The 57,288-nt window shown below is 55.4% G+C and carries 55 protein-coding genes (2 of these 55 only partly in view); 36 read left to right on the forward strand and 19 right to left on the reverse strand.

What is annotated here, in order from left to right:
* Window positions 1-250: the 5' portion of a DUF1161 domain-containing protein gene (locus C1N58_RS07535; RefSeq protein WP_033741733.1), read on the reverse strand. It extends 47 nt beyond the left edge of the window; only the first 250 of its 297 coding nucleotides appear in the window; the start codon lies at window positions 248-250; its stop codon lies off the left edge, out of view.
* Window positions 251-295: 45 nt separating this feature from the next.
* Window positions 296-619 carry a DUF1283 family protein gene (locus C1N58_RS07540; protein WP_006119218.1) on the reverse strand — a complete coding sequence of 108 codons (324 nt, stop codon included), beginning with the start codon at window positions 617-619 and terminating at the stop codon, window positions 296-298.
* Window positions 620-751: 132 nt separating this feature from the next.
* Between C1N58_RS07540 and C1N58_RS07545 the strand changes: the two genes are divergently transcribed.
* The gene (locus C1N58_RS07545) at window positions 752-1,078 is read left to right on the forward strand and encodes a YnfA family protein (RefSeq protein WP_033742212.1); all 327 of its coding nucleotides are present in this window, start codon (window positions 752-754) and stop codon (window positions 1,076-1,078) included.
* Between the two features lie 28 nt (window positions 1,079-1,106).
* Here the strand turns inward: C1N58_RS07545 and ydfG are convergent, their stop codons facing one another.
* Window positions 1,107-1,853, reverse strand: a complete 747-nt coding sequence (ydfG, locus tag C1N58_RS07550; protein WP_033742210.1) for a bifunctional NADP-dependent 3-hydroxy acid dehydrogenase/3-hydroxypropionate dehydrogenase YdfG — start codon at window positions 1,851-1,853, stop codon at window positions 1,107-1,109.
* Window positions 1,854-2,234: 381 nt separating this feature from the next.
* On the opposite strand from ydfG, the gene guaD reads away from it, so the two are divergent.
* Genes guaD through dcp form a run of 5 tightly spaced genes read left to right on the forward strand, consistent with a single transcriptional unit; the run spans window position 2,235 to window position 10,222 of the window.
* Entirely contained in the window at window positions 2,235-3,563 is a 1,329-nt protein-coding gene (gene guaD / locus C1N58_RS07555; protein ID WP_205955329.1) for a guanine deaminase, read from the forward strand.
* Complete coding sequence (gene xdhA, locus C1N58_RS07560; protein ID WP_033741730.1) at window positions 3,560-4,999, forward strand: xanthine dehydrogenase small subunit; 1,440 nt, start codon at window positions 3,560-3,562, stop codon at window positions 4,997-4,999. Before guaD ends, xdhA begins: the two co-directional genes overlap by 4 nt.
* Entirely contained in the window at window positions 4,989-7,346 is a 2,358-nt protein-coding gene (gene xdhB / locus C1N58_RS07565) for a xanthine dehydrogenase molybdopterin binding subunit (RefSeq protein WP_394564747.1), read from the forward strand. Before xdhA ends, xdhB begins: the two co-directional genes overlap by 11 nt.
* On the forward strand, window positions 7,343-8,119 hold the full coding sequence (gene xdhC / locus C1N58_RS07570; RefSeq protein ID WP_054633734.1) for a xanthine dehydrogenase accessory protein XdhC: 777 nt from the start codon (window positions 7,343-7,345) through the stop codon (window positions 8,117-8,119). The genes xdhB and xdhC overlap by 4 nt, the downstream gene beginning before the upstream one ends.
* 60 nt (window positions 8,120-8,179) lie before the next feature.
* Window positions 8,180-10,222: a peptidyl-dipeptidase Dcp gene (dcp, locus tag C1N58_RS07575; protein ID WP_394550737.1), complete on the forward strand. Its 2,043-nt coding sequence runs from the start codon at window positions 8,180-8,182 to the stop codon at window positions 10,220-10,222.
* 34 nt (window positions 10,223-10,256) lie between these two features.
* Here dcp and hpxO read toward each other — a convergent pair whose 3' ends face one another.
* Window positions 10,257-11,414: an FAD-dependent urate hydroxylase HpxO gene (gene hpxO, locus C1N58_RS07580; RefSeq protein WP_039340296.1), complete on the reverse strand. Its 1,158-nt coding sequence runs from the start codon at window positions 11,412-11,414 to the stop codon at window positions 10,257-10,259.
* A gap of 269 nt (window positions 11,415-11,683) precedes the next feature.
* Between hpxO and C1N58_RS07585 the strand changes: the two genes are divergently transcribed.
* The gene (locus C1N58_RS07585) at window positions 11,684-12,865 is read left to right on the forward strand and encodes a glycosyltransferase family 4 protein (protein ID WP_006119208.1); all 1,182 of its coding nucleotides are present in this window, start codon (window positions 11,684-11,686) and stop codon (window positions 12,863-12,865) included.
* A gap of 336 nt (window positions 12,866-13,201) precedes the next feature.
* On the forward strand, window positions 13,202-14,344 hold the full coding sequence (gene ampC / locus C1N58_RS07590; RefSeq protein ID WP_394564748.1) for a class C beta-lactamase: 1,143 nt from the start codon (window positions 13,202-13,204) through the stop codon (window positions 14,342-14,344).
* 50 nt (window positions 14,345-14,394) lie between these two features.
* On the opposite strand, the gene C1N58_RS07595 is transcribed toward ampC, so the two are convergent.
* Complete coding sequence (locus C1N58_RS07595; protein WP_033741719.1) at window positions 14,395-15,288, reverse strand: SDR family oxidoreductase; 894 nt, start codon at window positions 15,286-15,288, stop codon at window positions 14,395-14,397.
* 610 nt (window positions 15,289-15,898) lie between these two features.
* Here C1N58_RS07595 and C1N58_RS07600 point away from each other — a divergent pair.
* Window positions 15,899-16,648, forward strand: a complete 750-nt coding sequence (locus C1N58_RS07600) for a helix-turn-helix transcriptional regulator (protein ID WP_039340302.1) — start codon at window positions 15,899-15,901, stop codon at window positions 16,646-16,648.
* Here C1N58_RS07600 and C1N58_RS07605 read toward each other — a convergent pair.
* Window positions 16,620-17,252, reverse strand: a complete 633-nt coding sequence (locus C1N58_RS07605) for an acyl-homoserine-lactone synthase (RefSeq protein WP_006119202.1) — start codon at window positions 17,250-17,252, stop codon at window positions 16,620-16,622. The genes C1N58_RS07600 and C1N58_RS07605 overlap by 29 nt on opposite strands.
* Before the next feature lie 521 nt (window positions 17,253-17,773).
* On the opposite strand from C1N58_RS07605, the gene C1N58_RS07610 reads away from it, so the two are divergent.
* Complete coding sequence (locus tag C1N58_RS07610; protein WP_394564749.1) at window positions 17,774-19,153, forward strand: MFS transporter; 1,380 nt, start codon at window positions 17,774-17,776, stop codon at window positions 19,151-19,153.
* Window positions 19,154-19,174: 21 nt separating this feature from the next.
* Complete coding sequence (locus tag C1N58_RS07615; protein ID WP_394564750.1) at window positions 19,175-21,553, forward strand: glycoside hydrolase family 3 N-terminal domain-containing protein; 2,379 nt, start codon at window positions 19,175-19,177, stop codon at window positions 21,551-21,553.
* A 38-nt stretch (window positions 21,554-21,591) separates the two neighbouring features.
* Here C1N58_RS07615 and C1N58_RS07620 read toward each other — a convergent pair whose 3' ends face one another.
* Window positions 21,592-22,044 (reverse strand): GNAT family N-acetyltransferase, encoded by a 453-nt coding sequence (locus tag C1N58_RS07620; RefSeq protein ID WP_039340309.1) that lies wholly within the window; start codon window positions 22,042-22,044, stop codon window positions 21,592-21,594.
* 113 nt (window positions 22,045-22,157) lie between these two features.
* Between C1N58_RS07620 and hipB the strand changes: the two genes are divergently transcribed.
* Entirely contained in the window at window positions 22,158-22,397 is a 240-nt protein-coding gene (gene hipB, locus C1N58_RS07625; RefSeq protein ID WP_033741710.1) for a type II toxin-antitoxin system antitoxin HipB, read from the forward strand.
* On the forward strand, window positions 22,397-23,500 hold the full coding sequence (locus tag C1N58_RS07630; RefSeq protein ID WP_394564751.1) for a HipA domain-containing protein: 1,104 nt from the start codon (window positions 22,397-22,399) through the stop codon (window positions 23,498-23,500). The genes hipB and C1N58_RS07630 overlap by 1 nt, the downstream gene beginning before the upstream one ends.
* 5 nt (window positions 23,501-23,505) lie before the next feature.
* Here C1N58_RS07630 and C1N58_RS07635 read toward each other — a convergent pair whose 3' ends face one another.
* The gene (locus C1N58_RS07635; protein ID WP_054633743.1) at window positions 23,506-23,922 is read right to left on the reverse strand and encodes a GFA family protein; all 417 of its coding nucleotides are present in this window, start codon (window positions 23,920-23,922) and stop codon (window positions 23,506-23,508) included.
* 97 nt (window positions 23,923-24,019) lie between these two features.
* Between C1N58_RS07635 and C1N58_RS07640 the strand changes: the two genes are divergently transcribed.
* Window positions 24,020-24,358 (forward strand): FMN-binding negative transcriptional regulator, encoded by a 339-nt coding sequence (locus tag C1N58_RS07640; RefSeq protein WP_394564752.1) that lies wholly within the window; start codon window positions 24,020-24,022, stop codon window positions 24,356-24,358.
* Window positions 24,352-24,630, forward strand: coding sequence for a hypothetical protein (locus C1N58_RS07645; protein ID WP_394564753.1), 279 nt, complete (start codon window positions 24,352-24,354; stop codon window positions 24,628-24,630). Before C1N58_RS07640 ends, C1N58_RS07645 begins: the two co-directional genes overlap by 7 nt.
* A 59-nt stretch (window positions 24,631-24,689) precedes the next feature.
* On the opposite strand, the gene kup is transcribed toward C1N58_RS07645, so the two are convergent.
* Complete coding sequence (kup, locus tag C1N58_RS07650; RefSeq protein ID WP_394564754.1) at window positions 24,690-26,558, reverse strand: low affinity potassium transporter Kup; 1,869 nt, start codon at window positions 26,556-26,558, stop codon at window positions 24,690-24,692.
* Window positions 26,559-27,386: 828 nt separating this feature from the next.
* Here kup and C1N58_RS07655 point away from each other — a divergent pair.
* Together C1N58_RS07655 and C1N58_RS07660 are read left to right on the forward strand one after the other, a co-directional pair.
* The gene (locus tag C1N58_RS07655; protein WP_394564755.1) at window positions 27,387-27,605 is read left to right on the forward strand and encodes a hypothetical protein; all 219 of its coding nucleotides are present in this window, start codon (window positions 27,387-27,389) and stop codon (window positions 27,603-27,605) included.
* Between the two features lie 39 nt (window positions 27,606-27,644).
* On the forward strand, window positions 27,645-29,030 hold the full coding sequence (locus C1N58_RS07660; RefSeq protein WP_394564756.1) for a methyl-accepting chemotaxis protein: 1,386 nt from the start codon (window positions 27,645-27,647) through the stop codon (window positions 29,028-29,030).
* A 45-nt stretch (window positions 29,031-29,075) separates the two neighbouring features.
* On the opposite strand, the gene C1N58_RS07665 is transcribed toward C1N58_RS07660, so the two are convergent.
* From C1N58_RS07665 to C1N58_RS07680, 4 genes are all read right to left on the reverse strand, one after another.
* Window positions 29,076-29,723, reverse strand: a complete 648-nt coding sequence (locus C1N58_RS07665) for an anti-sigma factor (protein WP_058708129.1) — start codon at window positions 29,721-29,723, stop codon at window positions 29,076-29,078.
* Window positions 29,720-30,274, reverse strand: a complete 555-nt coding sequence (locus C1N58_RS07670; RefSeq protein WP_058708130.1) for an RNA polymerase sigma factor — start codon at window positions 30,272-30,274, stop codon at window positions 29,720-29,722. The genes C1N58_RS07665 and C1N58_RS07670 overlap by 4 nt, the downstream gene beginning before the upstream one ends.
* Before the next feature lie 42 nt (window positions 30,275-30,316).
* Window positions 30,317-30,880, reverse strand: coding sequence for a fasciclin domain-containing protein (locus C1N58_RS07675; protein WP_006119170.1), 564 nt, complete (start codon window positions 30,878-30,880; stop codon window positions 30,317-30,319).
* 333 nt (window positions 30,881-31,213) lie between these two features.
* Window positions 31,214-32,128, reverse strand: coding sequence for a LysR substrate-binding domain-containing protein (locus C1N58_RS07680; RefSeq protein WP_058708131.1), 915 nt, complete (start codon window positions 32,126-32,128; stop codon window positions 31,214-31,216).
* Between the two features lie 93 nt (window positions 32,129-32,221).
* Here C1N58_RS07680 and C1N58_RS07685 point away from each other — a divergent pair, with 93 nt between their 5' ends.
* The 5 genes from C1N58_RS07685 (at window position 32,222) to C1N58_RS07705 (ending at window position 37,411) form a co-directional block, all read left to right on the forward strand.
* The gene (locus tag C1N58_RS07685; RefSeq protein WP_394564873.1) at window positions 32,222-33,352 is read left to right on the forward strand and encodes an alanine racemase; all 1,131 of its coding nucleotides are present in this window, start codon (window positions 32,222-32,224) and stop codon (window positions 33,350-33,352) included.
* Between the two features lie 33 nt (window positions 33,353-33,385).
* Window positions 33,386-34,858, forward strand: a complete 1,473-nt coding sequence (locus C1N58_RS07690; protein WP_394550754.1) for an aldehyde dehydrogenase family protein — start codon at window positions 33,386-33,388, stop codon at window positions 34,856-34,858.
* 23 nt (window positions 34,859-34,881) lie between these two features.
* A complete protein-coding gene (locus tag C1N58_RS07695) occupies window positions 34,882-36,213 on the forward strand; it encodes an NAD(P)/FAD-dependent oxidoreductase (protein ID WP_054633748.1) in 1,332 nt (443 codons plus the stop codon).
* Between the two features lie 9 nt (window positions 36,214-36,222).
* Window positions 36,223-36,612: a RidA family protein gene (locus tag C1N58_RS07700; RefSeq protein WP_006119165.1), complete on the forward strand. Its 390-nt coding sequence runs from the start codon at window positions 36,223-36,225 to the stop codon at window positions 36,610-36,612.
* 79 nt (window positions 36,613-36,691) lie between these two features.
* Complete coding sequence (locus C1N58_RS07705) at window positions 36,692-37,411, forward strand: hypothetical protein (RefSeq protein WP_394564757.1); 720 nt, start codon at window positions 36,692-36,694, stop codon at window positions 37,409-37,411.
* 122 nt (window positions 37,412-37,533) lie between these two features.
* Here C1N58_RS07705 and C1N58_RS07710 read toward each other — a convergent pair whose 3' ends face one another.
* The gene (locus C1N58_RS07710) at window positions 37,534-38,577 is read right to left on the reverse strand and encodes a GntR family transcriptional regulator (RefSeq protein WP_394564758.1); all 1,044 of its coding nucleotides are present in this window, start codon (window positions 38,575-38,577) and stop codon (window positions 37,534-37,536) included.
* Window positions 38,578-38,861: 284 nt separating this feature from the next.
* On the opposite strand from C1N58_RS07710, the gene C1N58_RS07715 reads away from it, so the two are divergent.
* The 11 genes from C1N58_RS07715 to C1N58_RS07765 all read left to right on the forward strand — a co-directional run bounded on the left by C1N58_RS07715 (window position 38,862) and on the right by C1N58_RS07765 (window position 48,272).
* Complete coding sequence (locus C1N58_RS07715) at window positions 38,862-40,238, forward strand: amidase family protein (protein ID WP_394564759.1); 1,377 nt, start codon at window positions 38,862-38,864, stop codon at window positions 40,236-40,238.
* A 19-nt stretch (window positions 40,239-40,257) separates the two neighbouring features.
* The gene (locus tag C1N58_RS07720; RefSeq protein ID WP_033741691.1) at window positions 40,258-41,133 is read left to right on the forward strand and encodes a polysaccharide deacetylase family protein; all 876 of its coding nucleotides are present in this window, start codon (window positions 40,258-40,260) and stop codon (window positions 41,131-41,133) included.
* Window positions 41,134-41,162: 29 nt separating this feature from the next.
* On the forward strand, window positions 41,163-42,533 hold the full coding sequence (locus tag C1N58_RS07725; RefSeq protein ID WP_054633750.1) for an MFS transporter: 1,371 nt from the start codon (window positions 41,163-41,165) through the stop codon (window positions 42,531-42,533).
* Between the two features lie 9 nt (window positions 42,534-42,542).
* The gene (locus tag C1N58_RS07730; protein WP_394564760.1) at window positions 42,543-43,316 is read left to right on the forward strand and encodes an SDR family NAD(P)-dependent oxidoreductase; all 774 of its coding nucleotides are present in this window, start codon (window positions 42,543-42,545) and stop codon (window positions 43,314-43,316) included.
* A gap of 9 nt (window positions 43,317-43,325) precedes the next feature.
* Window positions 43,326-44,072: an SDR family NAD(P)-dependent oxidoreductase gene (locus tag C1N58_RS07735; RefSeq protein ID WP_039340323.1), complete on the forward strand. Its 747-nt coding sequence runs from the start codon at window positions 43,326-43,328 to the stop codon at window positions 44,070-44,072.
* Window positions 44,073-44,084: 12 nt separating this feature from the next.
* A complete protein-coding gene (locus C1N58_RS07740; protein WP_006119159.1) occupies window positions 44,085-44,369 on the forward strand; it encodes a hypothetical protein in 285 nt (94 codons plus the stop codon).
* A 20-nt stretch (window positions 44,370-44,389) separates the two neighbouring features.
* The gene (locus tag C1N58_RS07745) at window positions 44,390-45,409 is read left to right on the forward strand and encodes a CobW family GTP-binding protein (protein WP_394564761.1); all 1,020 of its coding nucleotides are present in this window, start codon (window positions 44,390-44,392) and stop codon (window positions 45,407-45,409) included.
* A gap of 4 nt (window positions 45,410-45,413) precedes the next feature.
* Entirely contained in the window at window positions 45,414-46,610 is a 1,197-nt protein-coding gene (locus C1N58_RS07750) for an ABC transporter substrate-binding protein (RefSeq protein ID WP_325990859.1), read from the forward strand.
* Between the two features lie 44 nt (window positions 46,611-46,654).
* Window positions 46,655-47,101 carry an NUDIX hydrolase gene (locus C1N58_RS07755; protein WP_394564762.1) on the forward strand — a complete coding sequence of 149 codons (447 nt, stop codon included), beginning with the start codon at window positions 46,655-46,657 and terminating at the stop codon, window positions 47,099-47,101.
* Between the two features lie 149 nt (window positions 47,102-47,250).
* The gene (locus tag C1N58_RS07760) at window positions 47,251-47,661 is read left to right on the forward strand and encodes a VOC family protein (protein WP_394564763.1); all 411 of its coding nucleotides are present in this window, start codon (window positions 47,251-47,253) and stop codon (window positions 47,659-47,661) included.
* A 224-nt stretch (window positions 47,662-47,885) separates the two neighbouring features.
* Window positions 47,886-48,272 (forward strand): hypothetical protein, encoded by a 387-nt coding sequence (locus C1N58_RS07765; RefSeq protein WP_058701894.1) that lies wholly within the window; start codon window positions 47,886-47,888, stop codon window positions 48,270-48,272.
* 765 nt (window positions 48,273-49,037) lie between these two features.
* Here C1N58_RS07765 and C1N58_RS07770 read toward each other — a convergent pair.
* The 4 genes from C1N58_RS07770 to C1N58_RS07785 all read right to left on the reverse strand — a co-directional run bounded on the left by C1N58_RS07770 (window position 49,038) and on the right by C1N58_RS07785 (window position 53,481).
* A complete protein-coding gene (locus C1N58_RS07770; RefSeq protein WP_394564764.1) occupies window positions 49,038-49,571 on the reverse strand; it encodes a C40 family peptidase in 534 nt (177 codons plus the stop codon).
* Window positions 49,572-49,824: 253 nt separating this feature from the next.
* On the reverse strand, window positions 49,825-50,538 hold the full coding sequence (locus C1N58_RS07775; protein ID WP_033741675.1) for an MgtC/SapB family protein: 714 nt from the start codon (window positions 50,536-50,538) through the stop codon (window positions 49,825-49,827).
* A gap of 304 nt (window positions 50,539-50,842) precedes the next feature.
* Window positions 50,843-53,173: an FdhF/YdeP family oxidoreductase gene (locus tag C1N58_RS07780; protein WP_054633757.1), complete on the reverse strand. Its 2,331-nt coding sequence runs from the start codon at window positions 53,171-53,173 to the stop codon at window positions 50,843-50,845.
* Between the two features lie 143 nt (window positions 53,174-53,316).
* Window positions 53,317-53,481: a DUF2256 domain-containing protein gene (locus C1N58_RS07785; protein ID WP_072193741.1), complete on the reverse strand. Its 165-nt coding sequence runs from the start codon at window positions 53,479-53,481 to the stop codon at window positions 53,317-53,319.
* 110 nt (window positions 53,482-53,591) lie between these two features.
* Here C1N58_RS07785 and C1N58_RS07790 point away from each other — a divergent pair, with 110 nt between their 5' ends.
* The 3 genes from C1N58_RS07790 (at window position 53,592) to C1N58_RS07800 (ending at window position 56,719) form a co-directional block, all read left to right on the forward strand.
* A complete protein-coding gene (locus tag C1N58_RS07790; RefSeq protein ID WP_394564874.1) occupies window positions 53,592-54,932 on the forward strand; it encodes a glycoside hydrolase family 10 protein in 1,341 nt (446 codons plus the stop codon).
* Window positions 54,929-55,366, forward strand: a complete 438-nt coding sequence (locus C1N58_RS07795) for a GNAT family N-acetyltransferase (protein ID WP_033741672.1) — start codon at window positions 54,929-54,931, stop codon at window positions 55,364-55,366. The genes C1N58_RS07790 and C1N58_RS07795 overlap by 4 nt, the downstream gene beginning before the upstream one ends.
* Before the next feature lie 120 nt (window positions 55,367-55,486).
* A complete protein-coding gene (locus tag C1N58_RS07800) occupies window positions 55,487-56,719 on the forward strand; it encodes an MFS transporter (RefSeq protein ID WP_058701896.1) in 1,233 nt (410 codons plus the stop codon).
* 36 nt (window positions 56,720-56,755) lie between these two features.
* Here the strand turns inward: C1N58_RS07800 and malT are convergent, their stop codons facing one another.
* Window positions 56,756-57,288 carry the end of an HTH-type transcriptional regulator MalT gene (gene malT / locus C1N58_RS07805; protein WP_394564765.1) on the reverse strand. Its footprint extends 2,170 nt past the window's final position, so 533 of the gene's 2,703 nt are visible here — the last part of the coding sequence; the start codon falls outside the window, past its right edge; its stop codon occupies window positions 56,756-56,758.

Raw genomic sequence — 57,288 nt, forward strand, 5'->3', positions numbered from 1 at the left:
CCGCCCCGTCATCGCGACCCAGCTTTTTATAAACGATTTTCTGTGTGTCGTTATCGCAATGACCGACAACCTGTCCGCCCGCCTGGTCGGCCTGATCGTTGGGCACCACATCCAGACTAAAGCCTGATTCGGGCACACCGTTCTGGATAATTTTCTGGCTGATATCCGCTTTTACGGATTCACAGGAGGCCTGCGCCAGCAGCGGGAATGCCAAAAACGTCACTGTCAGTAATGCATGCTTCATCTTCATAACCTTTTCCTTTTGTCATGCGTCAGTCATTACTATAGCTGAAAATTACGGCAGTACCGGACGACCGGTGCGGCGATCCAGACAGCGCAACGTGTTGGGTTCCCAGTAGGCGTTCAGGTTAGCGCTCTGCTCACACTTGTCGCGGGTATCAAACGCGCGGTCCGCTTTATCAAACTCTTTTTCCACCCGGCGGTTCACTTTATTGCGCAGCATGTGCGTGTCATTCCACTGCTCTTTACTCTGACGGGCCGCTTCATTATTCAGCGCGCTACTGCCATTTTCAATTATCAGGCGATCGGTGTTTGCACTCACGCCAAATGCCGTGACAGAAAGCAGGGCCACCATCAGAACCGGAAGCAATTTTTTCATCGTAATATCCTTCAGTTAACACGGGCTTACCTGTGGGTAAACTTTTGCAGCCTGTGCGCAATAGTATACCATTGCCGCTCAGATGCTCACCAGCAGTGTGCATGTCGTTTACCTGCCTGAGAGATTAACGTGCTGATCAAGACTGCATTACTGTTTTTTATTACCGCCCTGGCAGAGATCACAGGCTGTTTTTTGCCCTGGCTGTGGCTGAAAAAGGGCGCGTCGGCCTGGCTGTTAGTGCCTGCCGTATTGAGTCTCGCGCTGTTTGTCTGGCTGCTGACGCTCCATCCGGCGGCAAGTGGGCGCGTATACGCGGCTTACGGCGGCGTTTATGTTCTCACGGCGCTGGTCTGGTTGCGCATCGTAGACGGGGTGAAGCTGAGTATCTGGGACTGGAGTGGTGCGCTGATTGCGTTCAGCGGCATGTTGATTATCGTGCTGGGCTGGGGCAAAGCGTAAAAAGCCAGCCCGAGGGCTGGCCTCTTAATCAGGGTTTATGCACTTTAAGGCCTGCCAGCGTCTGGCTGACGGGCATCATTTCCAGGGTGTTGATGTTGACGTGTTTAGGCAGGGTTGCCACCCAGTAAACCGCTTCAGTCACATCTTCCGGCGTCAGTGCTGTCGCGCCCTCATAAACCTTATCAGCCTTGTCATCGTCGCCTTTAAAGCGCACGTTAGAGAATTCGGTGCCGCCAACCAGGCCTGGCTCAATATCCGTTACGCGCAGGGCGGTGCCGTGCAAATCGGTGCGCAGGTTCAGGCTGAACTGACGGACAAAGGCCTTGGTGGCCCCATACACGTTACCGCCCGCATAGGGCCAGCTTCCGGCAATCGACCCGATATTAATGATATGACCGACGTTACGCTCAACCATCGCAGGCAAGACGGCGCGCGTCATATACACCAGCCCCTTCGTGTTGGTGTCGATCATATTTTCCCAGTCATTCACATCTGCCCGGTGCGCCGGTTCAATGCCTAATGCCAGACCCGCGTTATTGACCAGCACATCAATGTCGCGCCATTCTGCAGGGAGGTGTGCAATTGCCTCTTCAATGGCGGCCCGGTTGCGCACATCCAGTTGCACCGTATACAGGTTGTCGCCCAACGCGTCTTTCAGCGCTTTCAGACGTTCTGCGCGACGGCCGCTTGCGATCACTTTGTGTCCTGTTTCGATGAACCGGCGGGTAATGCTTTGACCAAACCCTGCCGTTGCCCCCGTAACAAAAATAATCATCGTGTTTCCCTTATTCCGTTTCATGGTGTTCCTTTCACCTTAACACGGCATTTTTGGCGACGTCCGCTAAATTTTACGTGCACGGTCACCCACGGCCTGCGCCGTTATTGTGCAGCCTGCCCCGTTATTGTGCAAACCCCTCAGGCTGGCAAGGCGCATTTTGGCCATCATTATGCAGGCAACCGATTGCGAAGGGATGGCAACCGTTTGCGTCGTGTGTAAAGACGTTTTTTTGTTGCGCAACGAATAATTTTGATTAAGTTACTGATATATAAGTTTTTATTTTATAAACAAGGCTGGCATGACTCTTGCAAAATGTTCAAACAGAGACCAGGGTTAAGGCACAGGGCGACATTTACCCCGCCCGGCAGAGGAAACATTATGCTGACATATACGGACGCGGCGATTCGCGCCAGCTTCTTCGATTTTGCCGCAGTGGCACACGATCCCGAATCGATACTGGCGCAGGCACGCTATCTGGACGATGGCGTGCTGACGCTGCGTGAAGGGCGTGTTGTCGATCTGCGCCCCTGGCAGGAGAGCACAGACAGCCTGAATGCAGGCGGCATGATTGACCTGCGCGGTAAGCTGATCATCCCGGGCTTTGTCGATTGCCATATTCATTATCCGCAAACGGAAATGATCGGTGCCTTTGGCGAGCAACTGCTGGAGTGGCTGAATCAGTACACTTTTCCCGTGGAAGCGCAGTATCACTGCCCGGATCATGCCGCGCAGATGTCGGCATTTTTCCTGCAGCAGTTACTGGCGAACGGCACGACCAGCGCGTTGATTTTCGGCACGGTGCACCCGCAGTCGGTAGATGCGCTGTTCAGCGCAGCCGAGGCGCTCAATATGCGTATTATCGCAGGCAAAGTGATGATGGATCGCAATGCCCCGGACTACCTGACAGAAACGCCAGAAGAGAGCTATGCCCAGACGGAGGCGCTGATTGCGCGCTGGCACGAGCGCGGCCGCCTTAGTTATGCGCTGACGCCGCGTTTCGCTCCGACCTCTTCTCCGGCGCTGCTGGAGAAAGTTCAGGCGCTTCGCCAGCGTCACCCGGATGTCTGGGTTCATACGCACCTTAGCGAAAACCCCCACGAAGTGGCCTGGGTGAAGCAGCTTTTTCCTGACCATAACGGTTATCTGGATGTGTATCATCAGTATCAGCTGACCGGGCGCCGCAGCGTATTCGCGCACTGTCTGCATCTGGAAACACAGGAGTGGCAGTGCCTGCATGATACGAACTCCGCCATAGCATTTTGCCCCACCTCAAATCTGTTTCTGGGCAGCGGCCTGTTCAATATCCAGCGGAGCTGGCAGCAGGGCGTTAAGGTGGGCATCGGCACCGACGTAGGCGCCGGCACCACCTTCAATATGCTGCAAACGCTGGGAGAAGCCTACAAAGTGGGGCAACTGCAGCAGTACAAACTGAGCGCCGCAGAAGCGTTTTATCACGCCACACTGGGCGGCGCCCATGCGCTGGATCTCGACAAACACATCGGTAACTTCGCCCCGGGCAAGGAAGCGGACTTTGTGGTGCTGGATCCCGCCGTGTCCGCCTTGCAGAGGTTACGCATGGCAAACAGTAAAGATATCTGGGAAAAACTGTTTGTGCTGATGACGCTCGGCGATGACAGAAATATCGTACAAACCTGGGTTAACGGTCGCCCGGTCTGGCAATCCGCTGCAAAGGAGAACGCCGCATGATTCAGTTCCTGCTTAATGACCGTCCGGTGACAGAAGAGCAGCTCGATCCCAATCTGACGGTCCTGTCGTATTTGCGCACGCATCAGCGTCGCTGCGGCACCAAAGAGGGCTGTGCCTCCGGCGACTGCGGCGCGTGTAGCGTCACGCTGGGCAGTGTCGTAGACGGGAAGCTCACCTACCAGACCGTGAACAGCTGCCTGATGCTGGTCAGTGGGCTACAGGGTAAGCAACTCATTACGGTAGAGGATCTACGCCAGGGAAAAAGCCTGCATCCGGTACAGCAGGCGATGGTGGACTGCCATGGCTCGCAGTGTGGATTCTGTACGCCGGGTTTTGTCATGTCGCTGTTTAGTCTGCAAAAAAACCAGCCTGAGTGGAATCGTCAGCAGGCCGAACATGCGCTGGCGGGTAACCTGTGCCGCTGTACCGGTTACCGTTCCATCATGGCGGCTGCCGAGCAAAGCCTGAGCGATGTTCAGCCCGACAGCTTTGATCGTCAGGCACAGCAGGTGACTGAACAGCTGATGAACCTGACACACGAGGCTATCCAGACGCTGGAAAAGAACGGTCGCACCTGTTTTATCCCGAAAACCGTGCAGCAGCTTGCCGAATGCTGTATCGCCCATCCTGATGCCGCATTGCTGGCGGGCGGCACCGATCTCAGCCTGCTGATTACCCAGCGCGACCAGCATCTCCCCAAAATGATTGCCCTGGGGCAGGTTGACGCACTGAAAGCCTGCGGCGAGGACGATAAACACTATCAACTGGGTGCCGCTGCGTCGCTGGAGCACATTGCCGATTTTATGGCGACGCGCATTCCGGGTTTTGCCGGAATGCTGACGCGCTTTGCCTCGCTACAAATTCGTCAACTCGGCACGCTGGGCGGCAACCTTGCAAACGCTTCGCCGATTGGTGATGCCTCGCCTACGCTGCTGGCACTTAATGCATCGCTACTGCTGCAGCACGGCGACACGCAACGTACCGTGCCGCTCGATGGCTTTTTCACGGGCTACCGACAGACAGTGCTAAAGCCGGGGGAGTTTATTCACACCATTCTGATTCCTAAAGTGACAGTGTCACCTGATTTCGTGGCCTGGAAAGTTTCAAAACGGTTGGATGATGACATTTCAGCGGTGTTTGCCGCCTTTAATATTCATACCGATAACGGCATCGTAACGCGTGCGCATATTGCATTCGGCGGTATGGCGGCAACGCCGCTTCGTGCGGTCGCCTGTGAACAGGCGCTGTGTGGTGCCGCTTTATCGCCGGAAACGCTGGCGAGAGCCTGTCAGGCGCTGGAAGCGACGTTTCAGCCGCTGAGCGATTTCCGGGCCAGCGCAGATTACCGTCTGCAGGTCGCCTGTAACCTGTTGCGTCGTTATGTTTACCGTTCAAACGGACTCGCCATCACAGAGGTAAGCCGCTATGTCTCATAATCGTCCGGCATTGCCTGAATCTGCGTTACCCGTCCTGTTCGCCAGCGATATGACCACGGGCGTAGGACGCAGTCAAAAACACGAAAGTGCGGAAAAACACGTCTCCGGTGAAGCGCAATATATTGACGATAAAGCAGAACAGCCGGGCTTACTGCACCTTTGTCCGCGTCTGAGCGACCACGCGCATGCGCGTATTACACGCGTCGATCTGCAACCCTGTTACGCGGTTCCGGGCGTAGTACGCGTACTGACCTGGCAGGATGTGCCCGGCGTCAATGATATCGGGCCCCTACAGCCAGGCGATCCGCTTCTGGCACAGGATATCGTCCACTATGTGGGCCAGATTGTGATTGCCGTACTGGCCGAAACGCCCGAAGCGGCGCGTCAGGGCGCTAACGCGGCGATGATTGAGTACGCCATTCTTCCGGCGCTGCTGGATGTCGAAGACGCGCTGAAGCAGGGCAGCTTCGTGCAGGAACCCCATATTCATCAGCGCGGTGACGTTGAGGCGGCACTGGCGCGTGCGCCGCATCGGGTTCAAGGGGCGTTCCACATTGGCGGACAAGAGCATTTCTATCTGGAAACGCAAACCGCCCTGGTGATTCCCGGTGAAGACGACGCATTGCAGGTCTTTTGTTCGACGCAGAACCCCACTGAAATTCAAAAGCTGGTGGCCGAAGTCATGGGCATCACCATGAACAAGGTCACGATTGATATGCGGCGTATGGGCGGCGGATTTGGCGGCAAGGAAACCCAGGCCGCCGGTGTTGCCTGCCTGTGTGCTGTCGCCGCCAGGCTGACCGGGCGCGCCGTGAAAATGCGCCTCGCGCGGCGTGATGACATGCGTATTACCGGCAAACGGCATCCGTTTTTTGTGCGCTACGACGTGGGTGTTGAGGATGACGGCCGCTTGTGTGGCGTGAAAATCGATCTGGCAGGTAACTGTGGTTACTCACTGGATCTCAGCGGATCGATTGTGGATCGGGCAATGTTTCATGCCGATAACGCGTACTACCTCGGCGATGCGCGGATTACCGGTTACCGCTGCCGCACCAATACCGCGTCCAATACTGCGTTTCGCGGGTTTGGCGGCCCGCAGGGCATGGTGGCGATAGAGCAGATTATGGACCATATCGCCCGCGAGCGCGGAATCGATCCGCTGACGCTGCGTAAACGGAACTACTACGGTAAACACGAGCGCAATATCACGCATTACCACCAGCAGGTGAAAGATAATCTGCTGGATGAGATCACGGAACAGCTGGAAATCAGCAGTGATTACCACGCGCGGCGGGAAGCCATCGCGGCCTTTAACGCCAGCAGTCCGCTGCTAAAACGCGGTCTTGCGCTGACGCCGGTGAAGTTTGGGATTTCTTTCACCTCAAGTTTTCTCAACCAGGCCGGTGCGCTGATTCTGATCTACACCGATGGCACAGTACAACTCAACCACGGCGGAACGGAAATGGGCCAGGGGCTCAATACCAAAGTGGCGCAGATTGTCGCGCAGGTGCTGCAAATCGATACCGATAAGATCCAGATCACCGCCACAGACACCGGCAAAGTGCCCAATACATCGCCGACCGCGGCTTCCAGTGGTACGGATCTGAACGGCAAAGCGGCGCAAAATGCGGCGGAAATCCTGCGTGAACGCATGCGCACTATGCTGTGTTCGCTGCATAACTGTCTCCCCGAGGCGGTAAGTTTCAACAACGGCGTGGTACGCGCAGGCGATCACTATTACACGTTCGCTCAGGTCGCCCAGCTTGCCTGGCTTAATCAGGTGCCGCTCTCCGCGACGGGATATTATCGCGTGCCTGGCATCCACTACGATCGTCAGGCTGGTCGGGGCGAACCGTTTTACTATTTCGCTTACGGGGCCGCCTGTTGCGAAGTGATTGTGGATACGCTGACGGGCGAATACCGGTTATTACGGGCGGATATTCTGCATGATGTCGGGGCCTCACTGAATCCAGCCATTGACATCGGTCAGGTCGAGGGCGGCTTCGTGCAGGGGCTGGGCTGGCTGACCTGTGAGGAACTGGTCTGGAATGACAAAGGCCAGTTGATGACGAACGGTCCGGCCAGCTACAAAATTCCGGCAATCAGCGATGTGCCCGCCGATATGCGCGTCACACTGGTCGAAAACCGTAAGAATCCGCAGGATACGGTATTCCATTCCAAGGCAGTGGGCGAGCCGCCTTTTATGCTGGGGATCGCCGCCTGGTGCGCATTACAGGATGCGGTCGCCAGTCTCGCGGACTATCGCCAACATCCGGGGCTGGACGCGCCTGCTACGCCGGAGCGGGTATTCTGGGGCGCACAGCGTATGGCCGGGAGGCGCGGATGATTTTCCATGACTGGATAAGCATCCTGCACCATCTCCGTGAAACGCGCCAGCCTTGCGTACTGGTCACTGTGCTGCGCGATCGTGGCTCGGTGCCCCGGGACGGCGGCGCTAAAATGGTGGTGACGGCGAAGGAAACCTTTTTAACAATTGGCGGCGGACATCTGGAATTTCAGTGTATCGCGCAGGCCCGCGCACTGCTGGAAAGCGGGCAGGCAAGCCCGCACACAGAGGATTTCAGTCTGGGGGCACGGCTGGGCCAGTGCTGCGGCGGTATGACCACCATGTTATTCGAACCCCTGTTACAGGCACAGCCGGAAATCCTGGTGTTTGGCGCGGGCCATGTGGGTCAGGCGCTGGTGAATGTGCTGGCAACGTTACCCTGTCACATTAACTGGATTGACAGCCGGGAAAATGTTTTTTTATCCGTGCCGCCCGGGGTGCGCATCCAGCAGCCTGACGATCCGCTGGACGCAGTGGCTGAGGCGCCCGCTGGCAGCTATTATATCGTGATGACGCACCACCATCCGTTGGATCTGGCGCTCTGTGAAGCCATTCTTAAGCGGGGAGATTTCCACTACGCGGGCGTCATTGGCTCGCAGACAAAAAGCCAGCGCTTTCGCTATCGTCTGGCCGGCAAAGGCATCGACGACGTCCGGCTGGCGCGCCTGCGCTGCCCGGTGGGCTTACCCGATGTAAAAGGGAAACTGCCCGCCGAAATCGCCGTGGCGATTGCGGGTGAGATTATTGCGGTGTACCAGCAACAACGCGGATAGGTTGTTCTGCCCGAGGCGACCTGCCACTATGAAACACTGTGTAGACTATCAGGAGCGCCTATGAACGCCCGTCAAAACCCTTTCTTTAGCGTCAGCAGTCTGCCTTATCACACGCCACCGTTTGACCAGATTCAGGAAACGGACTTTTTGCCCGCGCTGCAGGCCGGTATCGAAGAGAAACGTCAGGAAGTCCTGGCCATTGCGACATCCGCTGATGCCCCGACGTTCCAGAATACCTGTGAAGCGCTGGAGAAAAGTGGCCAGCTGCTTACCCGGGTAAGCCTGGTGTTTAATGCCATGACCTCGGCGAATACCAGCCCCTATTTACAACAGATCGATGAAGAGATTACGCCGCAACTGACCGCGCTTAATGATGAGATCATGCTGAATCGTCCGCTGTTTTCACGCATCGATCAGGTCTATGTGCAACGAAACCAGCTGGATGCCGAATCCAGACGTCTGGTAGAAATTCTCTGGCAGCGTTTTCAGCTTGCCGGTGCCAATCTGCCCGAAGCGCAGAAACAGCAACTGAAAACTCTGAATCAGGAGGCGGCGCGGCTCAGTACCCAGTTCACAAATAAGCTGCTGGCGGCCACGAAGGCCGGCGGTCTGGTCGTCGAGGATGTGCAACAGTTAGCCGGTCTGAGCGCGTCCGATCTGGCCGTCGCCAGGGCCGCCGCGAAGGCGCGTGGTCTGGAAAACGCGTGGCTGTTGGTGCTGCAAAACACGACGCAACAGCCCGCACTGCAATCGCTGACGGTGCGCGCAACGCGCCAGGCCCTGTTTCATGCGGCCCTGACGCGCAGCGAGAAAAACGATGATAACGATACCCGACAGTTAGTGCTTCGGCTGTCACAGGTGCGTGCCGAACAGGCGAGGCTGTTAGGATTCGCCAGTTTTGCGACCTGGCAACTGCAGGATCAGATGGCCAAAACGCCCGAGGCCGCTCTGGCGTTTATGCGTAATATTGTGCCTGCCGCCCGGGCAAGGGCCGAACGCGAAGCCGCGGCGATTCAGCAAACGATCGATAAGCAGCAGGGGGATTTTACCCTCAGCGCCTGGGACTGGAATTTCTACGCCGAGCAGGTCAGGCGGGCGCAGTACGATTTAGATGAGAATCAGATCAAGCCCTATTTTGAGCTCAACACGGTACTGGAACAGGGCGTTTTCTGGGCGGCCACGCAGCTTTATGGTATTACGTTCGCGCAACGTCACGATCTGCCGGTTTACCATCCGGATGTACAGGTGTACGAAATTTTCGATGCTGACGGGAGCGGGCTTGCGCTGTTTTACACGGACTTCTTCAAACGCGACAGTAAAGGCGGTGGCGCCTGGATGAGCAACTTTGTTAATCAGTCCACGCTCCTCGACAGCAAACCCGTGATTTACAACGTCTGCAACTACACGCAACCCGCGGAGGGGGAACCCGCACTCCTGAGCTGGGATGAGGTGATAACCCTGTTTCATGAGTTCGGGCATACGTTGCACGGCCTGTTTGCCAGCCAGCGTTATCCCAGCCTGTCCGGCACAGCAACGCCACGTGATTTTGTTGAATTCCCTTCACAAATCAACGAGCACTGGGCCAGCGAACCACAGGTGTTTCGTCATTATGCCCGCCATTACCAGACGGGTGAGCCGATGCCCGCCGAGCTGCATGAAAAAATCATCAGGGCGGGCAAGTTTAATAAAGGCTACGAGATGAGCGAGCTGCTGGCCGCCGCGTTGCTGGACCTACACTGGCACAGCCTGGATGGCAGTCAGCCAGTACAATCCGTTGACGGATTCGAGCAACAGGCGCTGCGCAGTGATGATCTCGATATGGCGGCCGTCCCGCCGCGCTATCGCTCCAGCTATTTCCAGCACATCTGGGGCGGTGGCTATGCCGCGGGTTATTACGCTTATATCTGGACGCAGATGCTGGCGGATGACGGCTACCAGTGGTTCGTCGAAAACGGCGGACTGACGCGCAAAAATGGCGATATTTTCCGCCAGAAGATCCTGTCTCGCGGCAACAGCAGTGATCTCAAAGCGTTATATGAAGCCTGGCGCGGGGGCGAACCGAAGCTTGAGCCGATGTTAAAAAATCGCGGCCTGGCCGACTGAGCAACAAAGGGCGGAGAATCCGCCCTTTGTTTTTTTACCCCAGCGGACCGCCTTCAATGGTCTCGCACAAGCCCGCCAGTACGCGCTCGCCGGTTTCATTTCTTAATGACTGATACCACTCCGACGTCATCACCGGATCTTTTGCATGCGTGATATCACAACGCTTGCGCGCTTTCAGAACCAGGTCTTTGACACGGTCAACGCGGCGCGCCTGATAACGCAGCAGCGCATCTTCGATGCCAAGCGAATGCGCAGCCAGGGCTGAAGCCAGTACAATGGCATCTTCCATCGCGGCACAGCCGCCCTGACCAATATCCGGCGTGGTGCTGTGCGCGGCATCGCCAAGCAGCACCACCCGGCCTTTCACGAAGCGCTGAAACGGCTCGATATCGTGAATTTCAACCCGGTTGGTGGTGTCCACATCAATGGCCGCAATCAGTTTTTGTACCGGGGCTGCCCAGCCGCTGAAATAGCGGCGCAAATCGTCACGCGCGGTAGTGCGGTCCTGTTCCAGCCCCGCAGGCAGCGGGACATCAAAGAAAAAGTAAAAGCGGTTTCCGCTTACCGGCATTAACGATACGCGCTTGCCATCCCCCACAAAGGTTGTCCACTGGTCCGCAGGCGCGATGGATTCATCAATGTTCACCAGACCGTTCCAGTTCACATAGCCCGCGTAACGGCGGGGCAGCTTTTCCCCCAGCACATAGTCCCGCACAACAGAGTGCGTGCCGTCTGCCGCGACCAGAAAATCGCCTTCAGCCTGGCTGTTGTCTTCGAAGGTGGCGACAACGCCCGTGGCGTGCTGTTCCACCTGCACGATACGTTTACCAAAATGCACTCTGTCGCGGCCGTAGGCATCCAGTAGCATGGCCTGCAACTCGGCGCGGGCAATCGGATAGGGGAATTCACCTACCTGCTGCACCAGCGGCGATAAACTGAACCGTGTCAGGGTTTCACCCGACAATGCATCCTTATAGGCCATAAAGGCCATATTACCGCCCAGCGCGCGGACTTTGTCTTTCAGGCCCAGCGAATTCAGGCATTTCACGCCATTTGGCCAGACCGAAATCGCAGCGCCGACGGGCCGAATGGTTTTTACCGCCTCATAGACTTCCGTCTGAAAACCCTGTTGCTCCAGCGCGAGGGCCGCCGTCATGCCGCCCATTCCGCCACCGATAACGATCGCTTTCATATGTTCTCTCCTTTGCATTGCGTCATATCTTGCAATTTTTGTTCCAGGCGATGAAAAGGCGGCAACCCGCATGAACAAGGCGCAACTCGCTGATATTGAGGAATAATCTTTCCAACCTGCACGCAAACCGTGCAAAAGGCCGCACCGCACCAGTGCAGGAATATTCTGTAAACCACATAAACCACGCGCTTTTAAGATGTTGCCTATGAAACATGCAATTCAGAGCGTGATATAGATCACGCCCTACGACAACGACTTCGGAATCTTTCATGAAAATTGGCATCAGCAATACGCACTATCCGGAGCAGCGCAATATCCTGGTGAATCCGGACAATCACTACATCAACCTGAAAAAGCGCAATCTGTTTTATTTCCTCAATCCGCTGCGTACACGTTTACTCAAGAAGAATAAACGCTTTGTGTTTGTCCCCGTGCCCTTCGCAATAGGGGAGAAGCCCGATATCCTGCATCTGTTTAATGAAGTCGCCATTACGCCCATGAACTGGGTCGCGACCTTCGAGACTGAGTTGCCGCGTGTTCTACCTGTAGCGGGCGTCGCCAAGCAGGATAATCCTGAACTCAAACAACTGATTCCGTATTTGCTCAAGGATAACTGTTTTGGCCTGATCGCCATTTCCGATGCCACCTTACATATTCAGATGAAGCTGTTTAAACCCGATGTCGCCGCGAAAATTCGCGCAAAAACGTTGGTGATGCATCCACCGCAAACCCTGTTTACGCAACAGAAGCGCCCACGGCAAAGCGATAAACTCCGCCTGGTGTTCGTTGGCAACGAGTTTTACCGTAAAGGCGGCGCAGAAGTCGTGCTGGCCATCAGTGAGCTGATTGAAACGGGACAGATTGATGCTGGCCAACTCGACGTTCAGTTGATTGGTGAACTGACGAAACGTCATAATGTTGCCCATCGCGCTTTCCAGGATAACGACGCGTTTTATCGGGACATTGAAGATCGCATCACGCGCCATGCCTGCTTCACGCACCATTCCCGCAAGGATAATCGTGAACTGATGCAGTTGTTCCAGCAAAGCGATGTGGGGTTGCTGCCGACCTGGCAGGAAACCTACGGGTTTTCCGTACTGGAAATGCAGGCCAGCGGCTGTCCGGTATTGACCAGTAACGTTCGTGCGTTGCCTGAAATTAATCCGCCCACCGCCGGTTGGCTGATTGATGGCGAACTCAACGATGACCGCGAATATCAGGTCAACAGCGAAGCCGAGAAACACCGGCTACGTCGGGCATTAATAGACGGCATTAAGACAACCCTGCTAGACATTCTTGCGCAGCCACAGCAGTTAACGGAAAAAGGCGAGGGCGCGATTCTGCGCATCAAGCAGCAGCACGATCCGCGTCAGTATTGCGCCAGACTGAACGATATTTATCGCCGTGGCGTGGTCCAGGCCGTGGAACATCCGCCCGCGCTCTCAATTTAGCAAGATTTACCAGACGTTATGCGTCAGAGTCATCATACTTGTCTGACGCATATCTCTGGAGATCGGTTATGAAAAACTTGTATGCTCTGCTGCTGACCTGCTTCATGGGCAGCAGCGCCCTGGCGCAGCCCGCTCACACGTTTCCCCCTCGCACACCGTTGCCGCAACTCACGCCCGTCGCGGCGAAATGTGATCTCTCCAGCTGTCAGACTCGCTGTTATGTTGAGCAATCTCATTGTAATACGCGAAACTCAAGTGACTGCAGTACTCAGGCACAGCTCTGTGTGCAATCCTGTGCGGCACAGTGTCAATAACCTGTCACCTGAATGAGTACTGATGAAATCTTATCTCACTGCATTACTGATTGCGTTTACCGCCAGCGCCCAGGCGGCTGACTTGTCGTCTCAGACCATCGCCGAACGGGTAAAAAGCGTGATTAATCCGCTGATGGCACAGCAGGGCATTCCCGGCATGTCGGTCGGCGTGCTGTATAAAGGTCGCCCTCAGTACATTAATTTTGGTGTGGCCGATACCGCGAGCGAACGGCGGGTGACAGAAAATACGCTGTTCGAACTGGGGTCCGTCAGTAAGACATTCACGGGCGTGCTGGCGGGCGTGCTGATTCGTAACGGTGCGCTGCGTCTGAACGATCCGGTCTCCCGCTACTGGCCCGCGTTAAACGGCCCGCAGTGGCAAAGCCGACGGATGGTCCATCTTGCCACCTACAGCGCAGGCAGACTGCCGTTACATCTGCCCGATGAGGTAACCAGTCAGGATGAACTACTGGCTTACGCGCAGCAGTGGCAACCGGACGCCGCGCCGGGTACACAGCGTCACTATTCTCATGTCAGTATTGGTCTGCTGGGCTATTTGATGGTGAAGGGGGAATTTGAGGAGGCGATGCAAAAGGACGTTATCACGCCGTTGCGGCTGACACGCACCTTTTATACGGTGCCCCCGTCGATGATGTTTGATTACGCCTGGGGTTATCAGGACGGTAAACCGGTACGCGTCTCGCCGGGTATGCTGTCAGCAGAGACCAGCGGCGTGAAGTCCACCGCGCGCGACATGATGGCTTTTATGCAGGCCAATGCGAATCCTAATGGATTGTCGTCCGGGAATACGGCATTGCGCAATGGCATTCTGACCGCGCAGTCTCGTTACCTGCGCGCAGGTGAACGGTATCAGGGGCTGGGGTGGGAAATTTACCCCTGGCCCATTGACAGCCAGACGATTGTTGCCGCCAGTGACAGTCAGGCCGCGCTGTCCACACAGCCCGCGACCATTCTGAGCCCGGCTCAACCCATGGATCGCGCCAGTTGGGTGCACAAAACCGGCTCCACAAAGGGCTTTGGTGCCTATATCGCGTTCGTCCCGCAACAAAACAGCGGGGTAATCCTGCTGGCCAATAAAAACTATCCCAATCCGGAGCGTATCAAAGCGGCGGTTGCCATCATGGCTATGCTGGCATCGGACTGAACTAAAAATGGCCGCACAGGGCGGCCATCATATCGACGGAGATCGATGCGTTACACTGTGCCTGTACCGCCGTCTGAACACCACACCTGGCCGGAGGCAAAACTGCACTCATCGGAAGCCAGAGTGACATAGAGCGGTGCGATTTCAACCGGTTGACCGGGACGGCCCAGCGGCGCATCAGCACCAAACTGTTCCACTTTTTCCTGCGGCTGGCCGCCACTGGGCTGCAGCGGTGTCCAGTACGGACCTGGCGCAACGGCATTCACGCGGATGCCTTCCGGCCCCAACTGTTTTGCCAGCGCTTTGGTAAAGGCTACATTACAGGCTTTGGTCTGCGCATAATCCAGCAGGATATCGCTGGGTTTAAACGCCTGCACAGATGAGGTATTAATAATCGCTGCACCGCGCGGCAGGTGAGCCAGCGCCGCTTTTGTTAACCAGAAGGGCGCGTAAACATTCGTTTTAAAGGTGGCATCGAAATCTTCGGTGCTCAGCGTACGAATGGATTCATTAAACTGCTGGCGTCCGGCATTATTGACCAGAATATCCAGTCCGCCCAGTTTGTCGGCGGCTTCATTCACCAGTTTCTGGCAAAAGGCTTCTGAGCGCAGATCGCCGGGAATGGCCACGGCTTTACGGCCTTCGGCTTCAATCAGTTTAATCACTTCAGCCGCATCGGACTCTTCTTCTGGCAAATAGTTAATTGCCACATCGGCACCTTCACGTGCATAGGCGATGGCCACAGCGCGACCGATACCGGAATCTCCCCCTGTGATCAGGGCTTTACGGCCAGTCAGACGACCGTGACCACGATAGCTGGTTTCACCGTGGTCGGGTGGCGGGTCCATTTCGCTCGCCAGGCCGGGTGCCTGCTGCGGCTGCTGTCTGAACGGCGGCTTCGGGAAACGATCGGGATCGAGAATAGCCTTATTTGACGTTGTCATGCGTAAGCTCCTTAAACAGTCGTGTCAGAGAACTTAAGCCTGGCACAGATGTGATTTTTGTCACATTCAAATGCTTATTATTTGCGCTCAGGCAGTTAAAAAACGGCAAAAAGACGTTTTTAATCCCCTGAATTTACCGATAAGCGCAGCGGAAACAGTGGAATATAGGGCCAGCGGGGCCGCATTCAGGGGCGCAGACCAGTCTGACAGGAAACAGAGAGGGCGTGCACGAAAGGGGAATAGCGCCTAAGTGGCTGAGAAACTAGCAGTTATTACGGGAGAAAATAAGAGATTGTATTAACAGTCATTAAGGGGGAGAATTGCTGCAGATTGAGTAACCGTGAATGTTTGTACAAATGTTTCAAAGATGTTACTATGAGTGTCCCGGCCAGCATCACTTTATATTTTGTGACGTCTGGCCGGACGTTTTCCCTGGTGTTGGCTGTTTTAGCGACCTGGCCGTACAGGTCAGGTTTTTTTTTACCGCTAAACAACTGAAGCCATTGTAACCTCTGAATGATTCATTGTAAGTTACTCTTAAGTATCATCTTACCTGTACTATAGTGCAGGTTAAGTCCACGTTAAGTAAAAGAAGCAGCATGGAGCCTGAATGTTTTCTTTTTTCCTTGAAAATCAAACAATAACGGATACGCTTCAGACTTACATACAGAGAAAGTTATCTCCGCTGGGTAGTCCGGATTACGCTTACACTGTTGTGAGCAAAAAAAACCCTTCAAATGTTCTGATTATTTCCAGTTATCCTGACGAATGGATTAGGTTATACCGCGCTAACAACTTTCAGCTGACCGATCCGGTTATTCTCACGGCCTTTAAACGCACCTCGCCGTTTGCCTGGGATGAGAATATTACGCTGATGTCCGACCTGCGGTTCACCAAAATTTTCTCTTTATCCAAGCAATACAACATCGTTAACGGCTTTACCTATGTCCTGCACGACCACATGAACAACCTTGCTCTGTTGTCCGTGATCATTAAAGGCAACGATCAGGCTGCGCTGGAGCAACGCCTTGCTGCCGAACAGGGCACGATGCAGATGCTGCTGATTGATTTTAACGAGCAGATGTACCGCCTGGCCGGTACCGAAGGCGAGCGAGCCCCGGCGTTAAATCAGAGCGCGGACAAAACGATATTTTCCTCGCGTGAAAATGAGGTGTTGTACTGGGCGAGTATGGGCAAAACCTATGCTGAGATAGCCGCTATTACGGGCATTTCTGTGAGTACCGTGAAGTTTCACATCAAGAATGTGGTTGTGAAACTGGGCGTCAGTAACGCCCGACAGGCTATCAGACTGGGTGTAGAACTGGATCTTATCAGACCGGCAGCGTCAGCGGCCAGGTAGTGACTGCGACGGGCGGACAGCCCGTACGTGACACCACATCACCACCGAGTTGCTGCTTGTCATCCTGACCTGCTGGCAGCGTCAGCAAATAGATACGTTCCTTTTCGGTCAGGAAAGCCTCTTTAATGACTTTGATTTGCCAGCCAGAGCGAGTGAGAATTTTCAACATCGCGCGGCTGACAATCGTATAGATATTGCCGTAGGCATTATTTTGCGCCCAGTTCACCATCGCTAAAAACAGGACCTGGCTGATAGGGTAGTGCTCACCTAACAGCGCACGTGCGCGGGCTTTGTCGACAAAAAAACGGCTGGATTCGGTACCATAGGCGGGCAGGGTGACATCACTGAAGCAGTGCTGAAAAGTGTGCGTGATCATGTTGGGACGATCGAGGCTGGTAAAACGTACGCTGCACACTAATTGTCCTTCGCAGATTCCCAGAATATAACGTGTACCGGGCCCATCAAATTCATCGGACTCCATTCCCTGACTGCAAATGACTTCCCATCCCAGACGATCGCTAAATGTTTTCTTGCGAAGTTTATAAAGTTCTTCTGAACGGGTGGTTTGCAGTTCTTCGTAACTGACGTCAAACAGTTCAAGCATTCCATTTCCTCTTAAAAGTTACTGCGGCCCTCGCGGTTATCCTGCACTGATTTTACAAGCTTTTCACTATGACGTTCAGTTAATTAACCATTATTCGAGCGAATGGCGTCGTTTTCTGTCTGTCAATGGGCAGGATAAAGCGTCTCAAGCGGTAAAACTGTCCCTGAAGGGATATTATTTGTCATAACGCGGCAGAACACAATACAAATAGTAACTAAACAATACTATTTCAAAAATGCATATTTTCCCAGTCGGTTTGTGCTAAAGGGGCATTTAACAGATTAATGCCAGATGCACATCGCTATTTTTCATCCCAGGTTCGCGCAAAATTTTATATTAGAGAGTAATCAATATGTCCTGTATCACAAACCACAGAAAAAACTAAAAATCATAATTTGGCTGTTAATTTCGGTAATTGTTGACCTGGCGCAGTTTACTAATACTTGAGCCGGGCCTGCCTGCGCGTGGGCCAGGGATAGCTGATTAAGACAGGTAATTACCGAATTATAAGGCGAATTATAATGACTATATCCTCTGAGCTTAAAACGAAAGAAAAACTGGGTTACGGCATCGGTGATGCCGCCAGTTCGATGGTATGGCAAACCGCCACCTTATTTCTGGCCTATTTTTACACGGATGTGTTCGGCTTACCGGCCGCGATTATGGGCACCATGTTTTTAGTGGTGCGCCTGGCCGATGCGTTTGTCGATCCCTGTATTGGGGCACTGGTCGATCGTACCCGAACCCGTCATGGCCGTTTTCGCCCGTGGCTCATGTGGTTCGCGATTCCGTTCGGCGTCAGTTGCCTGATCACCTTTTACGTGCCGGATGCCGGCCCGACCGCCAAAATTGTCTATGCCTGCGTCACCTATGCAATTCTCAGTTTTATTTATTCTGCTGTCAATGTGCCTTACTGCGCGATGCCCGGAGCCTTGACCCTGGATCCACGCGAGCGCCATTCGCTGCAATCCTGGCGGTTTGCCTGTGCGTTTATCGGCGGACTGGTGGTCACGGTGATCGGCCTGCCGCTGGTCGAATTGCTGGGGCAGGGAGACAAGGCAAAGGGTTACCTTTACGCCATGGGCCTGATGGGATTTCTGGGCGTGGTGTTAATCTACTGCTGCTTCTTTATGACGCGTGAGCGTTATTTACCCCACAACGATACAGCGGGGTCAATGTGGTCGGATCTCAAGCTGCTCGCTAAAAACAATCAGTGGCGCATCATTATTATTTTTAACATCCTGCTCCTGACCGCCGTCGTGACGCGCGGCTCATCGACCCTGTATTACATGAATTATGTCTTACGGCGACCTGACCTGGTCTTTACTTTTATTGTGACGGGCATGATAGCCGCATTATGCGGTGCATTTTTATCAGAACGTATATTAGGAAAATTCGACCGCATTCGTGCTTATCAGGTCTGTCTTGTCAGTTTTGTTTTCTTTCTGACGGTCATTTATTTAATTCCACGGTCCCAGGTCTGGTTAATCATTGGGTTGAATATTGTTTTTGGCTTTGTTCAGAATCTGACCACGCCTGTTCAATGGAATATGTTTTCTGACGTCGTGGATTATGAAGAACATCGCAGCGGCAGACGGCTCGACGGCCTGGTTTTCTCAACCGCCTTATTTGCCATCAAATTTGGCCTGGCCATGGGCGGTGCCGTCGTGGGCTGGATCCTCGGTCTGGTGCACTACCAACCCGGCGTCGCTGCACAGTCACCCCTGGTCATTACCACCATTAACCTGATGCATAACATCATCCCCGGCGTGCTGTTTATCGCCATGCTGCTTCTGCTTTTTTTCTACCAACTTAACAGCCCGCGAGTCAATGCGATTGCCGAAGCGCTGGCGGCAAAACGCGCCGCAGAAGCCCGACACGATGCTGAAAACACAATTTGATCTCAGCGAAAGGAGAGAAACATGACCGAGATGTATAAGGATCCTCATCAGCCCATTGACGTACGCGTAGACGATCTGTTGTCGCGCATGACGGCCGAAGAGAAGTTCGCCCAGATGCACGCCTACTGGCTCATCCTGGATGAACAGGGCAATCATCAGCCGCGAAGCGATTTGAGCGATGACTTCACGGGCGTCAGCGAACACACCATCCTGAAGGCGCGGTTAACGCACGGCGTCGGTCAGATTACCCGTCCTTTGGGCACGCACATTGTTGATGCCGTCACCGGCGTGCGTGCCGCGAACCGTTTACAACGCGACCTGGTTGAAGGATCGCGCCTTGGCATCCCGGCCCTGTTTCATGAGGAGTGCCTCGTGGGTTTACTCTGCAAAGGCGCTACGCTCTTTCCGTCCTCGCTTAACTACGGTTCTACCTGGGATGCCGGGCTGGTGAAACGGGCGGCACAGCATATTGGTGCCGAAGCGCGTTCCGTTGGCTGTAAGCAGGGGCTGGCTCCGGTACTGGATGTGTCACGGGATGTCCGCTGGGGCAGAACGGAAGAAACCTTTGGAGAAGATCCCTGGCTGGTGGGCGTGATGGCAACGGCCTATGTCGAAGGTTTACAGGGCGAGCGGCGCGATCTGCTGGCTACGCTCAAACACTATGCAGGCCATTCATTTAGCGAAGGTGCGCGCAATCATGCGTCTGTCCATCTCGGTTTTTGCGAACTGAACGACACGTTCCTGCTGCCGTTCGAAATGGCCGTAAAGCTGGCTAATGCCGGCTCGGTCATGCCCGCTTACCATGACATCGATAATCAACCCAGCCACAGCGATCGTTTTTTACTGACCGACGTGCTTCGGGAGCAGTGGGGATTCGATGGCCTTATCGTGGCGGACTATGGCGGCGTCAGTTTGCTACATCAGCATCACGGCATTTCGCAGGATGCGGCGGAGTCGGCGGCACTGGCGTTTAATGCCGGTCTGGATGTCGAACTGCCTAAGGATGACTGCGCGCGTCATCTGGCCGAGGCGGTATCCCGTCAACTGCTGTCGATGGAAACGATTGACCGTATTGTCAGCCGTATCCTGACAGAAAAATTTCGCCTGGGGTTATTCGACGATCCATACATCCGTGAAGCGGACATTTGTCTTCAGCACGAGGAAACCCGTCAGGTAGCGCGTACGGTCGCCACACAGTCAATTACGCTGCTGGAAAATAACGGGATTCTGCCGCTGAAAACCGGCGCGCGCGTGGCGGTAGTCGGGCCCTGCGCTGACGATCCGCTGGCTTTGCTGAGCGGCTACAGTTTTCCGGTTCACCTGATCATCAGCGATATGCTGGAAGAAACATCGCAGGTCACCACGCCGCTGGCCGCACTGCAACACTATCTGGGTGAACAGCAGGTCCGCTATGCCAAAGGGTGCCATATCATTGAAACCCGCACCGCCGGTGCGCCGGTTTTCCCGGGGGACAGCGGGGCGAAACCAATGCAGCAGTCGCCGGTGTCTCAGGATACCGGGTTGATTGACGAGGCGGTTAAGGTTGCCCGACAAAGCGATGTCGTGATTGCCTGCGTGGGGGATCTGGCGGGGCTGTTTCAAAGCGGCACCGTAGGCGAAGGATCGGATACCGACAGCCTGACTCTGCCCGGCGTTCAGCAGCCGCTGCTGGAGGCGCTGGCCGCCACAGGTAAGCCCCTGATTGTGGTGATGACGGGTGGGCGACCTTACAACCTGCAAGGACTGGAGGAGCGCGTCGCGGCCTTTATGCTCGCCTGGGCGCCGGGCCAGGAAGGCGGCTGGGCGATTGCCGATGTGCTGACGGGGCGGGCAGAACCGCAGGGGCGACTGGTGGTCAGTATCCCGAAAAACGTCGGCGCGATGCCGTTCTATTACAACCACAAACTGAAAAGCGGTGGAACGCCCATCGCGTTTCATTTTGGCGCACGCTATCCGTTTGGCTTCGGTCTGGGCTGGACGACGTTCGACTGGGGCGCGCCTCAGCCTGAACAGGATCAGGTCGCGATCGATGGCGAGATCCGCCTGCGGATCACCGTGACCAATCGGGGGGAACGGCAGGGCAGTGAAGTGGTCCAGCTCTATGTTCGTGACCGAATCGCCAGCCGGGTACGCCCGCTTCAGGAACTGAAAGCGTTTCAGCGCGTCACGCTGGCGCCAGGCGCGTCAGCCGAACTGTGCTTTACGCTTCCTGTCGATATGCTCAACTTTACCCGTGGCGATGGTAAACGTATTGTCGAACCGGGTGAGTTCGAGTTGCAGGCAGGTTCCTCGTGCCGTGATATTCATGGCGTCAGCACCGTAACGGTAACGGGAGAAACGCGTGTGCTGCCGACACACTGGCGGATGTTAAGCACCTGCTCGGTCAACGTTGCCGACTGAGGCCTTCGCCTGCCCATTAAGCGGATGGGCAGGCGAGTTTAGGTGTGCTCGCACAACGTTTTCGTCAGGTAATGACGCTGCATACCGGCTTCGGGAAAATCCGGCAGCGACATTTTCAGGACATAGCCCTGTTTCTGGTAAAAGGGCAGGGCCTGAAAGCTAAAGGTATCCACTTGTGCGCTGTGGCAGCCTCTGGCCACAGCCGCCTGTTCCGCAGCACGAATCAGCTCACCGCCCAGGCCCGCACCACGTTGGGCTTCACTGACCCACAGGTAATCAATACACAGCCAGCGGCCTTTAATGCTGCCAGCCAGCCCGCCTTGTAACGGCCCCTGATCGTGACGACACATGACCGACAGCGGTCCCCATAACGCCGTGTCAATAAACTGATGATTCCAGGCACGCAGCCCGGTAAAGAGATCCTGCTTGTCCTGCTCACTCAGCGTGTGAGTCACGGTCAGCGAAAAAGTGGTGTTAACGGGCCTGCTCATTTTTTGTCCTTATATCCCCTGTAAGGGATAATATTGCCGTTATCAAAAGGGGCATCTACGCTATAAATATCCCCTCCAAGGGATAAATTCTGATGAATGATGGAGCGCGCAAGATGATTTACAGTCCCCGGCAGTTAGCCAATCAGCTGAAACGCCTGCGTCAGCAGCAGGGCTGGACCCAAACCGACCTGGCCAAACGCGTGGGCCTGAAACAGGCAACGCTGTCTCATTTTGAAAATTATCCTGAGTCTACCTCACTGGAAACGCTGTTTAAAATTTTGCAGGCGCTGGATATTGCTCTGGCGCTGCAGATCAAAACGCCCCCGACCACGCCAGCGGAGGATGCCTGGTAATGGCAAAACTCATCGCCTGGATGAACGGTGAGCGGGTCGGAACGTTAATGCAGCATCATGACGGGACGCTGAGCTTCCAGTACGCTGCCAGCTGGCTTCAGCATCCGCTCACCCGGCCTCTCTCACTGTCACTGCCGCTGCAACGTGCCGCCCACCACTCAGTCAGGGTGAGCTATTTCTTCGAAAATCTACTCAGCCACATCCCATTGACAGAAAAGGAAAAGAACCAGGCTTTCCAGACAAAATCCTGTGGGGTTTTCGCCGTATTGCAAAAAGTGGGATACCGGTTACCGGGTGCACTTATCATGCTGCCGGTAAACCAGCAGCCCGTTGAGCTGGATGACGAATCCATAATGTCCGACATGGCCAGCGCACATGCCGACAGCGACAACGCCTTTCTGTGTCTTGCGCTGGCGCGTGAACTGGGCCTGCCTGTACCGGATGCCAGGCTGCTTCGCCAGGAAGGCGGGGGCAGGCAATTGTGCATCACGCGTGACGACCGTCGCTGGAATGCGGACCGGACGCAGTGCTACCGCCTTCCCACCGAAAACCTGTGCCAGGCGCTGGGATTCCCGCCCGCGTGCAGTCATGAACAATCGGGCGGTCCGGGCCTTGAGGCACTGATGGGATTACTGATGGGATCGCGCAGCGCGCTCACCGATCGCGAAGCGATAATGCGTTGCCTGGTATTTCAGTGGTTAACAGGCATCACCAGTCTGGATGCCCGACATATCAGATTGTTCATCGAGCGCGAGGGGAGTTTTCGGCTGGCACCGTTTCGGTGTCTGGTCTCCGCCTGGCCCGCGCGCTCTCAGCGCAAAATGGACCGCGATGACATCCAGTTACCCCTTGGTGTCACTGGCCCGGCGGGCAAGCTGCATCGCATCACGCAGATCGCGCCCTCACACTTTCTGGCCAGTGCCCGCAGCGTGCGGTTCAGTGAGGAGCATATGCACGCTATCCTGAATGGTTTTGTATCTGCTTTACCGGCTGCGATGATCAGGGTACGTGACAGCCTGCCAGAAGAGGTTTCTCTGGTGGTGGCCGATGCGATTTTCAGCCATTCATTGCTGATGCTCGAACAGGTCCGTTCGCTGACCTGAAGGGATCATGACGTTTCCGGCTGGTAAATCAGATGTCCCGCCACGCCGCCTTTGCCCCCATCTTTGGGATGGTTCATGCCATCCGTCACGGGAACGGAGGCGAAATCAAAAGGGGAAACGCCTGTCAGGCACGCCGCGTTAACCCCGAACTGTTCGGGATTAGAGCGGCTCTGGTGGAAGGTGTAAATACCACAAACCGAGCAGAAATAATGCACCGCCTGTCCGGAATTAAAGCGGTATTCACTCAGCGCCGCTTTCCCTTTGTGGATCGTCAGCCCCGAAGCAGGGGCAAACACCACCACGGCACCGCGCATCCGGCAAAATGAACAGTTACAGCGTCGGGCCGTATTCAGTCCATCCAGCAGTTCAACAGTAAACGCAACCGCACCACAGTGGCACTGTCCTGAAGTGATTTCTGACATCGCTTGCTCCTTTTTCATCCTGTCACGTTTCGCAGCGTGACAGAGGTGAGGGGTTAATGGCATAAAGACGAAAGGGAATTCAGCCAGGATATTGTGAATGCTTAACGTAAAAGACACCAGCATGACGCCGGAAGAGTGCAGACATTTTCTCACGCAGCACATGTTTGGAACGCTGGTGAGCAGCGATCTGCAAATCAGCCATATTCCGTTTTGCTTCAACGGTGAAAACGTTCTTGAAACACATCTGGCACGCAATAATCCGCAACGGGTTGCGCTGGCGCAGCAGCCGTGCCTGCTGAGCGTTCTGGGTCCGCATGCCTTTATCAGTACGGATTACTATCTGGCGTCACCTGCCGTTCCAACCTGGAACTATGCCGCCGTCAGCGTGAAAGGCATCAGCAGGCGGAACTGGGCCAGTCGCTGGACAGAATGTTAGCCGCGTTTCAACCGGGCCTGAGGCAGGATAAACAACGGCTTCCCGATGATTATCAACAAAAACTGATGCAGGGCATCACCGGTGTCAGGATCGAGATTAGCCACATCAGCGGCACGCTGAAGCTTGGGCAGCATCGCCGTCCACCCGAACAGCTTAATGTTTTCCAGCAACTGGCAGCCCAGGGCGGTGCGTATGCGGATTATGCGCGCTTTGCTCAGGACTGGCTGAGCCGCTTCCGGCCAGACGTACTGACCCGTCACCACGGCGCGTAAAGGCTGAGGAGGGAATAAACCGTGCAGCGTCACATGAAGACGCTGCACGGGTACGTCAATCAAAACTCTTTTTGCCCACCCAGCTCAATGACGCGGTTTGGCGGGATCATAAACTGTTCATGGGCACGTAACGCATTGCGCTGGAAGAAATGGAAGATGGCACCACGGGCATGTGCCAGACCGCGTCGTTTCTTCATCACCAGCGTGTCGTGAGAGGTGAAAAACGACGCCTCATTTAACGTACAGCCAAATCCTTCCAGCCCGCACAGGTGCAACACATCTTTCATGGAAGGCCGTTCATGCCAGCCGTATTCGGCCGTCACCTGCCAGAAGGACGGCGAAAGCTGACGTAGCGCGATGCGCTTCTGGTTATGAACACGCGGCAGGTCAACCGTTTTGATATGCAGAAGAACCGTCCGCTCATGCAGCACCCGGTTGTGTTTCAGGTTATGCAGCAGCGCCTGCGGAATTTCATACGCTTTGCGGGTCAGAAAAATTGCCGTACCGCCAACCCGCATCGGGGGCGAAGCCTCCAGCGAGCTAATCAGGGCTTTTAACCTGACGGGATCGTCAGTCAGACGACGAATGAGCCTTGAACGCTCTCCGCTCCAGATCAGCATCAGCATCAGCATCGTCATCGCCAGCAACACGGGAACCCAGCCGCCCGACAGCAGTTTCATCAGGTTGGAAATAAACAACGGAACGTCGATCGCCAACATACAGAGCAGGAAAACCAGCGCCACGGGCAGCGGCCATTTCCAGTTTTTAAAGGCGACGATACCGGCCAGGCAGGCTGTCAGAACCATGGTGCCGGTCACCACGATGCCGTACGCCGAAGAGAGGGCCGAGGACTGACGGAAGGCCAGGATGACGACGGTCACCGCACCGAAAAGTAACCAGTTCACTACCGGAATGTAGATTTGTCCCGATTCGGTTGCCGAGGTGAAAATGACGCGCATCGGCGGCAAAAAGCCCTGACGAATTGCCTGATGTGTCAGGGTATAAACCCCACTAATGATCGCCTGAGCCGCAATAACGGTGGCCAGCGTCGACAGGATGATTAACGGAATCTGCGCCCAGACCGGGGCCAGGATATAAAACGGGTTTTGTATCGCGGCAGGACTGGCCAGCACCAGCGCCCCCTGACCGAAATAGTTCAGCACCAGAGCAGGCAGGGCAATGATCAGCCACGCCAGCCTGATGGGGGTTTTCCCCAAATGTCCCATGTCAGCATACAGGGCCTCCGCACCGGTCACCGCCAGCACCACCATGCCCAAAGCTGCGAAAGACAGGGCTTCATGATTCAGCAGAAATTTCAGCGCAAATGCCGGGTTGAGCGCATGAAGAACATGGGGATTCATCAGAATTCCGTGCACGCCCAGTATCGCCAGGGTGATAAACCACACCAGCATAATCGGCCCAAAGACGCGGCTGACCCGTTCAGTGCCGTGTTTTTGAATCACAAATAACAGAGTCAGAATCACCACAGCCAGCGGCACGATATAGCGATCCAGCGCGGGTGCAACAACCTCGATCCCCTCAACGGCAGACAGCACTGAGATGGCCGGCGTGATAATGCCGTCGCCGTAAAAAAAGGCGCCGCCCGTCAAACCGGCAAGCACAATGACGCGGCTGAGCGTGGCGCCAACATTTTGCCGGGCCAGCGACATTAAGGTCAGTATTCCCCCTTCGCCATCGTGATCGGCGCGCATGATGAACATGACATATTTCACCGTCACAATCAGCATCAGTCCCCAGAAGATCAGCGACAGAAAGCCCATCACGGCTTCTTCGGTGACCGCGCCAGAAGGAAGGATAGAAAGACACTCTTTTAAGGTATAAAGCGGGCTGGTACCGATATCACCAAATACGATCCCTGCTGCTGCCAGCATACCGGCTGGAAGGGATTGCTTTTCAGACTGGGCCATTTAATGTCCTGTTGTATTTCACGTCATCATAAGCTTCAAACCGACAGTTACACCGGTTGACGCTGAGCATGACATTACGCGTTTTGCTGTGAATTAGGGAGTAGCTGGTGATGTTATGTACTGCATTTTTACAGCTTTGCGCTTTATTTTTACGGCATTTTTATACAACTGTCGATTTATCCGGCAGTGAGGCCTGACGCTGACCCTTTACCGCTACCGTTTCCCCCTGACGCGTGATTCGCCTGCCAGGTCAACACACGCGGATAAGGTCTCATCTCAACGCTGCCTCCCTCGTAACAGCATGCGGACGCGTCCGTGCACGCTCAGAACAGTTCCTCAAAGTGTAATCAGCCCGTACAGGAAACACCACGCAGCCTCTGCCGTTTTAAAAAAATATTTTTTAATAGTCCTTATTTATGATTAATGTGGCAGGCGATTTTTTAAGGCTAATTAATTTCAAAAAATAAAAGACAAATACGGTGTCGTGGGCAGGGAGTGAAGACGATTTTGCGCTGTCTTTAGCCAACTTTTACTGATTAATGTCGTGCGTCGTTTTAAATAAGGTTGGATAAACGATGGCTGAAAATAAATTTCGTTTATTTTTAATCATTATCACTTCTTCTTTTTAATTTTCCTTTCTGCCTTTAATAGTCAAACTCTCATTCAGCGGGCTAATCTGTTTTTATGAAAATAAACGTTTTGTCCTGATATCGTTGCGACACAGCACCATCTGACATTAATGCTAATGCCTGAAGCGTCGATATATTTATTGCTGGCGTTATTCAGCATTACTTACAGAATTACCGTCTTAATATTCGGGGTTTTAATATGACTATTACACAGCGACTTTTCCTGACGTTTTCTCTACTCTCCGCCGCCATGGTCGCGATGGTAGTGATCGTCATCATGGTGTTAGCAGGCTTTCAGTCGCGTTTTCAGTACGTGCAAGACAACACGCTACCTTCAATTGTAGACCTTGATAAAATGGTCAACGGCAGTAATCGGGTTAACGTATCGCTTTATCGCCACCAGAGTGCCAAAGATTAGGCTAAGCAGGTTGAGTTCGAAAAAGAAATCACTGCGAAGATGGATACGCTGAAAGGCCTGACCCTGTTCTATTTAAAAAATGAAATTACCAACGATCAGGATAAGCAGTTAAGTGAACATGCGCTGGCACTGATTAAACAGATCCAGACGCGCTTACCTGCCTTCCTTGAATACTCGCGTTCGCATGATGACGCTCATTCTCTTTCCGCCTTGCAAGGCCCGGACGGTGTGGGGCAGTCTATCCGTGATCTCATTGAAAGTTATCAGAACCAACTGCAGTTTAATGTGCAGGTGGGCGCGGCTTTTCAAAAAGAAAATAACCGCGTTTATCATCAAACCTTATGGGCCTTAATCGCCGGTTCCAGCGCCATTATCCTGATATTGGGCGCGTTATCTGTTCGTACTATATTAAGCATTCGTCGCCATCTGAATGGTATGCGCACAACCATGGAGCACGCCAGCGAGCGGCTTGATTTAACGCTGCGTGCCGATGACGCACGTAAAGATGAAATCGGGTTAACGGCAAAAGCATTTAATGCTTTGGTGGAGAATGTGGCGCAGTCTTTGTCTGCCGTCGAACGGTCCGCCCACTCGGTCAGCACGGCCTCGTCGCAAATTTCAGCCGGTAACGAAGATCTCTCCTCACGAACCGAACAGCAGGCCGCGTCGCTTGAGGAAACGGCGGCCAGCATGTCTGAACTGAGCGAAACGGTTCGTCAGACGGCTGAAAATACCCGTCTTGCCAGCCAGTTGTCTAAAAACGCGCGTGAGATATCCAGTGACAGCTCTGACAAAGTGCACACCATGTTAGGCACCATGACCGACATAAAACAGAGTTCGGAGAAAATCACCGCCATCATCGCGCTGATTGAAGGTGTGGCGTTTCAGACCAATATCCTGGCACTCAACGCCGCCGTTGAGGCCGCCCGTGCCGGCGAGCAGGGGCGTGGCTTTGCCGTGGTGGCCGGCGAAGTGCGTAATCTTGCCCAACGCTCGTCGGCCTCCGCACGGGAGATTAAAGATCTGATCGAATCGTCGATGCGTTATGTGGAAACGGGCGTCAGCCAGGCAGAGCAGGTCGGGGAAAATATGGGGCGCATGAATGATGCAATTCGCCAGGTCACCGATCTGGTTGATGAGATTGCCATTGCGTCTCAGGAGCAGTCGCTGGGCATCAGTCAGGTCCATCAGGCTGTGCATCAGATGGATGACGTTACGCAGCAGAACGCCGCGCTGGTGCAGGAAGCATCGTCAGCATCGCGCTCGCTGATGGATCAGGCAGGTGCACTGAATGATCTGGTTGCCGCCTTCGTGCTGACCCAGGCTCCCGCTGTACAGGCGCGCACGGTGGCGCCGCTCAAACCCGCCTTCGCGATGGCGAGCGTATCGGCATCAAATCAGGACGCAAACTGGCAACATTTCTGATATGTCGGTGACACGCAGTGACAGGACTGCCACTGCGTGTCGGGCCTATATTTTACCACTGTAGAGTACGGGCCCGGTGGGTTGCCCCGTCGGTGAGCCGCCCCGCGGCTCCCGGCTGATGGCGACCACCGCGTTTTTCAGGGAATCTTGCCGTTTCAGTGCCAGTTGGGTGGCTTGTTCAGCGTTAAGTAACCCCAGCGAAATGGGACGACTGCCTGGTGGAATCAGCCATAACTGCAGGCTGGTGTGGCTGTCAGCCGTTACCGGCGGCAATGGCGTCACCCGTAACTGGGTTAAATCGTGGTCGGCGCTGACCACCCATTGGCTGTGTTGCTGAACGTCACTCATGACGGTAAGCGGGGTAAACTCTGGCACGTAAAACATGCGCCAGGAAAAAAGGGCAAGGACCGCAATGGCCGCCGCTACCATCCAGCCCAGTGCGGCGCGGCGGGCAGGGCGGGCAGCGGGTTTTGCGGGCAGATTCAGGACAATTTTCTTCCAGACCCGATCCGGCGGGATTTCGGGTATCAGTTGACTGTCCAGCCCAGCGAGTAACGTTTGCCATTTGGCAACCTGTTCGGCCAGCTCTGGCTCGGTCAGCAGGCGCGTCTGAAAGCGTAACCGGGCGGGGCCACGCAGCGTACCAATGGCGTACTCGGCAGAGAGTGCGTCGTCACGTTGTTGTCTGTTCATAGTCCGACACATTCCCGAAGGTGGGCCATGGCACGGCGGATCCAGCTTTTCACCGAACCTACCGGCTGCTGTAGCCAGTGAGCAATATCGCTGTGTGACATGCCCTGATAATAGGCCAGCGTAACGCTCTGCCGTTGCTCGCTGCTTAGGTTTTCCATACAGCGACGCAGGCGCGCAGCCTGGGCATCATCGGGCCTGCTGTCTGGTTCGTCGGCATCGACGACCAGCAGGGCATCATCATGCGGTTCTTCTGTACTGGCCATGCGCGCCTGTCCGCTACGTAACCAGTCAATACAACGATGACGAACGATCTGCGTCATCCAGGTCATCGGCGCGCTCAGCGCTGGATCGTAGGTCTCCGCTTTGCTCCAGATGGTGAGAAAGCAGTCATGCAGCACTTCTTCCGCCCAGGGGCGATGGCGCAACATCCGTAAGGCAATGGCAAAAAGGTGCGGCGAGGTTTGCCGATACAGTTTTTCGAACGCCAGGCGATCGCCTTTCACGATCGCCTGCATCAGGGTTACCTGCTCCACTGCCTGCACCTTGTCCATAATCATCCTGAATGATGTGATTTTCCGTTCGAGTATAGAGAATTACTTCGGCATTAATACGGTATCAATCACATCTATTACGCCATTTTTCTGGTTGACGTCATACGTACTGATATTGGCCACGTTACCCTGTGCATCTTTCAGCTGAATATTGTGTGGGCCATTATTCATAATCCACAACGGCTGGCCGTTAACGGTTTTCAGTTCAGCATGACCGCCGCCTTGCTTAATCTTGTTCTCCAGCGCTTTCATGTCGTATTTGCCTGCCACAACATGGTAGGTCAGGACGCTGGTCAACTGCGCTTTGTTTTCTGGCTTAAGCAGATTATCGACGGTACCGGCGGGCAGTTTCGCGAACGCGGCATTGGTCGGGGCAAAGACGGTAAACGGCCCTTTACCCTGTAGTGTGTCAACCAGACCGGCCGCCTTCACCGCCGCCACCAGCGTGGTGTGATCTTTCGAATTCACCGCATTCTCAACGATATTTTTCTGAGGGTACATCGCAGCGCCACCGACCATCACGGAGCCCGACTCCATTGCGGCAAATGAGGCGGCAGTAAACAGGAATGCGCTTGAAACTACGGCAACAGCGAAGAACTTTTTCATCGTAAATCCTCATAAGAGAGAGTGGGTAAGTGTCTTGCAAAGAGAGATACGAGAGCAGGGGCGTCACTGGATGCAGAAAAAAATAATTTTTTTTACGAAGATTTATCCGCTGGAGGCGGGCGCACGGGTACGGTCAAGCACGCGTAGCCGTTTAAGCACAATTTTCACGGGCTGTCCGGCCTGGCGATACCGTCACTAATACAAAGCGTTTGAAGCACACTCAACCCGTTTCCTGTGTGCTTCAGACCTCATGCCGTTCGCAACAGCTGGCGTGAGCGGCTGATAAGCCCTGTGGACCGCGAAGCACACCTGTCCCCCCAACAAGACCTGTGGCTACTGTTCGTTCTGCATCCACGGCGGCGTGCTAAAGGTGGTTTTCAGTAACGTAATAAAGCCCTGAGTACGGGGCAGGCGTTTAATTTCTGGCATGCTGGTCAGCGCGGCAATGTCGGCGGGCGGCAGCATAAATTCAGGCAGGAGTGGGACCAGTCGCCCCTGTTTAATTTCACTGCTGATGTCCCAGATTGAGCGCACCATAATCCCTTTGCCTTGCAGCGCCCAGCGTTTAATCACCCGACCATCGTTACTTGCCAGACGGGGCGTAATTTTGACGGTGATCGGATCATGCTGATGCGCAAACACCCAACGAGTCACGTCCTCAGCATTTTCACGGATAACCAGACAGTGGTGCTGCGTGAGTTCAGCGGGATGCGTGGGCACACCGTGGCGCTGCAGATAATCCGGCGAAGCGCACAGCACGCGGCGGTTAGGTGCAATTCGGGTGCTGTACAACGACGAGTCCCGCAGGTTGCCAATATAGATCGCCACGTCCCATTTATCGGCCTGCATCCAGTTCGGGTTATCTGAAAGCATCAGATCCACGCTGAGATCGGGATGCTGGTCAACATAATCGGAGAGCAAGGGCGCGATATATTCCGAGCCAAAGCCCAGCGGAGCCAGTACCCGCAACGTGCCGCTTATCCGGTTTCGGGTCTGGTCAATCACATCCTGTAGCTGGTCCAGCTCATGCAAAATCAGCCGCGCGCGTGCTAATAACGCTTCGCCTTCGTCGGTCAGAATGATCCGTTTTGCCGGACGCAAAATAAGCTTGATGCCCATTTTTTGTTCAATGTGCTGCAGCCGCTGGGTCACGGACGGTGGTGTGATATCCAGATAGCGGGCGGCGGCGGCCAGGGTCGCGCTGGCGGAGATCACCTGAAAAAACCGCAGATCGTCACTGTTGATCATTAGGTTCAAACCTAATCATTAATTGGGTGTGTCTGCATTTTAAACTAAATGCATTGATGAGAGCATCCAGTAAACCCCTCAGGACAGACAATGATGCTTAACGATCCCTTACTGACAACGCCGTATCTGCTGCTGGACAAAGTGAAGTTCAGGCGGAATATCCGCAGGCTCTACGATCATATTGATAGCCTGCACTGTCAGATTCGCCCCCATCTGAAAACGTTACGCACGGTACAGTCGGCCCCCTGGCTACTGCGTGACCGGGCTTCACCGGCCACGGTGTCCACACTGGCTGAAGCCGAGGCGTTTGCTGCCGCAGGTTACCGCAATATCCTTTATGCCGTGGGGATTGCGCCGGACAAGCTGCCGCGCATCGCGGCCTGTCTTCGTCAGGGTGCCCAGGTGCATCTTCTGCTCGACAGTCTGACACAGGCGCAGGCCATATCTGCATACGGGCAGCAGCATCAGGTGGCCTTTAGCGTGTTTATCGAGATTGACTGCGACGGTCATCGGGGCGGCATAAAACCGGACGACAGCGCCCTGACCGACATTGGCGCGTATTTGCAGCAGAACGGAATGCATGTCGAAGGGGTGTTAACTCACGCAGGGGAATCGTATCACTGCCGTACGCAGGACGAGATTGCACAGGCGGCACGGGCGGAGTGCCAGGCCGCCATCAAAGCGGCTAAGCGCCTTCGCGCGGCTGGCGTGACCTGTCCGGTGGTGAGCGTGGGATCGACGCCCACGGCCCATGCCGTAAGGGATTTAGACGGGGTAACGGAAGTGCGCGCCGGGGTGTTTTCCACTTTCGATCTGTTTATGACCAACCTCGGCGTCTGCACCGCCGACGATATCGCGCTTTCTGTTGTCACCACGGTAATTGGCCACAACGCTGAAAAAGGCTGGCTGTTTGTCGATGCAGGCTGGATGTCGATGTCGCGCGACCGTGGCACCGCCTCGCAAAAAACCGACTATGGCTACGGCCTGGTATGTGACAGCGAAGGGCGATCCACCGGACTCCTGCTGTCGACCACCAATCAGGAACACGGCATTATCGCCATTCCGCCCGACAGCGGTCACCAGGTCACGGATTTCTCGCTCGGGACCCGGCTGCGGATTTTGCCCAATCACGCCTGCGCCACTGCCGGAATGCACACCCGGTATCAGGTAATGGACAGCCAGAGCGGGGAACACGAAGTCTGGCATCGCGTCACCGGCTGGTGATGTCCCGCTCCTTTCTTTTTTCAAGAGGCACGTATGACTGATTTCAATCCCGATGACGTTCACCTGTCCAGCGGACACTTTATCGACGGACAATTTGTATCCGCCAGCGGTCAGGCTATGCGCATTAAACGGCCTTCTGACGGTCAGCATTATGCAGAGATCCATGAGGCGGATGCCCGTACCGTCGACGATGCCGTGACCGTGGCCGAAGCACGGCGCATCAGCAGCGGCTGGTCGGGTTGTTCGCCACGAGAACGGGGTGCAGCCCTCTCGCGCTGGGCAGACTTAATCGAAAAAGACAGTGAATACCTGGCGCAGCTGGAAGCCGTCGGATCGACCCGACCCGTCACCGATGCACGCAATATCGAAGTGCCCTTTACCGCGGCGGCCCTGCGTTTTTATGCCGAATGCGCGGACAAATACAGCGGTGACGTGTTTCCAACGCAGCACAGTAGCCTGGGCATGCTGGTGCCTGAGCCCTATGGGGTGATCGGCGCAATCACGCCGTGGAATTTTCCCCTGTCAATGGCTTCCTGGAAATGCGGCCCGGCTCTGGCGGCAGGTAACGCGGTGGTGCTGAAGCCGTCTGAACTGACGCCGTTTTCAACGGCCCGTCTGGCCGAACTGGCGGTGCAGGCGGGGATCCCATCCGGTGTGCTGAATGTGATCCAGGGCAGCGGCAAGGTCACCGGTAATGCGCTGGTAACGCATCCGCTGGTGCGCAAGGTCTCCTTTACCGGCTCCACTGCCACCGGTGCGGCGATTATGAGCCAGGCGGCCCTGCACGGCACTAAACCGGTCACGCTGGAGCTGGGCGGCAAAAGCCCGCAGCTGGTCTTTGATGACGCCGGCGACGCCGACGAGATTGCCGAGCGCCTCTTTCTGGGATTCACGGTGAATGCCGGTCAGGCCTGCGTGTCCGGAACACGTTTGATTATTCAGAAAGGCATTGCTGAACGTGTTACAGAAAAGCTGATTGCACGCTGTCAGAAACCCGTGCCCGGCATGACCTGGCACGCGTCAACACGTTATTGTCCGCTGATTGACGCACGCCAGGGTGAAAAAGTGGCCACGATTATTGCGCAGTCCGTCGCTCAGGGTGCGCGGGTGCTGGTGGGTGGAAAACGCTACGACAATACGAAAGAAGGCTGGTTCTGGCAGCCCACACTGCTGGAGAACGTCGGCCCGGATAACGTGGCGTTGCACGAAGAGATTTTTGGACCGGTGCTGACCATTCAGACCTTTACCGATGAGGAAGAAGCCCTGGCGCTGGCGCAGCATGCGGTCTTTGGCCTGTGCGCGGGCGTCCACACCTTGAACATGCCACGGGCGATGCGCTTAATGCGCGCGCTGGACAGCGGAACGGTGTGGGTTAACCGCTATCGCCGCACCTGGGATTTCATTATCCCTACCGGCGGTTTTCAGGGATCCGGCTTTGGTAAAGATCTGGGCCGCCAGGCCTTTGAGGCCTGTCAGCGCTATAAAAGCGTATTAATCGATTTTTAACCTTTCGCTGGAGAGCAGATATTATGCCCGCACCGCTCAGGCTGGTTCAGGACAGTACGCATTTTCCCGACTCGGTGGATGTAGTGATTATTGGGGCAGGCATTGTCGGCGCGGCAACCTGCTGGGCGCTCACCCAAAAAGGCTATAGGGTGGCGGTGATCGAAAAGGGCCTGGTCGGGGCTGAACAGTCAAGCCGTAACTGGGGCTGGTGCCGCCAGCTTAACCGGGATGAACGGGAGATCCCGCTGATCCTGCATGCGCTGCAACGCTGGCATGAACTGAGCAAGGAAATCGGCATGGACGTAGGATTCCGCGCCACCGGGCTGGTCTATGCAACGTGCACGGAAAAGGACATCCGCAACTGGGATAACTGGGGGAAAATGGCGAAGCAGTACGGCATTCGTAGCCAGATTCTCAATGCCGCAGAGGCAAAAGCCATGACGCCCGGTAGCCGCACAGCGTGGAAAGGCGGCGTGCATTCACCCGATGACGGTTATGCCGATCCCGCGCTTGCCGCGCCAGGCCTGATGGAGGCGGCGGTGAAAAAGGGCGCCTTTCTGTTTCAGCGCTGTGCGGTGCGCGGGCTGGATATTTCGGCAGGTCAGGTGAGCGGGGTGATCACGGAAAGAGGTCTGATTAAAACCTCGCGCGTGGTCTGCGCCGCAGGTGCCTGGACATCGCTGTTTTGTCGCCGGCACGGCATCGATTTACCTGCGGGTAATGTCATCGGCAGTGCGTTTCGTACTTATCCCGTCGAACAGGTGATTACCCGGCCTTTCTATACGGATGCGTTTGCCTGTCGGCCACGATCGGACGGCGGTTATACCATCGCACTGTCCGGCACGGGTCGTCTTGAGCCCGGCATTCAGGGGCTGAAATATGCCCGTCAGTTCTTCCCGTTATATAAAGCACGTCGGCTCAATCTGGAAACCAAAATCCGCCTGACCTCCTTTCTACAGGGACCGGAGTCGCTGGCGCGCTGGTCAATGGAGCGCCCGTCCCCCTTTGAAAAAATCCGCATTCTGGACCCGACGGTGTCGGACGGCGTGGTGGAAAAGGGGCTGATGGCCATCGGCCGTGAGTATCCTGCGCTGGCCGGGCTGCGAGTCACGCAGGCCTGGGGCGGCGTCATCGACTGTATGCCTGACGATATACCGGTCATCTCCACCGTGCCACAGCTTCCCGGTCTGGTTCTGTCGGCGGGCTACAGTGGGCATGGCTTTGGCATCGGTCCCGGTGCCGGCCGCCTGACGGCCGATCTGGTGACCGGTGATGATCCCATCGTGGACCCCACGGCGTTCCGTTACAGCCGTTTCCGCGATGGCAGCGCCCTGAAACAACCCGGCATGATGTAAGGAGAAAATATGCTTCAGCGATTGCAGGCGCGAGATATCAATGACCAGCCGCATCCCGGTCATTACTCCCACTATTGTCTGGGGGCAGGAATGATGTTTATTTCGGGTCTGTTACCGGCCACGCCCGCAGGGGAGATGCTCAGCGCCGCGCCCTTTGCCGATCAGGTCCTGCAGGTCTTTGCCAGTCTGGATACCTGCCTGCGCCAGGAGAATCTTACCCGATCACAACTGGTGATGGTCAGAGTCTATCTGGCTGACATCGCATTATGGGATGATTTTAATGCGCTTTACGCGCAGTGGCTGGGGAGCTGGAAACCCGCCCGCGCTGTGGTGCCGGTTTCCGGACTGCATTATGGTGTCCTGTTAGAGATTGAAGCGACGGCGGTGCAGACGCGTTGAACGGCGCGCTTTGCCCGCGGCGCGTCGCCGTAAGGGATGGTAAAATGCGCATATGCTCGTCAGGAGAAGGCCGCCAGGCATGAAGCTCACCGCTGAATTCTTCAGGATACAACTCTGTTTCGCGGCCTGGGTGGCGTCAGGCACAGGCATGCCGCTGGCCAACGCGATTATGGATTACACGAACATTTTTATTCGTCTGGGGTGCGGGCGGCGGTTCGATCCTCAGCTTCCCGCCTGGTCAGACTATATTCGCGGCCTGCGGCACAACCCCGATAAAGATGCTGAGTATACGCTGGCTGTCTGGCAATCCCGGCCGCCTGTTGCCCCACCCGATATGGTGGGGCGTTCGGGCTGTTTCTCATTCAGTCTGGAAACGGATCGGTCCGCACGCATTCATTTTGACCGCACTGACGGAACGGTTTCGCCCCTGTGTGACAGCGAGGTCGCCGCGCGTCAGCGCGAATTGTGCGGTTTACTGGCGCAGATAGTGACCCTCACGCCCGCGATAAAAACCCTTCGTGGGCTGTCGTGGCTCTACCATCATCACCGCTATCGTCGGCTGTTTCCGCCCGCGTACCTGCGTTCGGCCATGCCGGTCACGGACCGCTACCGTAATATGCCGCTCTGGGGACAGTTTTTGCGCTGGGACGGTAGCCTCAGAGCAGAACGTGCGTCGCACTTGTATCAGCATATTCAGGGCGAGTTTCATCCTTCCCGCCTGGCGACCGGTTTTCCGCTTCAGCCGCTGGCGGTCAGCGCACCGGTGACTGTTTTTCAAGCGTTTTACGCGCGTCGGTAAAGAGGCTGAGTCAGCATGTCCGACATGACGCGTTCAGCACTGAAGAGGGAACCGGTGACGGGCTAGTGTGACAGGAGGAGGAGACGTCGCTTTTTACGTGACAGCGTCACCTTTATAAGCGACTAGCGCCGTGCCATAAAATCCGGAAAGGCCGGAACAGGCAGCACAGATAACACTTTCAGCCGCTGCAACGTGCGAACCTGCGCGCGCTCCAGATGATCCTTCATGCAGGCGGCCGCCAGTTCCCAGTTCCGTTTCAGCAAAAATTCATAGACCAGGCAGTGTTCATCCAGCATGGCATTGTCGACAGGGATACGCAGCAGGTCATAGAAAATGCGCGTGACGATAAAGGGCGACTGGTGTTGTCGCAGTATCTGCATCATCAGCTTGTTACCGGCAGGCTCCAGGCAGCGAATGTGCAGATCTTCTTCCAGGGTTTCCAGTTCAATGGCCGTTAACTGCTTACCCTGCGATTTTTTCGCGTTATCCAGCCGCGACTTCAGCCAGTCGACGTCCAGCCGTTCGCCTGCTTTACGCAGCGCTGCGGGTTCAAGATTGGCCCGGATTTCAAAATGGTCGCCCAGCTCGCGCGCCGTTAACGGACCGGTAAGCCACTGGGAATAGGGTTCTTTTTCCACCAGGCCTTTATCACGCAGGCGCATTAAGCTCTCACGAATCACGCCCCGGCTGGTGGTGTAATAGTGTGCCGCGTCCTGCTCATCCACCTGATAGCAACCAAAGATCATCGCGGTCGACAGCACACCCTGGAGGTGCTCCAGCACTTTTTCACCCGTACTGCGGGTGTCGACCAGTTCCTCATGATGCGCCAGCCCCAACAGTTCGCGCGTCAGGGCAATGCGCACGGGTTCGACGTCTTCGTCGTCACGAGCCACGATAAAGCCCCGGCCTTCAAAGCGGGCAATCCAGCCTTCTTCATGCAGCATACTTAACGCCCGCCTGACCGGCACGCGGCTGGTGCCGAAGAGCTGTGCTAACGGACCTTCCAGCAACACCAGGCCTTTAGGAACAGCGTTTTGCTGCAGCACGTTAAGCAGCACCTGGCGGATGATTTCATAACGCGCAGAACCGGCGTCATCCATGTCTGCTCCATTCATTATGTTTCGCATTGTCTTTTTCCGCTCCCATCCTGCCCGCCAGATTATCACATCTGAGGAAATAACGACGGCTGCCCACGCACAGCACTGCGTTAGTGCACGGCGCTCTAAAATGGATCATAAATAAATTAGTACATTTAATACAAAGACAGGATTTTACTCCGCCTGAACAAATGTCTGTCACTACTCCCAATTTAAGCTTTTGTTATTGCTGATTTAAATTATTTAATGATCGATAAGATCACAAATATGTAACTTAACAGTCCTTTTCCTGGCATTGTTATTGCTATCTTCAAATGTACATTAAATTGCAATATACATTTAAAGGTAAGCGTGTGCAGCCAGAAACCGTCCGTCAGTTATACATTCAGGGTCAGATCGATGCGCTGGGAATCAGTGCGCTTTATGCACAGCACCGCCTTTCCCCCCTGGCGTTTACTGAGGCCTGCCTGACCGCCGCAGAAAATGTACCTTCGGTGTTTATTTCGCTCACCCCGGCGCGCGCCCGTGAAGAGGCCGAAGCCTCTATGCAGCGCTGGCGGCAAGGCCAGCCTTTGAGTCCACTGGATGGAATTCCGGTGGCCTGGAAAGACCTGTTCGACCTTCAGGGCTGCCAGACCACCGCCGGTTCGGCCACCCGGCAACACGTTTCGCCCGCCCGACAGGATGCACCCGTCGTTGCCCGGTGCGCGGCGGCGGGCATGGTCACGATCGGCAAAACCAATCTCAGCGAATTTGCATTTTCCGGACTCGGCCTGAATCCCGCGTTTGGTACACCGGTTATCCGGTCATCAGCGGGCAGCCTGCACGCGCCGGGCGGATCGTCCAGCGGGGCAGGCAGGGCAATCGCGGAAGGCCTGGCCTGTATCGCGTTTGGCACCGATACCGGCGGATCCATTCGTATTCCGGCCGCATTCAGCGGCATTACGGGCTACCGCGCCAGCCGTTGCCGTTATGCCATGGACGCCGTTTTTCCGCTGGCCCGCTCGCTGGATACCCTCGGCCCGTTATGCCGCAGCGTCCGGGATGCTATCGCTCTTGATGACATCCTGTGCGGTCCGGATACCACCGCCTTTCCTGAACCCCGTTTCCGGGTTGACGACGCGCTCCTCATGACATGCCAGCCCGCCGTTCGCGATAACGGCCTGAGAATGCTGGATCGCCTCGACGCGGCCGGCTTTGCCATTGACCGCCAGCCGCTTACCGCGTTTACGCAGGCGCTTGACTGGATCGCTGAAAAAGGCTGGCCGGGTGGGCGCGAAGCCTGGTTGCTGCATCGCCTCTTATTAGCCTCACCTGACGCAGAACGCATGGATGCCAGAGTGCGCGAACGTCTGCTTGCCGCCAGCGAGCAGGACCCGGCCGTGCTCGATACCTTTCTGACCCAACGTCAGCAGTGGCAACAGGCCCTGGCGGCGGAGCTGGCGGGCGCAATACTGATCACCCCCACGGTGGCCCATACCGCACCGGAACTCGGTCCGCTGATGCAGGACAGCGCGCTGTTCGCCCAGACCAACGTGGCCACGCTGCGCCTGACCATGCCGGGCAGCCTGCTGGATATGCCGGGCATCGCCCTGCCGAGCGGTACCGATGACCGTGGGTTGCATACCAGTCTGCTTTTCTCTCTACCGGCTGGCGAAGATCGCCGGCTCCTTCACGCTGCCAGCCGACTGGCAGGTCTTTTTACCGCAGACGATTCGGTCTGCGCTTAACGCTCCAGAGGAAGAAAAGATGGCGAAAGAAATCTTATGTGCATTTGGTGTGGATGTGGATGCTGTTGCCGGCTGGCTCGGCTCTTACGGCGGGGAAGATTCCCCTGACGATATCTCTCGCGGGCTGTTCGCCGGAGAAGTGGGCGCACCGCGTTTGCTGAAAATGTTTGCTGAACATAATCTGCGCACCACCTGGTTTATTCCCGGCCACTCAATCGAAACCTTCCCGGCGCAGATGAAAGCGGTGGTTGACGCCGGCCACGAGATTGGCGTGCATGGCTACAGCCATGAAAACCCGATTGCCATGACGCCCGCGCAGGAAGAGGCGGTGCTGGATCGCAGTATTGAACTGGTGACGCAGCTTGCAGGTAAACGTCCAACCGGTTACGTCGCGCCCTGGTGGGAATTCAGCAATGTGACCAATGAGCTGCTGCTGAAAAAAGGCATCAAATACGATCACAGCCTGATGCACAACGACTTTCATCCTTACTACGTTCGCGTAGGCGACAGCTGGACCAAAATTGACTACAGCCAGCATCCGGACACCTGGATGAAGCCGCTGATGCGCGGCGAAGAGACCGACCTGGTGGAGATCCCCGCTAACTGGTATCTGGATGATCTGCCACCCATGATGTTTATCAAGAAGTCACCTAACAGCCACGGTTTTGTCAATCCGCGCCATCTGGAGGAGATCTGGCGCGATCAGTTCGACTGGGTATATCGCGAAAACGACTATGCCGTCTTTACCATGACGATTCATCCCGACGTATCAGGCCGTCCGCAGGTGCTGCTGATGCTGGAGCGCCTGATTAAGTACATCCAGAGTCACCAGGGCGTGCGTTTCGTCACTTTCGACGAAATTGCCGACGACTTCTTAGCGCGCCAACCGCGTTAAGCCTTTTCCTCTTGCAGAGTGATCACGACATGAGCATCTACAAAAAAAAATCCGTTAACGGCTGGCAGCCCCAGCAGTTAACCACCAGGGATGTCAAATTCGCTACATGGATCGCCTTCTTCGCCTGGATCTTCGCCGTCTATGACTTCATCCTTTTCGGCACCTTGCTGCCGGAGATCGGCGGTCATTTTGGCTGGAGCGAAGTCGAACAGTCTGAAATTGCTACCTGGGTCGCGTTTGGTGGGGCAGTGATCGCTCTGGCCATTGGCCCGCTGGTGGATCGCCTGGGACGGCGCATGGGTATCGTTATTACCGTGGGAGGCGCGGCCCTGTGTTCGCTGCTGACCGCAATAGGGGGATTATGGGGTAAGGGCGCATTAACCGCCATTCGCTCCGTTGCCGGTCTGGGTTATGCAGAGCAAACGGTTAACGCCACCTATTTATCAGAACTCTATACCGCGCTGGACGATCCCAAACTCAACAAACGGAAGGGATTTGTCTACAGCCTGGTGCAGGGCGGATGGCCGGTCGGTGCGCTGGTGGCCTCGGCGCTGACCGCGATTCTGCTGCCGATTATCGGCTGGCAGGGCAGCTTTATCTTCGCAGCCTTTCCGTCGCTGGTGATCGCGCTACTGGCGCTGAAGCTGAAAGAAACGCCTCAGTTTGAAGTGCAGAAGAAAATCAAAACGCTGCGGGAGCAGGGTAAAGAGAAAGATGCACGCCAGGTCGCAGCCGACTATCAGGTTCCGTATGAAGATCAGCCGAAGTCAGGTTTTGCCTCGGCATTTCGCGGCACGGCGTTGCGCTCAACCTTGGTACTGGGTGTTGCCATTTTGCTGAACTGGTTCGCCATTCAGATCTTCAGCGTTCTGGGCACCACGGTAATTACCAAAACCCACGCGGTCTCGTTCAATAACTCTTTATTGATCCTGATTCTGTCTAACCTGGTGGGCTATTGCGGCTATCTGGCACACGGCTGGCTCGGTGACCGCATCGGTCGTCGCAACACCATCGCGGCCGGCTGGATGCTGGGCGGTATCGCCTTTGCCGCGATGCTGTTCTGCCCGGACAACTTTGCCATCATCGTGGCCCTGTACAGCGTCGGTCTGTTTTTCCTGATTGGTCCGTATGCGGCCGCGCTGTTCTTTATCAGTGAAAGTTTCCCGACCGCCATTCGTGCTACTGCGGGCGCATTAATTATGGCGATGGGGCCGGTGGGCGCAATTGTGGCTGGTGTCGGCACCACCTCAGTGCTGAGTCAGGGTGGACACTGGCAGGAGGCGGCACTGTGGTTTGGTGCGGTTCCGTGCTTTGTCTCGGGCATCATTATTCTGTTCGCCCGGCCGGTCACGCAACTGAATACGCACATCGCCGCCGCCTCCACTCAACCTCAGGCCTAAGGAAACCCTATGCAGAATGCAAACACAGCCCCGGTTGCCGCGATCAGCGGAGCCGCAAGTGGGATTGGACTGGCGCTGGCAACGCTGTATGCCCAGAGAGGCGTGCGGGTGATAGCGGGCTATTATCCGCAGGATCCCCACGATCCGGCCGTCGCGGCCGCGCAGATTGAAGCGGCGGGCGGTGACGCGCTCTGGCTACCGCTTAACGTCGGATCCACCGAGTCGGTGGACGCGTTTATTGCGCAAGGCGTACAGCACTTTGGACGGCTTGACGCGGTCGTCGCCAATGCGGGCATTCTGCGTCGGGCAGAGATTGAGGAGATGAGCGACGCACGCTGGGATGAGATGCTCAATGTCGATCTGACCGGCGTGATGCGCCTGTTCCGTGCCGCTGCCGCCCACCTTCAGTCGGGGGCCAGCCTGGTTGCGGTGTCGTCGATTGCGGGCGGTGTATATGGCTGGCAGGCGCATGCGCACTATGCCGCCGCGAAGGCGGCGGTGCCCGGCATTTGCCGCTCGCTGGCCGTCGAACTCGCGCCGCGCGGGGTGCGATGTAATGCCATCATCCCCGGGCTGATTGAAACGCCGCAGTCGCTGGATAAGGATAATTCGCTTGGCCCGGAAGGGCTGGCGAAGGCGGCGAAGGCGATTCCGCTGGGCCGCGTCGGACGCGCCGAGGAAGTGGCGAAAGTCATCGCGTTTCTCACCAGTGACGAGAGCAGTTACCTCACCGGACAGAGTCTGATTGTCGACGGTGGACTCACCGTTCGCTGGCCGGATTAAGGAGAACCCATGCAACTCAGGATGAAACGTTGTGTAATCAGCGGCGCGGCCAGCGGCATCGGGGCGGCCATCGCAATGCTGTTCGCCCGCGAAGGTGCCCATCTGATACTCACTGACCGCGACAGTACAAAGCTCAAGACGGTGGTTGATCAGTGTCGCCAGTCTGGCGTGCCGTGTTTTGGCATTGTGGCCGATGTCGGCGAGGTGGAAGGCGCCACGGCGGGCGTGGATGCCTGCCTGGCGCAGTTCGACGGAATCGATATTCTGGTGAATAACGCCGGAATGCTGACCCAGGCGCGCTGTACCGATATCACGCTGCCCATGTGGGAAGAGATGATGGCTGTGGATTTACGCAGTGTCTTCCTGGCGACGCAACGGGCGTTGCCGTCCATGCTGGCGCAGCGCTGGGGCAGAGTGATCAACATCGCGTCGCAGCTCGGTATCAAAGGCGGTGCCGAACTCAGCCATTATGCGGCGGCCAAAGCCGGCGTATTAGGCTTTACCCGATCGCTGGGGCTGGAGGTGTCCGCAGATAATGTGCTGGTGAACGCCATCGCGCCCGGTCCGATTGAAACGCCGCTTATCGATGGCATCAATCAGGCATGGAAAACGGCCAAGGCAGCCGAACTGCCGCTGGGACGTTTTGGCCGGGCGGAAGAGGTCGCGCCGGTAGCGTTACTGCTGGCAAGTGAGCCCGGCGGTAACCTGTTTGTTGGCCAGACGCTTGGCCCTAATTCCGGCGATGTCATGCCCTGAGGAGAAGACGATATGTGCGGCGTTTGTGGTTTACTGGACAGCGGTCCGCAATGGAGCGATGCGCTACAAAACGATCTGCCCCAGCGCCAGTTGCGGTTAAAGCAGCTGGCGCTGCTCAACCGAACGCTTAAACCCTGGCGGCTCACGCTGACTGAGTTTCATGCCAGTTGGGTGCTCTCCAGCCCAACCGGTCAGCAGGTGATGGTGAATTCACTGGACCTGTTGTGGAAAGAGGTCGAGAAGATCACCAAACGCCCGCTTGATCCACTGGATGAAGCCTGGCTGGCGGCGCTGTAAGGCATACAAGAGGAGCGGCTATGCTGCACGATCAAAAACTGCCGCTGCATATTCTGAGCGGTTTCCTGGGAAGCGGCAAAACCACGCTGCTGAAAGGCTGGCTGGCGCAGCAAGATCTGAACGACGTTGCATTGCTGGTTAATGAATTTGGTGAGGTGGGCATCGACCATCATCTGCTGAATGAAGTCGCGCCCGATACGGTGCTGCTGCCCAGCGGCTGCGTCTGTTGCCAGATTCGCGGCGAACTGAAAACGGCGTTACTGGATCTCTATGAACGGCGCGTGCGCGGCATGCTGCCGCCGTTCAGCCAGGTCATTCTGGAAACCACCGGCCTTGCCGATCCTGCGCCCATCCTGTCAACATTGCTGCACGATCCCCAGCTTAAACATCACTTCAGTCAGGGCACGCTGGTGACGCTGGTCGATGCCGAGCATGCCCGGCAGCAGTCGATGCATCAACCGGAATGGATAGCCCAGGTCAGCGCGGCGGATAAGCTGTTGCTCAGCAAATGCGACCGTATCGGACAGACCGAACGTGTGGCGCTTCAGGCCTGGATTGCCGGGCTGAACCCCATGGCGGAACTGAGTGACACCGTGCAGGCGCTGGCCGATCCGGACCCCTTATTTGGCCTGCGCCTGGCAAAAGGCAGCGGGCAACAGCGGTTTCGCTGGCTTGGTGCCGCCGGTGCGTCCGGTTATCGTCTTGCACCCCATGACGAGAATCCGCATCCGATTACGCAAACCTGCGTGATCACCTTAGAGAACGCCCTGAACTGGCCCGCGTTTGCTATCTGGTTGTCAATGCTGTTACATAGCCATGGTCAGTCTGTATTGAGAATGAAAGGCATCTTACGTTTCAGCGGCAGCAGCTCACCCGTGGTGATTCATGGCGTACAGCATACGTTACATCCGCCCGTTCACCTGAATGACTGGCCCGGCGATGTCGATACCTCAAAACTGGTGTTTATTCTGCGCGGACTGGATCCCGAACGACTGAAACAGGGATTCAGCCGTTTTCAGCAGGCGGTAAAGGATAAGTAAAACAATGAACGCTGCGGCGAAAGTCAACGATCAACTGACATTACGTGTACTGGGCACCTCGGTCACGCTGCTTGAAATGTTGCGTGTCCGTGCGGAAAGCGATCTGGGCATTCGCATCGAATATCTGCTGCACAGCGTGGAAGATGCCCAGCGCATTGCGGTCATGCATCCGGAAAGTTATGACCTTTACGATCAGTGGTTTCACAATATCGATTTTGTCTGGCCTGCCCGGGCAATCCAGCCGCTGGAAATCAAGCGACTGACATACTGGGACGAGATAACGCCGCTGGCCAAAACCGGCAGGCTACGACCCGATCTGCCGTTAGCCGATGGCAGTGTACCTTCGGAGCGACTGTATGTTCAGCGCGATATGCATTTAGGCAGCCACGCGAGTGACCATATCAGCATGTTGCCGCTTACCCATAACGTGGACAGTTTTGCCTATCATGCCGACCGGCTGCCTGCGGTGCTGCAACAGCAGGAAGAGAGCTGGGGCTGGCTGGTACATCCTTCGCTGACGGGGCAGGTGGCACTACAGGAAGATGCGGCCATGGGCGGTATTGATGCGGCGCTGGCCATGCAGGGTGCCGGGCTGGCACGCTTTGCGAATATCGGTAATCTGACGCTTGATGAGATCGACCTGTTAACACAGCAGCTGGCGCGCCTTCACCGTAACGGCCATTTTGCGGCCTTCTGGGCCTCGCAGGATGAGGCATGCGACCTGATTGCCAATCAGCAGGTTGAAGTACAAAGTCTCTGGGCACCCATCTATTTTCGTCATCATTTCCATCAGCGCGGCTATAAAATGGCGCGACCACGTGAAGGCTACCGTGCGTGGTACGGCGGCATGTCGCTTTCACGCTGTGCGACCGGCAAAATCAAAGAGGCGGCCTACGACTACCTTAACTGGTGGCAGTCTGGCTGGCCTGGTGCGGTCATGGCGCGGCAGGGTTATTACATTTCTAACGCGGAACGCAGCCGGACGCATCTGTCGGCAGCGGAATGGGATTTCTGGTACGGTGGTCAACCCGCACGCGAAGTGCTGCTGGATGCCTGGGGCGCACCGCTGATTCCCCAGGGGGAAGTGCGCGATGGCGGAAGTTACGAGCAACGGATGAGCCACATTGCCGTCTGGAACGCCGTGATGGATGAACATAACTATCTGACGCGCCGCTGGCAGGATTTTTTGCGGCCCCGTTGAAAAATCTTTATCCGTGAGCACGCCACCAATAAAAGGAAGAGAATATGCGCTCGCGCCGCTCGGCCCGGTTACTGATCCTGAATGCTTCCCATGAGGTGTTGCTGTTTCGTTTTGTGCATTCGCAGTATGCGCTGGCGGGCAGCGCATACTGGGCAACGCCCGGCGGCGGCGTAGAGCAGGGCGAATCTTTTGAGCAGGCGGCGCTCAGGGAACTGTATGAAGAAACCGGCATTCACCGTGCCGATGTGGGTCCGTCTGTCGGTGAGCGATGCTTTGCCATGACGCTGCCTTCGGGCGAGATCGTGCAGGCACATGAGCGGTTCTTTATTGTTACTGCCGCAGGGAACGAAATTAACACACTGGGCTGGAGTGAAAATGAGAAATCAGTCATTGCCAGTTCGCGCTGGTGGACCGTCAAAGCACTCAGTGAAACAACCGAAACGGTTTATCCCGCCAATATTATGAGCCTGTTGCCTCTGCAATATACCTGAATGCATTCTGACCGGTTCTGATTAATTCGCCTCGTTTTTTTGCAATTCTGATTTATGTTAAATAGCAGGCTATTATGTGCGCGTGCTTTTGCATCACGGCATAATCTGTTTAATGCTGGTTCTCTTTACGCCTGACCAAAGCGGTGAAAGTGAACTTACTCAAGATCGACCACGTCCATATTTATGTGAATGACCTGAAGAAAGCAGAACGCTGGTATAAACGGGTGCTGGGTTTTTCACGCGATGAATCGTTGCTGTTCTGGTTTACGCAGGGCGGTCCACTGGTGCTGAAAAATAATGCTGCCGTAATATCGCTGTTTTTAAGAACCCATCAGCCGCCGGGTAACACCGTGGCATTTAGCCTGGATGCCACGTGTTTCTGTCAGTTATTACGCATCCTGGTCGCGCAATCCATACCTTATACAGTCAGCGATCATCAGGTGTCGATGTCCGTTTATTTTTGCGATCCTGACGGAAATCAGATTGAACTGACGTCTTATCAGTACGCGGAAGCGAAGGAAAACCTGGCGATATTTGAGAACAGCGTGCATCGGCCTTAAACAGGCACTTGCTTTGTCCGGTAACGTTAATTGAGACTGACCATCACTCTCCAGGCTCATTAAACGCAGAATAAAAAAGAAAAGGGCGGTCTTTTTTCGAGGCACGCCATATTTTGATAACGCGCGTTGTGATTACACCGCGACATCGTTATTTTTTCAAGAAACGTCTTTAGACGCCGATATTAGTTAATTCACATCAGCTATTGCGTTAAGGAGAACCTAAAATGACGTATTTGCATATTAAACAGCCATCAGACGACGAAGGATGTGGTATCGCGGTTATGGCCCGATTACATCAAAAAAGTTATGATGAGATGTTGTCAATTGCTATGGAAAATGGCTTCTGCGACAAGAAGAAACGTGTCAATCTCGCGCAAATGAAAAGATTTCTGGGTTATAAGGGATTAGAGAACGTATCGTATAAAAGACACAACGGGGCCAGCGTACCGACGGATTGTGGTATTTTTCATGGTCGCTGGAATAACGTTAAAACCGGGACACGTCACTGGATTGCTTACCACGATGGTCTGTTTTTTGATCCGCTTTTGCCGCAACCCGTCTCGCAATTATCCGCGCAGTTTTATGTGACGCAAATTTTCAAACATCCTTAAATATTCATTGCCTGGAAGGCCAATGGGGAAGTTAATAGTCAACGTGAGCACCTTGCAAACTGCTAAATTCGGGGCCAGACCCTGGGTTGGCTTTTAATATCCTTCATCAGGCATCATAGATCTGTGGGTACCGATATCAGACAGCGTTTCGTATTAATCGATATGGGTGAATGTTGTGGGGATTTCGGTACCTCAGTACGCTAATTTTTACGTAGCCGCGTCAGTTCAGGTTGCAGACGTCAGTTCGTGGCTGATCAGCCTCAGCGATGGAACCAGGCAAAACATCACGTCGCCGCTTTTCGGTATTCACTGCCTGTAAGATGTTTTCTCAACATCAGGTGAGTTGTCATCAAGAACGGCTGATGCGCGTTTCGGGTGACAGACATGAGTTGCAGTGGTGACTCGGTTATCACTGGTAACGCGCACGGCATCAGATTTTGATGTGGCCTGAAGACGAGATATGAGAGCACATAATCAGGCGAAGCGAAGACAAAGCGAAAAAGCAGAGAAAATGGTGCAAAACCGGAAAAAACGCGGAACAACCCATATCGGAGCCTGATGTATAAAAGTACGCATAATGTATATTATGTTAAATAAGATATCCGGTTACGCACTCAGTCAGCCCGTTTACGCCTTTCCTGCCTCACCGCTTCTTTTTGTCCGCTTCTGTACCCACAAATCACAACAACGCTACGTAAAAAACTGGCGCTTATCCCTGTGCTGGATTGGCAGATTTCACGTAGCGTTGCCTGGCATAATTCACGTTTAGCTGGCTCTGCTCAGTGTTACCTGCGCCCCGTATTCTCGCGTCAGACGACGCGCCTGGTAATAAACCGATTTCCAGTATGGGTTGTTCAGTGATGAGCGAATCACACCCTTGCTGGCCGACGCGTGAATAAACTGATTATCCGTATCGTAGAAGCCAACGTGCATGCCGCCACCAATGCGGAAAAACACCAGATCGCCTGGTTGCAGATGTTCCGGTGTGACACGAACGCCCATATGCAGCAGATCGGCTGTGGTGACGCGGTCCATTGGCAGATTGAAACGATCGTGCAAGGTTCGCCAGACGTAGCCCGAGCAATCCACGCCAGACAGCTGTGTGCCGCCCCATTGGTACGGCGTATCATGCCAGGTGTGCATTTGGTCATGCAACGCCGCGACGATAGGAATCAAATCCGGGTTTTGCGATGCGTCAGCGGCGGTGGTGTCCTTGGGTTCATCTGAATGATGATGACTGCAACCAGAAAGCAGGAGCATAAGGCCGGAAAGAAAAAAGAATGAGGTTTTACGCTTCATCGAATAATCCGCACAGTAAAGATAACAAGGTGAGCAACGCTAAGGGCTTTTATAACCCATTCAATCGCTTATAGAAATATCTACGCTCTGCTTTACTTAACCTTACACTCAAACGGCAGGCTCTCTTTATATAGCGTAAAAAAGCGCACCTGGAAACGGATTTTCGCGAATAAATAACAACGCTACGCGAAATCTGACGCATAACTCCCCTGCTCTTTTATCAGAATTCACGTAGCGGCGCCTGTTTTTTGTGCTATCCGTTTTCGCTCGCATCCAGACCGCATACCTGCCAGCGCACCGAACTGACCCCTTTCTCCAGGCTAATGCGGCTTACCAGACTTTCCAGCTGTCCGGTCATGCTGGGTTGGCCCATCACTTCGGCATTCACTTCCATGCGATGTGGCGGATCCAAATCTTCACTGTGGAGCGATTGCAGGCGCAGGCCGCTGTTGCCCAGGCTGTGCAGCATCAAACTGCGCACCTGAACTTCATCCTGCGCCAGACAAACGATCTGCACTTTGTAATGTTGTACTGCCTCGTCGGCCGACACGATGGACTGGCGATTAATGCCCAGCGCCAGTTCACGCAGCAGAATGTTGGCACAGAGAATTACCATGCAACCTATCGCGGCTTCGAGTAACAACCCCATGCTGCACAGGACGCCGACGGCCGCGGTACACCACAAGGTGGCGGCGGTATTCAGGCCGCGAACGTTCAAACCGTCGCGCATAATCACACCGCCACCCAGGAAGCCGATACCGGAAACCACATAGGCGGCAACGCGAGTGGCGTCGGTGGCAATGCCGGGAACACACTGCGTCATCAGAACGAACAGACAGGCGCCGGTGCTGACCAGCGCGTTAGTACGTAAGCCGGTCATGCGTTGACGCAGCTGACGTTCGCTGCCGATGAGCGCACCCAGAATCAGCGCGGCCGATACGCGCAGTAAAAAGATTTTCCAGTCCATGATAAACCTCTCTCCGCCGCGCGGCAGGCGCAGTACGGAAAAACAAAGATGAATAAAATGGATTACAGCGGGCGTTGATGCAAAGCGCATCACGTCAGGGAAGGATGTTGATACAGTCGCCATCTTAACGTGCAGTTAAGACAGCCAAAACTATCTTACTGCAGAAGCCTGGTGTAATCGTTCGGGACTTGTGTCCAATGTAGGTTGCCTCTTGCGTAAAATTCGCGGCGATTGTATAGCCATCTGAGGGCGGATTTCCACTCAGATGGCGCTTCGTTCAGGATTGGTTTAGCTGGACGGACGTTTAACGGCGCGTTGCGGACGCCTCAACTGGCACGTCGGCGCGGGCCCGCTCCATCCTCACCGGTGTGCTTTTATAGGAGGGAATACCGCTTTTTGTGTCGTAACTGTCTAAGGGAATTAACACGTTAGCTTCAGGGTAATAGGCCGCAACCGATCCTTCGGCCATATCATGCACTGCGATGGTCAGATTATCGAGACGGCGATGAGTGGGATTGCCGTCCGGGTCCAGCGCAATGATGTTAACCTGATCGCCCATGCGAACACCCTTTTTCTCCGCCTCGTTTTCACTGATAAACAGAATGTCGCGGCGGCCTGAAACGCCGCGATAGCGGTCATCCAGCCCGTAGAGCGTGGTGTTGTACTGATCGTGACTGCGCAGTGTCGTCAGAACGAGATCATGACATTTCAACGAGCGCGGATCTTCATTGATGCCCTCCATCACCAGGAATTGTGCTTTGCCCGATGGCGTATGCCAGACACGTTCAGACGCGCCATTCGGTAAACGGAACCCGCCCGGCTGCTGAATACGTTCGTTGAAGTTGTCAAAACCCGGAATCACCGCTTCGATGGCGTCACGAATCAGGCTGTAGTCGCCTGTCAACGTGTCCCAGTCCACGACCGTGTCCGGCAACGTGGCTTTGGCCAGGCCCGCGATGAGCGCGGGTTCGGATTTCAGATGAGGCGACGCCGGATCGAGCGTGCCGCGTGAGGCGTGTACCATCGACATGGAATCTTCAACCGTCACGCTCTGTGCACCAGACTGTTGCTGGTCAATCTCGGTGCGGCCAAGCACCGGGAACAGATAGCTGTGTTTTGCCAGCAACAAATGCGAGCGGTTCAGCTTGGTGGCCATGTGCACCACCATATCCAGCTTGCGCATCGCAGCAAAGGTTTGCTGTGGATCCGACATGGCTTCGGCCAGATTACCGCCCAGGCACAGCAGCGCGTTTATCTCACCATCGCGAATGGCCTGAACGGCCTTAACGGCACTGTGTCCGTGTTTTGTCGGTGGCGTAAAACCAAAGACCGCTTCGATACGCTTCAGCAGGCTTTTGGAGGGAACTTCGGTGATGCCAACGGTACGATCGCCCTGCACATTCGAGTGACCGCGTAACGGACAAATGCCCGCGCCCTTCTTGCCCATATTACCGCGTAACAGCAGCAGATTCGCAATTTGTTGCACGTTCTGCGTGCCGTACTGATGCTGAGTAATTCCCATGCCATAGCAAATGATCGTGCGTTCAGCATTAGCGTAAAGCTGGGCGATATGCTCAATCTGTTCGCGTGACATACCCGAAACGTTAAGAATATGCGCCCAGTCCGTCGCCTCAAGGTCGGCTTTTAAGGCGTCCAGGCCCTGCGTATGTTCAGCGATAAACGCGGCGTCAAACACGCCAGGATTGCCGCGGGTTTTGGCCTCTTCATCCATCGCCATCAGGCACTTCATCACGCCTTTAAGCATGGCCGCATCACCGCCAACCCGGATTTTGTAATAGGTTGACGCCAGTTCCGTTGAACTCAGCGTCACCATCTGTACCGGATTTTGCGGGGCGGTAAAACGCTCAAGTCCCCGTTCGCGCAACGGATTGATCGCGACGATTTTCGCACCGCGTTTCGACACCTCCTGCAACGTGGCCAGCATGCGCGGATGGTTTGTACCGGGGTTATGACCGATACAGATCACCAGATCGCAATGGTCAAAATCATCCAGCTCTACCGTGCCTTTGCCGATGCCAATCGATTCAGGTAAGCCGACGCTGGTTGGCTCGTGGCACATATTGGAACAGTCGGGGAAGTTATTGGTGCCAAATTCGCGGGCAAACAGCTGCCACAGAAAGGCGGCCTCGTTGGAAGCACGTCCCGAGGTATAAAATTCCACGCTGTCGGGATTGTGATAACTGCGCAGCCGCTCACCAATTTCATTGAAGGCGGTTTGCCACTCGATGGGCTGATAGGTATCCGTTACCGGATCGTATTTCATTGGATGCGTCAGCCTGCCTTCGCCTTCAAGCTCGTAAGCGCTGCGCTGCCACAATTCGCTGACCGGATGGGCCGCGAAAAACTCAGGTGTCGTGCGTTTACTGGTGGCTTCCCATGACACCGCTTTCGCGCCGTTTTCACAGAACTCAAAGGAGGACGTGTGTTTGGGATCGGGCCAGGCACAGCCGGGACAGTCAAAGCCTTCAGGCTGGTTAACTTTAAATAAGGCAATCACGTCCTGTTTCACGGCCATCTGACCACGAATCGCCCCTGCTACCGCTTTCAGGGCCCCCCAGCCGCCCGCTGCGCCATCATAGGGTTTCACACCTTCCGTCCTGTTTTGCTCTTTCATTGCTGCTCCAGACTGACTGTTTTTGTTTTTATTAAGCCTGGTACAGTAATCGCAACGGCGCGTGAGAACAGTCGTGTAAAATTCAGGTTAACTTTTGCTAAATGTTTCACCGAGGCGGCAAAGCCAGGCGAAGCGCGAAAATGTTATGCTCCGTCAGCGGTATTTCGACGCTGTCGCCTGCAACGTTCAGAGCAGTACAGTACCTGATCCCAGCATTTTGCCCACTTTTTACGCCAGGTCATGGGTTTATGGCACTGCCTGCAGTAGCGCACAGGAAGCCCCTGTTTATTTCCTTTAAAAGTGTGCATCGTCTGCCCCTTGTCATCAGGTGATAAGTATAGACAGGCCGGGTTAATTGACTTTACGCCAAATAGGATCAGAATACTGTTCCAGTTAAGGACTACGCGACACGGAGTTTATCATCGCCACTTTTCGCGACGTTTATCGCGCCCGTACGGGACGCAGAGCCGGCCTGTTCGCCGCCTCGGCTTTGTTATTAGCCAGCTGTTCGTCGGAACCGCCAAAATCGCTGGTCACGCCCTTTCCGACCGTCAGTAAACCGCCGGTAACCAGCCAACCGGTGCGGGAGAATGTGCCTGTACGCGGCGTCTGGCTGACGACGGTTTCCCGTCTCGACTGGCCACCGATCGCCTCGGTGAATATCCGCGATGAGGCGCTGCGCGTCAGTCAGCAAAAGCGTGCGCTGACCGATAAACTCGACAAGCTGAAAAGCCTGGGAATCAATACGGTGTTCTTTCAGGTCAAACCGGATGGCACCGCGCTGTGGGCATCGAAGATCCTGCCCTGGTCAGACATGATGACAGGCGAAACAGGTCAGAACCCGGGCTTTGATCCGCTGCAGTTTATGCTGGATAAAGCCCATAAGCGCGGTATGCGCGTGCATGCCTGGTTTAATCCCTACCGCGTTTCCGTGAATACCAAACCCTCAACGGTCGCCGAGCTGAACCGCACCCTGTCACAGCAGCCTGCCAGCGTCTTTGTTCTGCATCGTGACTGGATTCGCACGTCGGGGGATCGTTACGTGCTCGATCCCGGCATTCCGGATGTGCGTGACTGGATAACCAGCATCGTGGCTGAAGTTGTAAAACATTACGATATCGATGGCGTGCAGTTTGATGATTACTTCTACGCCGAGTCGCCCGGCTCGCCCCTGAACGACAGTCAGACGTTTATTCGATACGGTCAGGGCTTTGCCTCGAAGGCAGACTGGCGCAGGCATAATACACAGTTGTTGATCGAGCAGGTTTCTCACACGATCAAGCAGCTCAAGCCGCAGGTGGAGTTTGGCGTCAGCCCGGCGGGCGTCTGGCGTAACCATTCGCACGATGCTGCCGGCTCGGATACGCGCGGCGCGGCGGCCTACGATGAGTCCTATGCGGATACACGCCGCTGGGTACAGGACGGCTTACTGGATTATATTGCGCCCCAGATTTACTGGCCCTTCTCACGCAGTGCCGCCCGTTACGATGTGCTGGCGAACTGGTGGGCTAACGTTGTTAAGCCGACTAAAACGCGTCTGTATATCGGTATCGCCTTATACAAAGTCGGGGTGCCCGCCAAAAACGAGCCGGAATGGACGATTCAGGGCGGCGTGCCGGAACTGAAACGGCAGCTTGACCTTAACGCTTCCCTGCCGCAGGTCAGCGGCACGATTTTGTTCCGGGAAGACTACCTGAATCAGCCACAAACGCAGCCAGCAGTGAATTACCTGCGCAGCCGCTGGGGGCAACAGCCGTGATAACCGTGGCGGTTGTCGAGGCAGCAACCCCGGCATTACAGGTCCTGACGGCCCGGCTGTCAGCGGAACTGTCTGCCCTTACTGGCGATGCGGGGACACAGCACTTCAGCGCGCCTGAGGCGGCGACCTGGGTGCTGGCCCGAGACAGCCAGGGCAAGGCAATTGGCTGTGGGGCGCTGGTGCATGTCTCCCCTGAGACAGCCGAACTGAAGCGCATGTTTTCCACCCGCGATATCCCCGGTACGGGCGCGGCCGTGCTGGCCGCGCTTGAGCAGATTGCCCGCGCGCGTGGCTATCGCGCGCTGCGGTGTTCAACGCGCCGGGTGAATACCCGGGCAGTGGCGTTTTATCATCGTTGCCATTTTCAGGAAACCGCACCTTACGGCGCTTATGTCGATAAGCCCGCTTCTGTGTGTCTGATTAAAGCCCTCTGACACAAATCATTAACAAATATTTTACTATTCAGCCCAAAATAGCACTTTTGTCAGCACCGCATTCGCTGCGTGGCGTAATATACGTCAATAAACGTAAAGTCCTCCCACACGGAAATGCGCATGTCTCAATACTCAAGTGAAGTGAAAACCAGTCAGCCCGGACTGGCCGCCAACGTTGATGACAGTCAGAAAATTGTGATGTCGATACTGGGCGCAGTGGCCTTTTCCCACTGCTGTAATGACTTTATCCAGGCCATGCTGCCGTCCATTTATCCGCTGCTGAAAACCAACTTCGCGCTCAGCTACGCCCAGATTGGCTTGATCACGCTGATTTATCAGATGACCGCCTCGCTGCTGCAGCCGTGGATTGGTCTTTATACCGACAAACATCCCAAGCCCTGGCTACTGCCGTCCGGTATGGTTGCGACACTCATCGGCATCGGGCTGCTGGCCATCGCGCCGCATTTCTCAGTGGTGTTGATGGCATCGGCGCTTATCGGCGTAGGTTCAGCCACGTTTCATCCGGAAGCGTCGCGTGTGGCACGGATGGCTTCGGGCGGGCAATTTGGGACGGCACAGTCCACCTTCCAGGTCGGCGGCTATGTCGGTACCGCTTTTGCGCCGCTGGTCGCCGCGATGCTGATCATCCCGCACGGACAGCTGGCGGTGGGCTGGCTGATGCTGATCGCGCTGTTTGCGGTCATCATTCTGTCAGGTATCAGCCGCTGGACGGTGAAGCACGGTCATGCCCACATGAAAAAGCACAACCAGCGGTCACTGCGCGCCCTGTCGTCGCGCGATGTGAAGCTGGCGCTGTCCGTTGTGGGCGTGCTGTTACTGGCTAAATTCACCTATATTGCCTCGATCAGCAACTACTACATTTTTTATCTGGTCGAGCGCTTCCAGTTACCGGTGCCGGAAGCCCAGATTTACCTGTTTACCTTTCTGGCCGCGGTGGCGATTGGGACGCTGGTTGGCGGCCCGGTGGGCGATCGTATCGGACGTAAGGCGGTGGTCTGGATCTCTTTTCTGGGCGTCATTCCCTTCTCGCTCCTGATGCCGCACGCCAACCTGTTCTGGACCGCGGTGTTAACCGTTTGCATTGGTTTGGTTTTTTCATCGGCGTTTGCCGCGCTGGTCGTCTATGCCCAGGAGGTGCTGCCGGGCCGCACGGGCATGGTGGCCGGGATCATGTTTGGCACGATGTTTGGGATTGGCGGTATCGCCGCGGCCGCACTGGGGAAATTTGCGGACTGGTACGGTATTACCACGGTATACAACGCCTGTGGCTTTTTACCGCTGCTTGGCTTTGTGACCTTACTGATGCCTGACACGCGAAACAAAAAAGCGTAAAACGTCCAGGCAGCACCCGGCTGCCTGTTGCTTTCCCTACACGTACCCCATCATTTTCAGCATCGACTGCGCCTGCGTCATCGCTTCCGCCCGATTGGTGATGCCCAGTTTTTGATACAGGTTGCGGATATGGGTTTTGATGGTGGTGGCGGCCACATACAGCTCGGCCGCGATCTGCTCGTTGCTGTAGCCGGAATAGATTAATCCCAGCACCTGCCATTCACGTTGGGTCAGTGGGCTGGTGCGGATCAGCTCCGGTACGTCCGGATGGTTCAGCAACCGGCTGACAAAGCCTTCATCAAAATGCGCAAACTTGTGGCGGTGATATTTGTTGATCTCGTTCAGGATGCGCCGCGCCCGATGGTGATCCAGCTCATCAAGTGTATTCAGCTGTAACAGCTGACGGAGCTGCTGCGCCATAGTTTCACCCTGCACAACGAAATGGCTGATAAAGCCGGTGCTGCGTGCCAGATTGAGCGCACTGAGTAAAGCCTGCTGCGCCCTTGCGCGCTGATCCGTTTCCCAGTAGATCTGATTCAGCAACAGCAAATTGCGGTTGAGATCGCTCA

The organism is Pantoea sp. SGAir0180 (genome assembly GCF_043546245.1).

What these genes read in the sequence shown, in the direction of transcription:
- C1N58_RS07540 (WP_006119218.1), bottom strand. Translation starts at nt 619, where the DNA reads ATGAAAAAATTGCTTCCGGTTCTGATGGTGGCCCTGCTTTCTGTCACG.
- ydfG (WP_033742210.1), bottom strand. Translation starts at nt 1,853, where the DNA reads ATGATTATTTTTGTTACGGGGGCAACGGCAGGGTTTGGTCAAAGCATT.
- guaD (WP_205955329.1), top strand. Translation starts at nt 2,235, where the DNA reads ATGCTGACATATACGGACGCGGCGATTCGCGCCAGCTTCTTCGATTTT.
- xdhA (WP_033741730.1), top strand. Translation starts at nt 3,560, where the DNA reads ATGATTCAGTTCCTGCTTAATGACCGTCCGGTGACAGAAGAGCAGCTC.
- xdhB (WP_394564747.1), top strand. Translation starts at nt 4,989, where the DNA reads ATGTCTCATAATCGTCCGGCATTGCCTGAATCTGCGTTACCCGTCCTG.
- xdhC (WP_054633734.1), top strand. Translation starts at nt 7,343, where the DNA reads ATGATTTTCCATGACTGGATAAGCATCCTGCACCATCTCCGTGAAACG.
- dcp (WP_394550737.1), top strand. Translation starts at nt 8,180, where the DNA reads ATGAACGCCCGTCAAAACCCTTTCTTTAGCGTCAGCAGTCTGCCTTAT.
- hpxO (WP_039340296.1), bottom strand. Translation starts at nt 11,414, where the DNA reads ATGAAAGCGATCGTTATCGGTGGCGGAATGGGCGGCATGACGGCGGCC.
- C1N58_RS07585 (WP_006119208.1), top strand. Translation starts at nt 11,684, where the DNA reads ATGAAAATTGGCATCAGCAATACGCACTATCCGGAGCAGCGCAATATC.
- ampC (WP_394564748.1), top strand. Translation starts at nt 13,202, where the DNA reads ATGAAATCTTATCTCACTGCATTACTGATTGCGTTTACCGCCAGCGCC.
- C1N58_RS07595 (WP_033741719.1), bottom strand. Translation starts at nt 15,288, where the DNA reads ATGACAACGTCAAATAAGGCTATTCTCGATCCCGATCGTTTCCCGAAG.
- C1N58_RS07600 (WP_039340302.1), top strand. Translation starts at nt 15,899, where the DNA reads ATGTTTTCTTTTTTCCTTGAAAATCAAACAATAACGGATACGCTTCAG.
- C1N58_RS07605 (WP_006119202.1), bottom strand. Translation starts at nt 17,252, where the DNA reads ATGCTTGAACTGTTTGACGTCAGTTACGAAGAACTGCAAACCACCCGT.
- C1N58_RS07610 (WP_394564749.1), top strand. Translation starts at nt 17,774, where the DNA reads ATGACTATATCCTCTGAGCTTAAAACGAAAGAAAAACTGGGTTACGGC.
- C1N58_RS07615 (WP_394564750.1), top strand. Translation starts at nt 19,175, where the DNA reads ATGACCGAGATGTATAAGGATCCTCATCAGCCCATTGACGTACGCGTA.
- C1N58_RS07620 (WP_039340309.1), bottom strand. Translation starts at nt 22,044, where the DNA reads ATGAGCAGGCCCGTTAACACCACTTTTTCGCTGACCGTGACTCACACG.
- hipB (WP_033741710.1), top strand. Translation starts at nt 22,158, where the DNA reads ATGATTTACAGTCCCCGGCAGTTAGCCAATCAGCTGAAACGCCTGCGT.
- C1N58_RS07630 (WP_394564751.1), top strand. Translation starts at nt 22,397, where the DNA reads ATGGCAAAACTCATCGCCTGGATGAACGGTGAGCGGGTCGGAACGTTA.
- C1N58_RS07635 (WP_054633743.1), bottom strand. Translation starts at nt 23,922, where the DNA reads ATGTCAGAAATCACTTCAGGACAGTGCCACTGTGGTGCGGTTGCGTTT.
- C1N58_RS07640 (WP_394564752.1), top strand. Translation starts at nt 24,020, where the DNA reads ATGCTTAACGTAAAAGACACCAGCATGACGCCGGAAGAGTGCAGACAT.
- C1N58_RS07645 (WP_394564753.1), top strand. Translation starts at nt 24,352, where the DNA reads ATGTTAGCCGCGTTTCAACCGGGCCTGAGGCAGGATAAACAACGGCTT.
- kup (WP_394564754.1), bottom strand. Translation starts at nt 26,558, where the DNA reads ATGGCCCAGTCTGAAAAGCAATCCCTTCCAGCCGGTATGCTGGCAGCA.
- C1N58_RS07655 (WP_394564755.1), top strand. Translation starts at nt 27,387, where the DNA reads ATGACTATTACACAGCGACTTTTCCTGACGTTTTCTCTACTCTCCGCC.
- C1N58_RS07660 (WP_394564756.1), top strand. Translation starts at nt 27,645, where the DNA reads ATGGATACGCTGAAAGGCCTGACCCTGTTCTATTTAAAAAATGAAATT.
- C1N58_RS07665 (WP_058708129.1), bottom strand. Translation starts at nt 29,723, where the DNA reads ATGAACAGACAACAACGTGACGACGCACTCTCTGCCGAGTACGCCATT.
- C1N58_RS07670 (WP_058708130.1), bottom strand. Translation starts at nt 30,274, where the DNA reads ATGGACAAGGTGCAGGCAGTGGAGCAGGTAACCCTGATGCAGGCGATC.
- C1N58_RS07675 (WP_006119170.1), bottom strand. Translation starts at nt 30,880, where the DNA reads ATGAAAAAGTTCTTCGCTGTTGCCGTAGTTTCAAGCGCATTCCTGTTT.
- C1N58_RS07680 (WP_058708131.1), bottom strand. Translation starts at nt 32,128, where the DNA reads ATGATCAACAGTGACGATCTGCGGTTTTTTCAGGTGATCTCCGCCAGC.
- C1N58_RS07685 (WP_394564873.1), top strand. Translation starts at nt 32,222, where the DNA reads ATGCTTAACGATCCCTTACTGACAACGCCGTATCTGCTGCTGGACAAA.
- C1N58_RS07690 (WP_394550754.1), top strand. Translation starts at nt 33,386, where the DNA reads ATGACTGATTTCAATCCCGATGACGTTCACCTGTCCAGCGGACACTTT.
- C1N58_RS07695 (WP_054633748.1), top strand. Translation starts at nt 34,882, where the DNA reads ATGCCCGCACCGCTCAGGCTGGTTCAGGACAGTACGCATTTTCCCGAC.
- C1N58_RS07700 (WP_006119165.1), top strand. Translation starts at nt 36,223, where the DNA reads ATGCTTCAGCGATTGCAGGCGCGAGATATCAATGACCAGCCGCATCCC.
- C1N58_RS07705 (WP_394564757.1), top strand. Translation starts at nt 36,692, where the DNA reads ATGAAGCTCACCGCTGAATTCTTCAGGATACAACTCTGTTTCGCGGCC.
- C1N58_RS07720 (WP_033741691.1), top strand. Translation starts at nt 40,258, where the DNA reads ATGGCGAAAGAAATCTTATGTGCATTTGGTGTGGATGTGGATGCTGTT.
- C1N58_RS07725 (WP_054633750.1), top strand. Translation starts at nt 41,163, where the DNA reads ATGAGCATCTACAAAAAAAAATCCGTTAACGGCTGGCAGCCCCAGCAG.
- C1N58_RS07730 (WP_394564760.1), top strand. Translation starts at nt 42,543, where the DNA reads ATGCAGAATGCAAACACAGCCCCGGTTGCCGCGATCAGCGGAGCCGCA.
- C1N58_RS07735 (WP_039340323.1), top strand. Translation starts at nt 43,326, where the DNA reads ATGCAACTCAGGATGAAACGTTGTGTAATCAGCGGCGCGGCCAGCGGC.
- C1N58_RS07740 (WP_006119159.1), top strand. Translation starts at nt 44,085, where the DNA reads ATGTGCGGCGTTTGTGGTTTACTGGACAGCGGTCCGCAATGGAGCGAT.
- C1N58_RS07745 (WP_394564761.1), top strand. Translation starts at nt 44,390, where the DNA reads ATGCTGCACGATCAAAAACTGCCGCTGCATATTCTGAGCGGTTTCCTG.
- C1N58_RS07750 (WP_325990859.1), top strand. Translation starts at nt 45,414, where the DNA reads ATGAACGCTGCGGCGAAAGTCAACGATCAACTGACATTACGTGTACTG.
- C1N58_RS07755 (WP_394564762.1), top strand. Translation starts at nt 46,655, where the DNA reads ATGCGCTCGCGCCGCTCGGCCCGGTTACTGATCCTGAATGCTTCCCAT.
- C1N58_RS07765 (WP_058701894.1), top strand. Translation starts at nt 47,886, where the DNA reads ATGACGTATTTGCATATTAAACAGCCATCAGACGACGAAGGATGTGGT.
- C1N58_RS07770 (WP_394564764.1), bottom strand. Translation starts at nt 49,571, where the DNA reads ATGAAGCGTAAAACCTCATTCTTTTTTCTTTCCGGCCTTATGCTCCTG.
- C1N58_RS07775 (WP_033741675.1), bottom strand. Translation starts at nt 50,538, where the DNA reads ATGGACTGGAAAATCTTTTTACTGCGCGTATCGGCCGCGCTGATTCTG.
- C1N58_RS07780 (WP_054633757.1), bottom strand. Translation starts at nt 53,173, where the DNA reads ATGAAAGAGCAAAACAGGACGGAAGGTGTGAAACCCTATGATGGCGCA.
- C1N58_RS07785 (WP_072193741.1), bottom strand. Translation starts at nt 53,481, where the DNA reads ATGCACACTTTTAAAGGAAATAAACAGGGGCTTCCTGTGCGCTACTGC.
- C1N58_RS07800 (WP_058701896.1), top strand. Translation starts at nt 55,487, where the DNA reads ATGTCTCAATACTCAAGTGAAGTGAAAACCAGTCAGCCCGGACTGGCC.